49 protein-coding genes are annotated in these 57,671 nt (G+C 33.0%); 31 read left to right on the top strand and 18 right to left on the bottom strand.

Going from position 1 to position 57,671, the window contains the following annotated elements; genetic code table 11:
* Nucleotides 1-75: 75 nt before the first annotated feature.
* Nucleotides 76-648 carry a Crp/Fnr family transcriptional regulator gene (locus RT228_RS10375; protein ID WP_006259408.1) on the top strand — a complete coding sequence of 191 codons (573 nt, stop codon included), beginning with the start codon at nucleotides 76-78 and terminating at the stop codon, nucleotides 646-648.
* A 43-nt stretch (nucleotides 649-691) separates the two neighbouring features.
* On the opposite strand, the gene RT228_RS10370 is transcribed toward RT228_RS10375, so the two are convergent.
* The 10 genes from RT228_RS10370 to RT228_RS10325 all read right to left on the bottom strand — a co-directional run bounded on the left by RT228_RS10370 (nucleotide 692) and on the right by RT228_RS10325 (nucleotide 8,459).
* Nucleotides 692-2,212, bottom strand: a complete 1,521-nt coding sequence (locus RT228_RS10370; protein WP_006259409.1) for a PH domain-containing protein — start codon at nucleotides 2,210-2,212, stop codon at nucleotides 692-694.
* A complete protein-coding gene (locus tag RT228_RS10365; RefSeq protein WP_006259410.1) occupies nucleotides 2,205-2,801 on the bottom strand; it encodes a PH domain-containing protein in 597 nt (198 codons plus the stop codon). The genes RT228_RS10370 and RT228_RS10365 overlap by 8 nt, the downstream gene beginning before the upstream one ends.
* 145 nt (nucleotides 2,802-2,946) lie before the next feature.
* Entirely contained in the window at nucleotides 2,947-3,669 is a 723-nt protein-coding gene (locus RT228_RS10360; RefSeq protein ID WP_006259411.1) for a DUF4397 domain-containing protein, read from the bottom strand.
* Between the two features lie 106 nt (nucleotides 3,670-3,775).
* Nucleotides 3,776-4,300 carry a hypothetical protein gene (locus tag RT228_RS10355; RefSeq protein ID WP_006259412.1) on the bottom strand — a complete coding sequence of 175 codons (525 nt, stop codon included), beginning with the start codon at nucleotides 4,298-4,300 and terminating at the stop codon, nucleotides 3,776-3,778.
* A 319-nt stretch (nucleotides 4,301-4,619) separates the two neighbouring features.
* Nucleotides 4,620-5,051, bottom strand: coding sequence for a carboxymuconolactone decarboxylase family protein (locus RT228_RS10350; protein WP_006259413.1), 432 nt, complete (start codon nucleotides 5,049-5,051; stop codon nucleotides 4,620-4,622).
* Between the two features lie 69 nt (nucleotides 5,052-5,120).
* A complete protein-coding gene (locus tag RT228_RS10345; protein ID WP_006259414.1) occupies nucleotides 5,121-5,696 on the bottom strand; it encodes a Crp/Fnr family transcriptional regulator in 576 nt (191 codons plus the stop codon).
* A 27-nt stretch (nucleotides 5,697-5,723) separates the two neighbouring features.
* On the bottom strand, nucleotides 5,724-6,668 hold the full coding sequence (locus RT228_RS10340) for an alpha/beta hydrolase (RefSeq protein ID WP_006259415.1): 945 nt from the start codon (nucleotides 6,666-6,668) through the stop codon (nucleotides 5,724-5,726).
* A gap of 65 nt (nucleotides 6,669-6,733) precedes the next feature.
* Nucleotides 6,734-7,303 (bottom strand): Crp/Fnr family transcriptional regulator, encoded by a 570-nt coding sequence (locus RT228_RS10335; protein WP_006259416.1) that lies wholly within the window; start codon nucleotides 7,301-7,303, stop codon nucleotides 6,734-6,736.
* The gene (locus RT228_RS10330; RefSeq protein WP_006259417.1) at nucleotides 7,303-7,923 is read right to left on the bottom strand and encodes an alpha-ketoglutarate-dependent dioxygenase AlkB family protein; all 621 of its coding nucleotides are present in this window, start codon (nucleotides 7,921-7,923) and stop codon (nucleotides 7,303-7,305) included. Before RT228_RS10330 ends, RT228_RS10335 begins: the two co-directional genes overlap by 1 nt.
* A 146-nt stretch (nucleotides 7,924-8,069) precedes the next feature.
* The gene (locus RT228_RS10325) at nucleotides 8,070-8,459 is read right to left on the bottom strand and encodes a group III truncated hemoglobin (RefSeq protein WP_006259418.1); all 390 of its coding nucleotides are present in this window, start codon (nucleotides 8,457-8,459) and stop codon (nucleotides 8,070-8,072) included.
* 58 nt (nucleotides 8,460-8,517) lie between these two features.
* On the opposite strand from RT228_RS10325, the gene RT228_RS10320 reads away from it, so the two are divergent.
* The 5 genes from RT228_RS10320 to RT228_RS10300 all read left to right on the top strand — a co-directional run bounded on the left by RT228_RS10320 (nucleotide 8,518) and on the right by RT228_RS10300 (nucleotide 12,859).
* Nucleotides 8,518-9,267 (top strand): Rossmann-like and DUF2520 domain-containing protein, encoded by a 750-nt coding sequence (locus RT228_RS10320; protein WP_006259419.1) that lies wholly within the window; start codon nucleotides 8,518-8,520, stop codon nucleotides 9,265-9,267.
* Nucleotides 9,267-9,794, top strand: a complete 528-nt coding sequence (locus RT228_RS10315) for a KdsC family phosphatase (RefSeq protein WP_006259420.1) — start codon at nucleotides 9,267-9,269, stop codon at nucleotides 9,792-9,794. The genes RT228_RS10320 and RT228_RS10315 overlap by 1 nt, the downstream gene beginning before the upstream one ends.
* A gap of 8 nt (nucleotides 9,795-9,802) precedes the next feature.
* Nucleotides 9,803-10,390 (top strand): Maf family nucleotide pyrophosphatase, encoded by a 588-nt coding sequence (locus tag RT228_RS10310; protein ID WP_006259421.1) that lies wholly within the window; start codon nucleotides 9,803-9,805, stop codon nucleotides 10,388-10,390.
* Between the two features lie 2 nt (nucleotides 10,391-10,392).
* Nucleotides 10,393-10,917, top strand: coding sequence for a mechanosensitive ion channel domain-containing protein (locus tag RT228_RS10305; protein ID WP_006259422.1), 525 nt, complete (start codon nucleotides 10,393-10,395; stop codon nucleotides 10,915-10,917).
* 253 nt (nucleotides 10,918-11,170) lie between these two features.
* A complete protein-coding gene (locus RT228_RS10300; protein WP_006259423.1) occupies nucleotides 11,171-12,859 on the top strand; it encodes a hypothetical protein in 1,689 nt (562 codons plus the stop codon).
* A gap of 475 nt (nucleotides 12,860-13,334) precedes the next feature.
* Here RT228_RS10300 and RT228_RS10295 read toward each other — a convergent pair whose 3' ends face one another.
* On the bottom strand, nucleotides 13,335-13,943 hold the full coding sequence (locus RT228_RS10295) for a trimeric intracellular cation channel family protein (RefSeq protein WP_006259425.1): 609 nt from the start codon (nucleotides 13,941-13,943) through the stop codon (nucleotides 13,335-13,337).
* Between the two features lie 22 nt (nucleotides 13,944-13,965).
* On the bottom strand, nucleotides 13,966-14,703 hold the full coding sequence (locus tag RT228_RS10290; protein ID WP_006259426.1) for an RDD family protein: 738 nt from the start codon (nucleotides 14,701-14,703) through the stop codon (nucleotides 13,966-13,968).
* 17 nt (nucleotides 14,704-14,720) lie between these two features.
* On the opposite strand from RT228_RS10290, the gene RT228_RS10285 reads away from it, so the two are divergent.
* The 9 genes from RT228_RS10285 to RT228_RS10245 all read left to right on the top strand — a co-directional run bounded on the left by RT228_RS10285 (nucleotide 14,721) and on the right by RT228_RS10245 (nucleotide 24,973).
* Nucleotides 14,721-15,686 (top strand): stage II sporulation protein M, encoded by a 966-nt coding sequence (locus RT228_RS10285; protein ID WP_006259427.1) that lies wholly within the window; start codon nucleotides 14,721-14,723, stop codon nucleotides 15,684-15,686.
* A 3-nt stretch (nucleotides 15,687-15,689) separates the two neighbouring features.
* Nucleotides 15,690-16,610 (top strand): hypothetical protein, encoded by a 921-nt coding sequence (locus RT228_RS10280; protein ID WP_006259428.1) that lies wholly within the window; start codon nucleotides 15,690-15,692, stop codon nucleotides 16,608-16,610.
* Nucleotides 16,610-17,437, top strand: a complete 828-nt coding sequence (locus RT228_RS10275; RefSeq protein ID WP_006259429.1) for a DUF4129 domain-containing protein — start codon at nucleotides 16,610-16,612, stop codon at nucleotides 17,435-17,437. Before RT228_RS10280 ends, RT228_RS10275 begins: the two co-directional genes overlap by 1 nt.
* A 1-nt stretch (nucleotide 17,438) precedes the next feature.
* On the top strand, nucleotides 17,439-18,644 hold the full coding sequence (locus RT228_RS10270; RefSeq protein WP_006259430.1) for a hypothetical protein: 1,206 nt from the start codon (nucleotides 17,439-17,441) through the stop codon (nucleotides 18,642-18,644).
* A 9-nt stretch (nucleotides 18,645-18,653) separates the two neighbouring features.
* Entirely contained in the window at nucleotides 18,654-19,652 is a 999-nt protein-coding gene (locus RT228_RS10265; RefSeq protein ID WP_006259431.1) for an AAA family ATPase, read from the top strand.
* 14 nt (nucleotides 19,653-19,666) lie between these two features.
* Nucleotides 19,667-21,001: a DUF58 domain-containing protein gene (locus RT228_RS10260; protein ID WP_006259432.1), complete on the top strand. Its 1,335-nt coding sequence runs from the start codon at nucleotides 19,667-19,669 to the stop codon at nucleotides 20,999-21,001.
* Between the two features lie 4 nt (nucleotides 21,002-21,005).
* On the top strand, nucleotides 21,006-21,800 hold the full coding sequence (locus RT228_RS10255; protein ID WP_016361608.1) for a TrmH family RNA methyltransferase: 795 nt from the start codon (nucleotides 21,006-21,008) through the stop codon (nucleotides 21,798-21,800).
* Between the two features lie 109 nt (nucleotides 21,801-21,909).
* The gene (locus tag RT228_RS10250) at nucleotides 21,910-24,507 is read left to right on the top strand and encodes an SEL1-like repeat protein (RefSeq protein ID WP_006259434.1); all 2,598 of its coding nucleotides are present in this window, start codon (nucleotides 21,910-21,912) and stop codon (nucleotides 24,505-24,507) included.
* Nucleotide 24,508: 1 nt separating this feature from the next.
* A complete protein-coding gene (locus RT228_RS10245; RefSeq protein ID WP_006259435.1) occupies nucleotides 24,509-24,973 on the top strand; it encodes a GNAT family N-acetyltransferase in 465 nt (154 codons plus the stop codon).
* Between the two features lie 40 nt (nucleotides 24,974-25,013).
* Here the strand turns inward: RT228_RS10245 and RT228_RS10240 are convergent, their stop codons facing one another.
* The gene (locus tag RT228_RS10240; RefSeq protein WP_006259436.1) at nucleotides 25,014-26,387 is read right to left on the bottom strand and encodes an MFS transporter; all 1,374 of its coding nucleotides are present in this window, start codon (nucleotides 26,385-26,387) and stop codon (nucleotides 25,014-25,016) included.
* 213 nt (nucleotides 26,388-26,600) lie between these two features.
* Here RT228_RS10240 and RT228_RS10235 point away from each other — a divergent pair, with 213 nt between their 5' ends.
* The 11 genes from RT228_RS10235 to RT228_RS10185 all read left to right on the top strand — a co-directional run bounded on the left by RT228_RS10235 (nucleotide 26,601) and on the right by RT228_RS10185 (nucleotide 40,780).
* Nucleotides 26,601-27,503, top strand: coding sequence for a helix-turn-helix transcriptional regulator (locus RT228_RS10235; protein ID WP_006259437.1), 903 nt, complete (start codon nucleotides 26,601-26,603; stop codon nucleotides 27,501-27,503).
* A gap of 92 nt (nucleotides 27,504-27,595) precedes the next feature.
* Nucleotides 27,596-28,069 (top strand): GNAT family N-acetyltransferase, encoded by a 474-nt coding sequence (locus tag RT228_RS10230; RefSeq protein ID WP_006259438.1) that lies wholly within the window; start codon nucleotides 27,596-27,598, stop codon nucleotides 28,067-28,069.
* A gap of 5 nt (nucleotides 28,070-28,074) precedes the next feature.
* Nucleotides 28,075-28,821: a hypothetical protein gene (locus tag RT228_RS10225; RefSeq protein ID WP_313138654.1), complete on the top strand. Its 747-nt coding sequence runs from the start codon at nucleotides 28,075-28,077 to the stop codon at nucleotides 28,819-28,821.
* A 634-nt stretch (nucleotides 28,822-29,455) separates the two neighbouring features.
* Nucleotides 29,456-31,672, top strand: a complete 2,217-nt coding sequence (locus RT228_RS10220; RefSeq protein WP_006259440.1) for a RelA/SpoT family protein — start codon at nucleotides 29,456-29,458, stop codon at nucleotides 31,670-31,672.
* Between the two features lie 97 nt (nucleotides 31,673-31,769).
* Complete coding sequence (locus tag RT228_RS10215) at nucleotides 31,770-32,240, top strand: Fur family transcriptional regulator (protein WP_006259441.1); 471 nt, start codon at nucleotides 31,770-31,772, stop codon at nucleotides 32,238-32,240.
* Nucleotides 32,241-32,267: 27 nt separating this feature from the next.
* Nucleotides 32,268-33,539, top strand: coding sequence for an adenylosuccinate synthase (locus RT228_RS10210; protein WP_006259442.1), 1,272 nt, complete (start codon nucleotides 32,268-32,270; stop codon nucleotides 33,537-33,539).
* A gap of 124 nt (nucleotides 33,540-33,663) precedes the next feature.
* Nucleotides 33,664-35,346: an OstA-like protein gene (locus RT228_RS10205; RefSeq protein ID WP_006259443.1), complete on the top strand. Its 1,683-nt coding sequence runs from the start codon at nucleotides 33,664-33,666 to the stop codon at nucleotides 35,344-35,346.
* Between the two features lie 4 nt (nucleotides 35,347-35,350).
* Nucleotides 35,351-36,544 (top strand): aspartate aminotransferase family protein, encoded by a 1,194-nt coding sequence (locus RT228_RS10200; RefSeq protein ID WP_006259444.1) that lies wholly within the window; start codon nucleotides 35,351-35,353, stop codon nucleotides 36,542-36,544.
* A 29-nt stretch (nucleotides 36,545-36,573) separates the two neighbouring features.
* Complete coding sequence (locus tag RT228_RS10195; RefSeq protein WP_006259445.1) at nucleotides 36,574-37,971, top strand: tetratricopeptide repeat protein; 1,398 nt, start codon at nucleotides 36,574-36,576, stop codon at nucleotides 37,969-37,971.
* A 39-nt stretch (nucleotides 37,972-38,010) separates the two neighbouring features.
* Nucleotides 38,011-38,763, top strand: coding sequence for a shikimate dehydrogenase family protein (locus RT228_RS10190; protein WP_006259446.1), 753 nt, complete (start codon nucleotides 38,011-38,013; stop codon nucleotides 38,761-38,763).
* 133 nt (nucleotides 38,764-38,896) lie between these two features.
* Nucleotides 38,897-40,780: a DUF349 domain-containing protein gene (locus RT228_RS10185; RefSeq protein ID WP_006259447.1), complete on the top strand. Its 1,884-nt coding sequence runs from the start codon at nucleotides 38,897-38,899 to the stop codon at nucleotides 40,778-40,780.
* Between the two features lie 121 nt (nucleotides 40,781-40,901).
* Here the strand turns inward: RT228_RS10185 and RT228_RS10180 are convergent, their stop codons facing one another.
* Both RT228_RS10180 and gyrA read right to left on the bottom strand, forming a co-directional pair.
* Nucleotides 40,902-42,176 carry a tetratricopeptide repeat protein gene (locus RT228_RS10180; protein ID WP_006259448.1) on the bottom strand — a complete coding sequence of 425 codons (1,275 nt, stop codon included), beginning with the start codon at nucleotides 42,174-42,176 and terminating at the stop codon, nucleotides 40,902-40,904.
* A gap of 18 nt (nucleotides 42,177-42,194) precedes the next feature.
* On the bottom strand, nucleotides 42,195-44,708 hold the full coding sequence (gene gyrA / locus RT228_RS10175; RefSeq protein WP_006259449.1) for a DNA gyrase subunit A: 2,514 nt from the start codon (nucleotides 44,706-44,708) through the stop codon (nucleotides 42,195-42,197).
* A 250-nt stretch (nucleotides 44,709-44,958) separates the two neighbouring features.
* On the opposite strand from gyrA, the gene RT228_RS10170 reads away from it, so the two are divergent.
* The 3 genes from RT228_RS10170 (at nucleotide 44,959) to RT228_RS10160 (ending at nucleotide 50,620) form a co-directional block, all read left to right on the top strand.
* A complete protein-coding gene (locus tag RT228_RS10170) occupies nucleotides 44,959-47,493 on the top strand; it encodes an ATP-dependent Clp protease ATP-binding subunit (RefSeq protein WP_006260846.1) in 2,535 nt (844 codons plus the stop codon).
* 530 nt (nucleotides 47,494-48,023) lie between these two features.
* Nucleotides 48,024-49,388, top strand: a complete 1,365-nt coding sequence (gene rimK, locus RT228_RS10165; RefSeq protein WP_006259451.1) for a 30S ribosomal protein S6--L-glutamate ligase — start codon at nucleotides 48,024-48,026, stop codon at nucleotides 49,386-49,388.
* A gap of 62 nt (nucleotides 49,389-49,450) precedes the next feature.
* Nucleotides 49,451-50,620, top strand: a complete 1,170-nt coding sequence (locus tag RT228_RS10160; RefSeq protein WP_006259452.1) for an LETM1-related biofilm-associated protein — start codon at nucleotides 49,451-49,453, stop codon at nucleotides 50,618-50,620.
* Between the two features lie 10 nt (nucleotides 50,621-50,630).
* Here the strand turns inward: RT228_RS10160 and RT228_RS10155 are convergent, their stop codons facing one another.
* Both RT228_RS10155 and RT228_RS10150 read right to left on the bottom strand, forming a co-directional pair.
* The gene (locus RT228_RS10155; protein ID WP_006259453.1) at nucleotides 50,631-51,281 is read right to left on the bottom strand and encodes a carbonic anhydrase; all 651 of its coding nucleotides are present in this window, start codon (nucleotides 51,279-51,281) and stop codon (nucleotides 50,631-50,633) included.
* Nucleotides 51,282-51,285: 4 nt separating this feature from the next.
* A complete protein-coding gene (locus RT228_RS10150) occupies nucleotides 51,286-51,930 on the bottom strand; it encodes a carbonic anhydrase family protein (protein WP_006259454.1) in 645 nt (214 codons plus the stop codon).
* A gap of 456 nt (nucleotides 51,931-52,386) precedes the next feature.
* Here RT228_RS10150 and metK point away from each other — a divergent pair, with 456 nt between their 5' ends.
* Together metK and RT228_RS10140 are read left to right on the top strand one after the other, a co-directional pair.
* Nucleotides 52,387-53,679, top strand: coding sequence for a methionine adenosyltransferase (gene metK, locus RT228_RS10145; RefSeq protein WP_006259455.1), 1,293 nt, complete (start codon nucleotides 52,387-52,389; stop codon nucleotides 53,677-53,679).
* A gap of 130 nt (nucleotides 53,680-53,809) precedes the next feature.
* Nucleotides 53,810-55,459, top strand: a complete 1,650-nt coding sequence (locus RT228_RS10140) for a MutS-related protein (protein WP_006259456.1) — start codon at nucleotides 53,810-53,812, stop codon at nucleotides 55,457-55,459.
* Here the strand turns inward: RT228_RS10140 and RT228_RS10135 are convergent.
* Complete coding sequence (locus RT228_RS10135; protein ID WP_006260845.1) at nucleotides 55,456-57,387, bottom strand: polysaccharide biosynthesis protein; 1,932 nt, start codon at nucleotides 57,385-57,387, stop codon at nucleotides 55,456-55,458. The genes RT228_RS10140 and RT228_RS10135 overlap by 4 nt on opposite strands.
* Nucleotides 57,388-57,671: the final 284 nt, after the last annotated feature.

Raw genomic sequence — 57,671 nt, 5'->3', positions numbered from 1 at the left:
CTTAATTTTGATACTGCAAAAATCACTATTATTGTATAACTCACATAGGACATTTGTCCTTAATGCTATAAAAAAATGTTAAGAATAAATATTGACTTTCTATCATACATTGAATCATTGGCACAGACTGATGTTTTTAATGACAAAATTTTATTGCAACCTTATAAGCCTAAAGAAGTTCTACTACATCAGGGTGATCCTGTTACTAAGGTTATTGTTATTAAAGAAGGGATTACTAAATGCTATATCACAGAAGAAAATGGTAAGGAATATATCCCTGAGTTCTTAAGTACAGGAGAGATAATGGGAGAGATAGAGTTTATTGGTAAAAAAAACTGTCTATGCTCAGTAGAAGCTATAACACCCGTAAGTGCTTATATCATTCCTCTATCCGTATTTGAACATTTATTAAAAACAGATATAACCTTTAATAACACCCTACTAGAAGTAGAAGCATTAAGAGTGTTTCATACTAGCGAAAGAGCATCTTTTCAACAACTTTATACAGTAGAACACGCACTAGAAAAACTGTTAGAGCTACAAGAGAAAGAACAAGTACATATCTCTAAAGAAGATATGGCTTCTTATCTAGGTATCACTACACGTACCTTAAACCGTGCTTTAAAAAAAGTACAAGAAGAGGAATAAAAAACGAGGGAATAGTATGTATTCCCTCGTTTTTTTATACTTATTACATCCAGTGTAATGCTGATGATTCTACCTGATAAAGCCATTTATCTCTTAACTTCACTAACTCACTATACTGAGTAGTACTAAAGGATACTATTCCACCTGCGGTATATATCTTTAAACTACCTACATCTGCAGACTGTTGCCACCATAACTGTGACACCACTATCTTCTGTATCTTATGCGGTTCTAAATAGATATGAGAGATATCCCATATTCCTCTTCTTATCACGATGAAGTCTTCATTTACTTGAAGTAATCCTACTTTATAAAGTCTATAAAGAGCTAATAACATTATCACACTATAGCTCATTGCCATTCCTATAAACGTAACAGAACTAAAGTTTGCTCTAAAGAACAAGGTTAAAAACACTAAAGGAACAACTATGAATAAGAATACTCTAAATCCTAAGTATCGATAATTATATTTTAGAACAGTAGTGTACCCCTTGTTATCTTCTTTAGCCATTATTATTTTAAACAGATCCTTTCTCTCTTGAGTAGAACAGCCAGGTATCTGTAATCCTGATTTCTTATTATTCTCCTTATCCCCTGCTACTTGGCTTATTTTCAAACTACAGATATCAAATAACTTCTGAAAATAATTCTGCTCTATCTCTATTTTTTGTACTCGATTAGGTCTAATGATTGTATTTCGTGTAGATAGTAATCCATGAGACAACAACAATGTCTTATTCGAAAATGTCACTTTAAAATCCCAAAATCGCAACAAAGTACGGATCACATTCACTACTAATACCGTAATCACTAAAAAAACAACTAAGTATAGAAAAGCGACCAAAGGCAGCCCTCCTTCTATATAATTTGTCACCTCTTCTTTATCAATATACTCTTCTATAGAAATACTTCTCACTATAGAATCATACACCATATTAAAGAATACAAGTATTAACCCCAATGTGTATAGATAATTAGACGTTATACCTACTTTTAGAAGAGTCGTTATACTGATTCGTTTTGAATCTTCTTGCTCTTCTATAATGTTTTGTTCTCCATCTACTAAGTCTATTGAGGTATCTTGTATTACGTGTTCATTCTTATAGTTCAGTAGTATTTGTTTTAATGCATTAGCATCTGATAAAGCCATAGAAGGGATGGTAGCTTCTTTATCTTTACTACCTGCAGAGTCTATTTCTACAGAGTACACATTGATTATTTTGTTGATAAAACTCTGATTAAGATTCACCTGTTGTATTTTCTCTAGTTGAATAGTAACTTTAGATTTATTAATAATCCCTTTTTGAATTATAAAAGAATTAGTTTCTTCATCAATGTAAAACAGAAAGTTACGATAACTTAAATAAGCTATTCCCAAACTTAAGATACTTCCTAAGATCACTACTCCCCAAATACTAATAGGTAAATCTATACGCTTATTCACTAAAAATAAGACTATAAGAGGAACAAAAGCTCTTACTATCTTCTGTAAAGCATTCAGAAAATTAGCAATGATTCCTATTGTAGCTTGTCTAGTAGGCTGATAAAAACTATTCTTATTCATGAACAGATTCGTGTGAGTGTTCTACAATATCTAGATTAGTCCTTAAAGCCTGTTGAGGAGACTTCGTTATCTTCTGTATAACATACGCTTTTAGTTGCTCTCCCTCCTCTTTAGATATCCCTGTTATCTTCAGATCACCTAATGCTCCTCCTGCAGTAAAAAACTCCACAGTACATAAATTAAATACACGTAGTAATGCTCCTTCATATACTCCTACATGCTGCACTCTATTAAAAGGAATAACAGTCTGAGATCTATTAATAATACCTGTTTTATAAATAATATCTAGCTCACGTAGCGCATAGCCTTTCATTGCTACTCCCTTCATAGAGATAATACAGATAAGAATAATCAATATAACTCCTAATCCCATAAGTGAGTATAACAATGCTTCATTCAACAAAGGTTCACTCGTCAAATACTGAAAAATATAAGGTGTAAAAGCAATTAGTAAGATAATAATAGAAATTATTATTAACCTTATCCCGACTACTGTTCGATACCTAGAATCTAAGTTTTTAAACATTACTTGCCCTACTTGAGGTAATGCATCGATATCGATTTGTTTATTTTCAAACATACTATTCATACTCTTGTCCTTCTGTGTAAACAGACATTAATTCTACTAGTAAATATATCATTTAAAAAGAGATACTACTGTATGCAATCCATAAAAAAAGTCCTTTAAAAGTAATACACCGTTAAAGGACTTCTTATTATAAGTTACTACATTCTTACTTTACAACTTGATTTACAACACCTATATAGTAAGGCTTTTTCGCATTATCTTTTGCACCAATTAAGATAATAGAATAAAACTGTGAAGGTTTAAACACAACATCTTTTCTAGTTGCGAGTACCTTACCATCCTTATCTTTGATTGTTAGTGCATAACTATTAGCATCTAATGCATTAAATTCCTGTGTTTTCACAGCAGTTGTCTCATTGTCTTGAACTCTATTTTCAAACTCCTTTACTACTGTCTTATCATTAAACTGAACAGTAGCTACTACATTATCCGAGCTCAAATTAAAGAAACGAACTCCTGACTGCTTAACTTCATTTAAAGGGGTTGCTTTCTTAACATTATCCTCTGTTATAAAGTGGATTACCTTCGATTCGTTCCCTCCTATAAAAGAAGTATAAAACTGCCCACTAGTTATCTTCTTCGTAGTTGTAGTAATTGGCTTGACCTTATTACCTCCATAGATGTCTATTAATCTATTTCCTTGCCATAGATTCACATAACCTACACTCTGATAAAACAGAGGATAATATGGACTCTGAATAGGGCGACCATCTGCAACATAAATAAGTGCATCTTCACTCTCATAGGCATTTACCATAGTAAAACCACCTGCATGTTCTGACAAATCAATATAATCGTCATCACTGCTACAACTAAACACTGCAAAACTTAGAAGCAATACTGTCAATAAACTTAAAACTCTTTTCATAATAGATCTTTTTAAATTAGTTTCTCATCATCTTTAATTACTTATAACGACATGCAATAATCATGCAAGTCTATGTATGAACTACCATTAAAATTTTCTAATACTCTTATTCACTTAGTTTTCTATTCGCATACAATAATAAAGACTCTACATAGTCTCCATCAAAGTCAATCTTATAAATTTTAGACACCTTAAATTCCTCTATCTCCTCAAACCATTCACCTGAAGCAGATAACTCTTCGAATGCAAAATACTCACTATCATCACTATCCATATACTTCCCTACATAGACACAATCCTCTTCCTTAAATTCTAATCCAAAAGCACCATATTTATTCCCAATAGCTTTTAAAGTATCAAAAATATTGTCTTTTAACTGAATAGGGCTACTATAAAAGTCAACATGTTTTGCTTTCAGTACTTCTTCAATAAAAGCAATATTTTCTCCACGCTCTATAGTAGATATTTTATCCACAGCTATCAACTCATACCCATCTATAATATAATCGACCGAATTACACTTCGTTAATAACCACTTATCATTATAAGCTAATACTATACCTAGTATTAATTCTTTCTTTCTACCTTTTAAGCGAATGCCTACTAATTTATTCAAGTAATCTTTTATCATAGTAATAGATATTAATGAATTAGGTAATACGTAATGAGAGAATTTTGCGCTCTCTACTCCCTATTCTCAATAGGTCTTTACTAAAATTATGAATATTTCGACAATTATTCACAAATAATCCCTCTTTTTTAACCACAAAACAGAAGTGAATCAACATTCTATTAATCAAATAGATATACTTAAATGAGTAAATCAATATTACTTTTTTTGATATTTATTTTTTCTATTCCCCTCTAAAAGAAAGCATATTTGACTAAAAACAAATACTTCTGTATAATAAAAAAGCAGGATATACTATCCCGCTTCTATTCTATAATTACTATTTTGCTTTAAGATGAGTAGCTACACCTATTCTATTCCATGCGTTTATAGTAACCATGCACATAATAAGTTGCGCTAAATACACTTCACCAAATAACTCTTCTGCTTGCGCATATAATGTATCACTAATTCCTCCTTGATGAATAAATGTAACCGCTTCAGTCATCTCCAGAATCACACGTTCTTCTTCTGTAAACAGCTCTGTTTCTTGCCACCCTGCTAACACTAATAATCTTCTAACAGATTCTCCATGCTTTAAAGCGTCTTGTGTATGAATATCTAAACAGTACCCACATCCATTTAACTGAGATGCCCTAATCTTTATTAGCTCTTTATGTATTGGTGTTAATTCTGATTCGTTTAAGTATTTTTCTAATAATAACATTCCTTCATACGCCTTAGGCTGTACACCATAAATTGTCTTTCTCATAATCGTAACTTTATTGTTTTTAATTTCAACAAATCTAAAGCTATGATTAATCAATAAACTTAAACAGGTTTAAGAAAATCTCTTCTTCTTTATCTCACTTAAATACTCTGGGCTAAACCCTAAATAAGAAGCCATTAAATACTGAGGAATACGTTGTATAAACTCTGGAAATCTCTCTTCGAAGTGGAAGTACAACTCTTCTCTACTAAACTCGTACAAATACTTCACTCTATATTGAGCAGCAGCATATGCACGTTGAAAAACTTGTCTATAGTACTTCTCCATAATTGGGTGTTTCTCTACTAGTAAAACAAATTGTTCTCTAGTAATCACGATTACTTCTGACTTCTCTACTGCTTGAATATAAAAGTTACTATTCGTATGCTGTTCAAAAGCCATATTATCCGTTAACCACCAATTCTCTATGGCAAAATCCGTAGTCTGTTCTATACCATTATTCTTCATATAATAACTTCTCAAGCACCCTACTTCCACAAAGAATAACTTATCACAAAGCATATCTGCTTCTAAAAGAATCTCTTTCTTTTTGACCTTGATCAGCTCAAAATAAGATAAAATAGAATCTGCTTCAGGTACTGATAAAGTCCCTACGAATTTTTCGATATGTTGTATAAGTTTGTTCATTGAATATAAGTTATAAAACAAAGATACTTACTTCAAGTGTAATTGTTTATAATACGTTATCTTATACTTTGTAAAATCATCTGTTAGTTTACACTCAAAGAAATCAAAAGTATGCACAGCACCTTTTACTTCTAAGACTGTGACTTTTCCTCCATTGCTCTCTACAGAAGTCACATACTCTTTTGCTTCATCTATTAGAGGATCATATTCTGCTAGTACCATTGTCATAGACGGTAGTGATTGGTAGTTCTGCATCTTATTAGGCACTGCATATTCCCTCCACTTATTCTTATCCCCTGACAAATAATGTTTCCACATATAAGTTGCACTTTTCTTAGATTGCATAGGTGCATAAGCATAAGTGTCCATAGAAGGAGTATTCAGCTCATCTGATGTAGGAGGATATAGAATAAAAGCATTGCTTATTGGGATATTATGATGATCTCTATTTAAGTGTAAGAGTGATAACGCTATTGTTCCTCCTGCACTACTTCCCATCACACTGATATTCTGTTTATTTCCTCCTATTGCTTCTATATTGCTATAACACCATTCTAGAGCACTTACACTATCTTCTAAAGCTGCTGGAAAAGGATGTTCTGGAGCTAATCTATAGTCAACAGAAACTATGATAACCTGAGCCTCTCTCATTAGATCTCGCAACTGAAAATCATACTGCTCTGGACTTCCAAAAATAAAAGCTCCTCCATGTAAGAACAAGACTACAGGCAAGGGTTTCTCTATTTCTCTTGGCTTATATATTCTTATTTTAAGAGAAGTATTATATGCTGTAGAAATTACTTGATTATATACACTGATATCATGAGGTATAGTTATAGCTCCCTCCCCTAGCATTAACCGTTCCTCTTCTATGCGTATTTGTTGAGGATTATACTCTAAAAGAGAGTCATAGGGTATCTGAGTCCAAGCGCTTAACGAAAGTGCTATTAATAGTTCTTTATCTATATTCATATCTTAAATGATTACTGTAAAGAACAAAAGTCTTGTCTTTTTACCACATCCTAGAGGACATAGGTCTATAAATTCACTTCCTTGCGTATTCTACTCAAATGCCTTGGGGTAATATTTAAAAATGAAGCTAAGTATATACCAGGTATCTGCTGTATATAGTGAGGATAGTTCTGAAGTAACTTCAGGTACCTATCTTTAGCATCTAGACGTTGGATATCGAAGAGTTTTTCTTCTAATTCCATAAACTGCTCTTCTAATAACTGTTTAAAGAAGTTTGTCCATACTATGCTATCTACACATAGTTTATCTACATCTGCTTTATAGAGGACATATAATTCTGTTTTGCCTATAGACTGTATATTCTCCTTAGATGGTTGTCCTGATATAAAGGAAGTCATCGCTGTCATCATACTTTCGTCGAAGGTGATACAGTATGTACGCTCTTCTCCACTTTCTAATAGAAAATAAGAACGCAAAACCCCCTTTTTTATCCACACTATCTTATCAGCTACCTCTCCTTCGCAGATTAGCATTTCTTTATTTTCTAATACCTGCTCTTGTACTAATAGTGATAATGACTTCCACAAGTCTTGTTCTATCACATTAGACAGTGTACTAAATGACTTCTTTCTCATCAGACAGACTCTTTTATTTCGATGGTTCTAAAGGTAAGATTAATACGTGGAGTATGAACCACTTTTGTAGGAGGTAATCTATGTAGCCAATTTTCTTGTGTAGTCCCTTTCATGACTAATAGACTTCCATTGTCTAAGATAATATCAATCTTAACTCCATTCTCTTTGTGTTTGAAAGCAAATTTACGAACTGCACCAAAGCTCAGAGAAGCTATAGCTCCATGTTTTTTTAAATCCTTCTCTCCATCGCTATGCCACGCCATTCCCTCTTCTCCTGTGTGATATAAATTTAAAAGACATGAATTATAAGTCTCCCCTGTCCTCTCTTCTACTATTTTCTTTAATGCTAATAACTCTTCCGTCCAGAGCAATGCTGTCTTTGTAATATTCGAATAAGTATAACTAAATGGAATGTCGCCATACCAAGCCACCTTTCGCTTAGTAGTTACTTTCTTCCCAAAGATAATAGCTTGATCACATTGCCAATCTACATGAGTCAAAAGTTGATCATAATAGTAGTCACACTGCTCTTTATTAAATACTATCCCATAATAATCAACTTCTCCATCATAAGGAAGAATGTTTGTAAACTCTTGACTATAATCACTAAACAAATCCATAAGCACTGATTTAATGCTACAAGTTTATAGATTATCTAACACAGAATAAAAAAAGTAATGCGATAAATTAAAGCAATATGATACTAACAAAAAAACGGAGTTACTATTTAAAGCAACCCCGTTTTATGATAACACTATATTCTTCTTTACTCCAATGGCTTCATCCCTGCTTCTCTAAAGTACTCTATTTTACTTAAGAACATCGCAGCCATACGCTCTGCTCGCCACTTCGCTTCATCAGCTATTTTTCCTTCATATAGTTCATCCACCGTACCATTAAAGATTCTCTTCCATTCTTCAAAATGCTCGCCTTCTACAGGTAGCTGTGCATGAGGAGGAAAAGGTTTTCCTCTATATGTATACTCTTCTAATAGAATAGTTTGCCAGAAGGCGTACATTTTCTCTAAATGCTCAGGCCATCTCCCCTCTAGTTTACTATTAAAAATAGGACCGATAAACTCATTCTCCTGTACTCTTCCATAAAAGGTATCTACTAATACCTTAATATCTTCTATGTTTTCTATATCTTTTCTCATTACAAATTATTATTTTTACACACTATCTGTTTACAAACAAATACTAAACTTCACTGCTATGATTTCAATATCCATTTTAGGTTCTGGTAAAGTTGCTCGACACTTGATACTAAACTTTTTAGAACACGACAATATTTGTTTACAACAAGTGTATGCACGAACTCCTAACAAAGTTAAGGACTTAGTCTCTCAGAATCAAATTATTTCAGATATCAATGAGCTAAAACCTGCAGATATTTTTATCATTGCAGTTAGTGATGATGCTATAGAAGAAGTATCCTCTATCATCCCTTTAAAAGATGCCTTTGTGGTTCATACTTCTGGGACAATGCCGATGAACTCTATTGCTACCACAAGTAGAAAAGGAGTCTTCTATATGCTACAGACTTTCTCTATCGATAAGGAGGTTGATTTCAGCCTTATCCCTTATTGTATCGAAGCTAGTAACAAACAAGATTTTGAACTTTTAGAAAAGTTAGCTTTATCTTTTTCTGAAAGAGTGTATAAAATCTCTACTGACCAGAGACAGTCTATACACCTAGCAGCAGTATTTGTAAACAACTTCACCAATCATCTTTTTAAACTAGGTGAAGATATTTGTAAAGAGAATATGGTGCCCTTTGACATTCTAAAGCCTCTAATTCTAGAGACTGCTACTAAGGTCCAGACTTTATCTCCTAGAGAAGCCCAGACAGGACCTGCTGCACGTAATGATCAAGGAACTATAGACCGTCATCTAGAAGCGCTAAATGACCCAATAAAAAAAGAAATATATCAACTTATAACTAATTCAATACAAAATAACTAATGTCTAAACATTTTAAAGAAATAATGAATGACATCACTACATTCATATTTGATGTAGATGGTGTATTAACAGATGGTACTGTACACGTAACGCAAGAAGGAAATTTACTAAGAGATATGTACATTAGAGATGGATATGCGATGAAAGCCGCTATCGAAAACGGATACAATGTATGTATTATCTCAGGAGGTAGTAATGAAGGTGTACGTACTAGATTTGCTAATCTTGGAGTGAAAGACATCTACTTAGGAGTACCTGATAAAGTAAAAGTATTTAAAGAGTATATAGCAGCTAATAACATCAATCCTGATACTGTATTATACATGGGAGATGATATACCTGACTATCATATCATGCAAGAAGTAGCACTACCTACTGCTCCACAGGACGCTGCACCAGAAATAAAAAGAATCTCTAAGTATATCTCTCATCTTAACGGTGGTAGAGGGGCTGTGAGAGATGTGATCGAACAAGTCATGAAAACACAACAAAAGTGGTTTCAACACTTTAACGCTAAATTTGACTAATAAAAACTATGCTTAATAAGCTATTTAAGGATTATAATATCGTACTAGGATCTAATTCTCCTAGACGTAAACAATATTTAACAGACTTAGGATTCACCTTTACAGTCCGAGCTTCGGATATAGATGAGTCTTATCCTGAAGAACTAGTAAGAGAACAAATCACTGACTATATCGCTAAAGCAAAGGCTGATGCTATAGAAATACTACACGATAACGAAATCATCATCACCAGTGATACTACAGTATGGAATAATGATACCTCACTAGGCAAACCTGAAAGTAGAGATGAAGCCTATACCATGCTGAAGAGCTTATGTGGTCATGAGCATGAAGTAATCAGTTCTGTATGTTTAAAGAGCAAGGAGAGCGTAAGTGTATTCCACTGTATTACTAAAGTGAGTTTCTCTGACCTATCTGATGAAGCCCTTTATTTCTATATAGACCAATACAAACCTTATGATAAGGCTGGGGCTTATGGTATACAAGAATGGATAGGATTAGTAGGCATAGATAAAATAGATGGTTCTTATACTAATATAGTAGGCTTACCTACTAAAGAGCTTGTTGAAGAATTACTAAAATTCATTAAAAAATAAATATGCTAAAAGAATATTACACAGAGATCATAGCGACTGTAATTACATTAGTTCTATATATTCCTTGTAGAAAGTTAATAGGATATATCATCCGATCATTCTCTACTAAAGAACAGCGTAAAGATAGCCGAGTACTACTGATCATCAGATTATTTAATACACTTCTATCTGTTATTTTTCTAATTCTCATACTAACGATTTGGGGAGTTCAGCCGGAGAATTTCATGGTTACACTTACGTCTGTATTTACAGTAATAGGTGTAGCGATGTTCGCTCAGTGGTCTTTATTAAGTAATATCACTGCCGGAATCTTATTATTCTTCTCATTTCCATTTAGAATAGGAGATACCATCAGATTACAAGACAAAGATTTTCCTATAGAAGCTAAGATCATTGATATCAAGGCATTCTGTACTATATTACTCACTACAGAGAATGAGAAAATCTCTTATCCAAACAGTTTATTATTACAAAAGGGAATCGTTATAGTCAATAAAAAAGAGGATATAGACAATCCTACAATATAATAGTGGCACAAATTTTGTATTTACCATTTCGGTTTAAATAGTCAAATGGTAGTAGAAGAAAGGCTAGTTAACCTATTTATAGGTTTTACTAGTCTTTTTTTTATAAAGTCAAAACTAATCAATAAAACTACTTCAGAACACAAACACTTATCTATACTGTACTCTTTATAGAAGATCATAGATTCTATTCTAGCTATATAAAGAACAGTACCACGAGATCATTTGCAGTTTATACCTCCTTAATTTCGTTGAAATGAATGCAATTGATTGGAGTATTTTTATACTAATTTTATTTATTGTTATCACCATTAAGCACTTTAAACTTAATAAAGCAGATAACAACTCTATTTACGAAAAGTCAACACTACACTATGGTTTCAAGATTATAGCGGTACAATCTTTTATATACACTTTTATCTCTCTTCCAGGACAAGCTTATTCACAAGGAATGACATTCCTACAGCTGTATCTAGGTATTCCCTTAGCCGTATTTATCGTTATATTCTTAATTATCCCAAAATACAAAAAACACAATACTAAAAGCGCATTTGAGTACATCAAGACGAAGTCTAATAAAAGAGTCTACTACTTAACCAGCATTATTTATCTAATCCTAAGATTACTTGTTCTTACTATTACATTCTATGCTACGGCTATGATACTCTCTATTTTATTAAAAATAGATTTCAAAATCTTACTCTTAATCATAAGTGCAATTTTTATCGTTCTAAACATTCTTTTTAAAAACAAAACCAATTTATTCCCTAGACGAAACCAGTTATTATACGCCATTATAATAACGACTATCATCTTTCTGACCATATTATATAAACTACCAGAAGGTATGTATCTAGAAGATACATTAAGCTTCACCGCCTCTTTTGATAAACTTACCGTGATCGATAGCGATCTTGCTTTAAAAGATAATTTTGACTTGCTTAAATGTTTAGTAAATGGTACTATACTATTCGTCGCCCTATTATCTATAGATACAAAGATTCTACAGATATATAGACAGAGTAAATACTCTGATAAGACTAAGGATGGATTGATTATCAATGGGCTATTCAATGTCCCATTTCATTTCTTTATTCTATTGACAGGGTGTGTGTTATTTACATTTTATCAGTTTAACGATGCCCCGCTACACTACAACCCTCATAATGTACACACAGTATATCAATCTGAATATGCAGAACAATACGACCATATCAAACAAGAGTATCAAAAAATATTGAACTTAAAGAAAGAAGCTAGCTTCTTATACAGTGGGCAAATCTATCAGAACTACAGTAATCAAATACTAAAAGATCAAATACTAAGCTTAACAGAAAATGCAAATAAACTTCAACTAGAAGCAAAAAAATTAATTAAAAAGGCGAATCATAATGTAGAAGTGAATGATTCTGACTTTATACTTCTTCACTTTATCAACTTTCATGTACCCACAGGGATAGCAGGTGTTATCATGGCTTTATTTTTTATCTGTTTACTTTCGATAGGATTTCACGAAATAAATTGGCTATCAAAAAAAACAAAAAAACTGTTATCTCAGACCAAGTCAAGTGCTCTGCCTCATCCAGACAGCAAAAGATATCATGATATCATTACTCTTATTATTATTATCCTTGCTCTGATTATAGTATATAATATTCCCGTATTTTTAAATCTTATCCAAATACTATGGGCGTACTCTTCTCTGTTTTCAGGAACTCTACTTGGTATTTTACTAGTGACCATGTACTTTAAAAACAATAATAAAGCTTTGTTTTACACCATTTTACTAACTCAAATCACTATTATTACCCTATACATCACTACTCCTATTCATTATCTATGGTATAACACTATTGGGCTAGCTACTATCCTTATACTAGTACCTATCTCTAACCTAATTAGTAAACTATTTTCTAATCATAATAGATCTAATATTTTATCTTAGTATTAGATTAACCACACTTAGTTTCTAACGCATATCATCCAAAGATTCGGATTAGCACTCTATTGCACTGAAGCACGTATGATGCTCTAGTCTCATTTTGTATAAAAGCTATATGATAATGCTATAGGTCTATATTGTGTCCGTTATTTTACTTGATTTAACGGACTCACTACAGACTCATAACGGACTCACTACGGACTCAAATCAAGTGAGACAAGAATAAGAATGCTCTCAGAGTACAATAAATTACTTACTTACCTGGCTTTAAAAAATGTACTGATGTATGAGTAGCTATATTATTACCAATGCATTGTTATCTCCTTAGCTCTTTGTAATATAGGTTCTTCTACTCTTTCACTTTTATAACCACCTATTATTTAACAATATAATCAATAAAAAAAAGTATATACTACATCATGATATGTACTATACACTTTATATTCTTTCTTTAGTTATTTATTCTAAGAAAGCAAGCTTACACATTCGCAAATGGCAAACTCCACTTATACTTCACAGCTAATACTCTAATCAGAATAATAATACCTGCTGTACCTACGTATAAGATATCCTTACTCAGCTCAAAATAATTTAGTAAATAATAAACCAAACCTCCAAGGATACATGCTGTGGCATAGATCTCTTGTTTAAAAATAAGTGGAATCTTATTCGCTAAAATATCGCGAATAACCCCTCCAAAACAAGCAGTAATCGTACCTAAGGTAACACAGATAATCGGGTGTAAGCCTACTGTCATCCCTTTTTCTATACCGATTAGTGTGAACACAGCGATACCTATGGTATCAAATAGGAAAAGAGAATAACGCAAGAAGTTAAACTTCTTATAGAACACAATAGCCATAGCTACCCCTAATAAGGTTACATAAAAATAACTAAGATTAGTAAGCCACATCACAGGTGTCCATCCGATCATCATATCTCTGATAGTCCCTCCTCCAATAGCTGTCGCGAATGCTAAAATAGTCATCCCAAACAGATCTAACCTTCTTTCACGCCCTGCTAATGCTCCCGAAATTGCAAAAGCTAATGTTCCGAGCAAATCTAAAATATCGAAAAAATTAAACATTAAATAGTATAAAAATAATGCGCTAAACCTTAGCTGTTAAATAATTGTAGTCTTTTAATACCGTTTCTATAAACTCCTGATCAGAGAGTGTCTTCAGCTCACCTATACCTAGTACGCTCTTAAGTTTAACGACTAGCTTCTGTAATAACTCGTGATCTCTATTTGCTTTAAAAGTAGTTAAAGCTTCTTTTATAATATAAACATCTTTATCTGTCAAACTTAACACCTGCGCAAATAATGGGGTGTACTCCTCCTCTACTTCCTGAAAAATAGTGGATGACAAAAGTAATCTTTCTTTAACAGATATCACTGCTGTACCTGCTAAAATATCACCTAATCGCTGACTCTTATCTGTACATATAATTGTAATCAAACCAACTGCTGCTGAACCTATCCAAAAATCTACTAATCTCATTACCCAACGGCTAGCATAGTCTACCACAGAAGCTTCATAGCCATCTATCTTAATTACCTTAATCCTCATAATCTTCTTACCAGGAGTAGCTCCCTGCATAATCGTCTCAAAAAATAGAGTATAAAACAAAGCAGGAGAAGCGATGAGAATCATAACCGCAATTTTAGACCAATCATCTATAAAAGCATTAACTATTCTTAGTTGACTTACAATATAAAAAATCAGAATCAAATACAATCCCTTAAAAATAAGATCTAAAATAGAAGCAATCATTCTTTCACCAATAGATGCAGTTTTAAATTCTATTTTGATATTTTGTGTTGTATTTATTGTTAAATTAGCCATAAATTATCTGCTTTTAAATGAGAGAAGTCGCTTTTATCAAATATAATAAAGAAAAATGGATTGAATATGAACATACAATATATTCTAACTCAATTCATAAACCTGATTACTTAGCCGATATGTACATTCAGTTAATGAATGACTTATCCTATGCACAAACTTATTATCCCAAGAGTAAAGTTACACAATATCTCAATATTTTAGCAGCGCAAACTTATCAAAAAATTTACAAAACAAAACGTATTGAGGAAAATAGACTTGTTTATTTCTTTAAAACAGAAGTACCTCTAGTTGTGCATGAAAATCGTAATTATCTTTACTTTTCTGTACTAACCTTTCTGATTATTGTAGGTATTGGTTTTGTTTCTGCTCATTATGATTTAGAGTTTATTCGTTTAATATTAGGAGATCATTATGTTAATCTAACGTTAGATAATATACAGAATGATGACGCGATGGGTATCTATAAATCTGGTAGTAACTGGGGAAGCTTTGTAGGTATAGCGTTTAACAATCTATATGTATCTCTACAATTTTTTATATACGGAATCTTCGCTGGGTTAGGCACACTATTCTATCTACTCTATAATGGCATTATGCTAGGTGCGTTTCAATATATGTTTATTAGAGAAAATGCTTTTATGGATAGCTTTAGAGGGATATGGTTACATGGAGCTATAGAGATCACAGGGATTATCATTGAGGCATTTGCAGGCTTTGTATTTGGAGGAAGTCTTCTATTTCCTAAAACCTTCTCGAGAAAGAATTCCTTTATTCGAGGATTTAAGAATGGATTTAAAATATTCTTAGCGATGGTACCATTCGTTATCACAGCTGCTTTTATAGAGGGCTTTATAACACGCTATGCTAAAGAGATGCCTGATGTACTAAACTATATTATTATACTAGGTACATTCTCTATCATTATTTATTACTTCTTCATCTATCCGAGAAGAGTATATTCAAAACTTATTAAATTATAATCTATGTTTGTTGTTTTTAAAAAAAGAGATTTTAGTGACTTAATGAATGATACAATTTCATTCTTTCAAAAAGAAGGAAAACCATTCTTCAAAAATTACTTTACCCTATGTGGTATCCTATTACTAGTCTTATTTGTATGTACTTACTTTTTATTTGATATGGTATTTTCTGGGTCTAGCTCTGCAAATAACTCATCATTAGATACATTTATAGACAATAATGTTGGTCTTTTCTTCTTAGTAGTCTTAGTAGCGGCGGTTGTTACTATTCTTATAAGTATTATCGCTATGTCATATCCTGTATACTATCTAAAGGCGATGGTAGAACACCCTAAGGATTATCAAGATATAAAGCATATTACTAATCCTCTAAAAAAGGATATTTGGAGATTACTTGGCTTCGCACTTGCTTCTTTTTTCACTATATTTCCCTTAATTATAATTGCTTTCTCTATCGCGGCTGTTTTAATATTTTTATTAATAGGGATTCCCCTTTTACTGATTATGATGCCTGCTATTGCTTCATGGATAAACTTAGCTTATTATGAATATGTGACCAATAGAAGTGGAATCTTTGAATCATATCAAACAGCTTACTATATGCTGAAAAGTAAATTCTGGATTATCGTAGGGAACACTTTCTTAGTATATCTAGTAATACAAATCGTTACTACTATGGTAAATATTATCCCTCAAATCATGTTCTATGGAGGTACAATATTCAGTGAAAAAAGTTCTTATGATCTAGAAGACACACAAGGTTTTAAACTAATGTTCATCGGTATCGTTATCTTAAGTACACTAGTATCTTTCGTAATGAATAATATTATGTTGATTAATCAAGGATTAGTTTACTACAGCATCAGAGAACAAAAAGAAAATACACAGTCTCATGCAGACATTGATATGATTGGAAAAAACTAATGAAGAGATTCTTATTTATACTATTATTTTTATCATTTGCTACTCCTCATTTTGGGCAGGTAGAGCAGGATACTATTGTATCTGATGTAGAATCTTCACAAGATGAAGAAGACATCTCTGCGACTGCTCATGAAGCTGGAGTTATCAAGGCTAAGCCTGTCAATGTACTTCCATACTTAGAGGAGACGAGTACAGATATAGTACTTACTAAATTTGAGACAGATTATAAAAAGAAATACAAGAAAGATCCTGACTTCGATTATAAAGAAGAACTTAACAAAGACTCTATCTGGAAGCGCTTTAAGCGATGGTTAAATCAGCAATTAACTGACTTCTTTAGACAATTTGATATTGACTATGAAACAAGTAGCCGTTTACAAGTTTTTTATAGAATAGCAGGAACACTAGTTATCTTTCTTTTAATTTATTATATCGTAAGAGCTGTTATTCAGAAAGATGCCTATTGGCTATTCAAGAAGAGCGCTAAAAAGATGGAGATACAGGTCGATGAAATTGAGTTAAACCTTAAAGTTGTGGACTTCCCTTCTCTAATAAGCAAGACCATTGCGGAACAACAATACCGTCTAAGTATTCGTTACTACTACCTATGGCTTCTACAGAGATTACAAGAAAAAGAGGAGATCGAATGGCATATCGAAAAAACGAACTCTGACTATCAAAACGAAATAAAAGATAGCAAACTAAAAGAGGATTTTAGGTATCTTTCTTATCTATATAACAATATATGGTATGGAGAATTTGAAATAGAAGAATCTGAGTTTAACCGTGCAAAACAGTCATTTGACACTATACTAAAACAAAGCTAAAATGAGTAAATCAACAAAAACAATGTTGTTCCTTTTTATCGTGATTATGGGCTTTGTTTATTTTATAGAGTCTAATAAAGTAGATCCGATAGATTGGCGCGAAACCTTAGATAATACACATAAGATTCCCTTTGGGACATATATACTAGATCAGGAAATAGACAAAGTGTTTCCTAATGATAGTATAATCAGAATCACTGGAAATGTCTATGACTTCTTTAAAGATAAAAAGTATGATAGTATACACACTAACACACTGTTCTCTTTAAAGAACTATGGGTATATAGACTCTTTCGCTAGAGTCAACCTACATCACTATATAGCAAAGGGAAACACTGCTGTTATCTTTCAAGATAATATAGATGGGTTAATCGAAGGTATAGAGACAGACTATCTACAGTATACATTACAAGAGGAATTATTAGATCAAGATAAGGTGTCAGTAACATTAGCTAATCCGAATATTTCTACTTATTCGTTTCAGTTAAAAGACTTAAATACGAACTACTTCGATATTCCAGATTCTCTACGTACAAAGGTAGAGGTGCTAGGATACTTAAAGTATAAAGGAGTCAAATATCCTAACCTTATCCGCTATAAAGAGGGATCAGGTCAACTTATATTAGGACTTCAGCCTATTGCATTTACAAACTATAATTTGTTAGAAAGTAATAATCACCTTTATGTTCAGGGTGTATTATCTTACTTACCTCAACAGAACACCTACTTCACTGTATCTAGATTACCAGGAGATAATGAGTACCACTCTACTTCTATTCTTAGATTTGTGTTTAAACATCCTGCCTTGACATGGGCGTGGTATTTCTTCCTTGGAACGTTGTTTGTGTTTATCATTTTCACAGCAAAAAGAAAGCAGAGAGTAATACCGATTATCACACCGCTGTCTAACACTACTGTTGAATTTACCAAAATAGTGTCTAATCTTTATATTCAAAATAAAGACTATGAAGACTTGATTAATAAACACATTATATACACCTTAGAAAAAATAAGACGTGTACATTGGCTAGATACCACTAAACTAGATGAAGTATTTATCAATAACCTGCATACCAAAACCAAAAAAGACAAAGAAGATATCATCAAATTTGTCAGGTTTATAGAGCAGTTTAAAGCTGCCCCACACCATGCATCAGAAGAAATGCTAATCGAATTAAACAAAATAATTGAGAAAATCATTGATTAAAGATATACTATGGAAAATACAGTAACCCCAGAAGAAAACTTACATTTCGAATCTAGACTAGATTTGAGTTTGTTACAAGAGAAGGTAAAAGGAATCAAAAGTGAGATACAGAAAGTAATCGTTGGTCAAGATAAAACGATAGATCAAATCATTGTATCTCTATTAGCTAATGGGCATATTCTATTAGAAGGTGTACCGGGAGTAGCCAAAACACTTTCTGCTAAATTATTAGCTCAGACTATCGATATGGGCTTTAGCCGTATTCAGTTTACACCAGATTTAATGCCTTCTGATATATTAGGTACCTCAATTTTCAATATGCAAAAAAGTGAATTTGAGTTTAAAAAAGGCCCAATATTCTCTAATCTTATCTTAATCGATGAGATAAACCGTGCTCCTGCCAAAACTCAGGCTGCGCTATTTGAAGTAATGGAAGAACGCCAAATCACAATAGATGGACATTCTTATAAAATGAATGAGCCATTTATAGTAATAGCTACTCAAAACCCTATTGAACAAGAAGGTACTTATAGATTACCTGAAGCGCAATTAGACCGTTTCTTATTTAAGATTAATATAGACTATCCTTCATTAGAAGAAGAAATCGCTATCGTTCAAAGAGAACATGAATTATTAGATAAAAAGAAAACTACGATGATTAATAAAGTAGTTACTCCTAATGAGATCATTTCTTTCCAAAAGCTAATCAAAGAAATTATCGTTGAAGAGAAGATCATTGAATACATTGCTAAGATTGTTGCTGATACTCGTATTAATCCATTGTTATACCTAGGAGCTTCTCCTCGTGCCTCTATTGCCATCCTGAATGCCGCAAAAGGATTCGCTGCTATTAACAACAGAGACTTTGTAACACCTGAGGATATTAAAGAAGCTGCTATACCAGTACTAAAGCACCGTATAATAGTATCTCCTGAAAGAGAGATGGAGGGGGTGACAGCCAATGATATTATTAATCAAATCATCGAATCAATAGATATTCCTAGATAATAAAAACAATACTTATGTTTAAATTATTCAAGCAACTTTATTTACAAAAACGAGTGTATATGGTCTTAGGGACTATTATAGCTCTATTTGTACTTGCCTTTATATTTCCAATACTGTATAAAGTTGTTTGGGGGTTATTTGTATTATTTTTTGCTATCATATTGGTAGATATCACCCTGTTATTCAACAAGAAGAATAAAGTAGATGCTGTGCGTATCTTACCCGAAAAGCTATCTAATGGTGATGATAATACCATCTATATCTCCATAGAGAATAAATATAATATCACAGTACAATGCGATATTATAGATGAGATCCCTTTTCAATTTCAGAAAAGAGATTTTGAAATCACTAAAACCTTGGCTCCTAAGGAACAAAAAACTCTTAGCTATACCTTAAGACCTACGACTAGAGGAGAGTATGTCTTCGGAAAGTTAAACGTATATATATCTAGTCCTCTTAAATTAGTATCTAGAAGATTTGTTTTTTGTGATGACAATACCTTAGCTACCTACCCTTCTTTCATTCAGATGAAGAAATATGATTTGATTGCTTTTTCTAAAAACAAGTACGCTTTTGGAATGAAGAAAATCAGAAAGATTGGTACTACTACTGAGTTTGAACAAATAAAGGAATATGTATTAGGAGATGATATACGCAATATTAACTGGAAAGCAACGGCTAAATCTAGTCAATTAATGGTCAACCAATTTCAGGATGAGAATACAGAGTCTGTTTATAATATTATCGATAGAGGGCGTGTGATGCAGATGCCTTTTAATGGTTTATCTTTACTAGATTATGCGATTAACTCTACCCTAGCCTTATCTAATGTTATTCTTAAGAAAAATGACAAAGTAGGATTAATGACTTTCTCAGAGAATATCACAAACCAACTCCCTGCTGAAAGTAAAATAAGTCAATTGCAAAAAGTCATGGAACAATTATACAGAGTCAATACTAACTTTGTAGAAAGTGACTTCGGAAAACTATATGCGCATATTAGACATAAGATTACACATCGTAGCTTGATTATTCTTTACACTAATTTTGAATCCTTATCTAGCTTAAAAAGACAGTTACCTTACCTAAGAGCTATTGCAAAAAATCACGTTCTATTAGTCGTTTTCTTTGAGAATACAGAGTTAACTAAACTGACTGAAAAAAAGGCTAAAAACACAGATGATATTTTTGACAAAGTAATTGCAGAAAAATTTAACTTTGAAAAGCGTTTAATAGTAAATGAATTAACCAAATATGGTATTCAATCTATACTAACTGCTCCAGAAGAATTATCCATAAACACGATTAATAAATACCTGCAAATCAAAGCTAAGGGTACCTTATAATATGATGATTAAAAAAATAGAAAGCTCACAAAACACCTTGATTAAAAGCATTGTTCAACTTCAAGAAAAATCTAGAAATAGGAAACAATCGGGTACATTTGTTATTGAAGGGCTTCGAGAAATAGAATTAGCAACTAAAGGAGGATATTCATTAAAGACTCTTTTATTCTATCCTGACCTTGTGTCTGAGACCTCTCTACGACCTTTTATTTCAAGAGAAACAGAGCTAATAGAAATATCTAAAGATGTATATCAGAAACTAGCTTATAGAGATACAACTGAAGGGGTAATAGCTATCGCACATACAAAATCATTAGACCTAGAGGATCTAAAGCTTTCTGAGAACCCTATAATCTTAGTAGCTGAAGCTACAGAGAAACCCGGAAACATAGGTGCCATACTTAGAACTGCTGATGCGGCTAATATAGATGCTGTCATCATCGCTAACCCTAAAAGTGATATCTATAATCCTAATGTAGTGCGTTCTAGTGTAGGATGTGTTTTTACAAATCAGATAGCCATGGCTTCTACTACGGATGCTATTGCCTTTCTAAAAAAACACAACATCAATATCTACTGTGCCACATTACAAGATTCAACTTCTTATCATACAATAGATTATAAAGAAGCTACTGCATTCGTAGTAGGTACAGAAGCTACTGGACTTACTCAAGAATGGAGAGATGCTAGTACGAAGAATATCATCATACCTATGAGTGGGGTGATAGACTCCATGAATGTATCTGTAGCTGCTTCTATCTTACTGTTTGAAGCAAAACGCCAACGAGATTTTAAATAACAATATATACAGCACCTTATCCAAGGTGCTTTTTTGTTTTATATAGCGGTAAATAGTGACATTGCAATACTATTTTTTATTCTATTTTTGAATACAAAAATAAAGCAACATGGGACATAGACATATCGTAACTAATATAGACTTAACATCACAGGGAGAAGTAGAATATCACTTCGTAGGAGAGTGGAAATATGAAATACCTTTATTCTTCTTTCCCCTATTCTGCATTCCTGTACAGTCTAAAGAGTTAAAAGATTACAGTCTTAAACCTTCTTATCTTCTATACTTCAGAATGAAAGAAGCCATGCCTTTATTTGAACAGTTTCATCAGTGGATACAATCAAATATAGATATACTCGTTCCTAAAGAACATCAACCTAGTTATTTTGAGTCTTATCAAAAGCAACTATATTACTTCAATAATTTAGAGGGAGATAGCTTTGTACTTGATGGTTCTGATGTCTATAATATGAGTGAAGGTAGCCATAAAGCTCTAGCTAAAGAATATTTAGCTACTATAGAGCGATTAGCTGCTGAGTTTAAAGAGCTATTAGATAGTAACGCTTCTATAGAACAATTCAACAACTCTGATATTGCAAGTTACTTCTTTCCTTTTAGTACATTCCAAGAGTATCTTAATAATGATAATGCTAACTATGGATGGGATTGGTTAGAAGTTGCTTTTCAACCAAACTATGACTTTTTACACTTTGAAGAGAACGAGCGTTGGGGAATAAAAAAGCTTGATGGAGAGATTATTCTACCTGCTATTTATGATGGAATTGGGGAGTTTGAAGAAAGTGGATTAGCTTATATTATTTTAAATGATAAATGTGGATTAATAGATAAAACAGGAAAGATTGTCTTAGAGCCTGTTTGGGATTATGTAAGTGATACAGGTGTCACTTATGTGCAAGGTAATACTGATGATCCTGAAAACTATGACACCATAATAACTTGTTCTTTAAAGAAAGAAGAGAAATACGCACTGTATAACCTTACTACCCAATCTTATATTACTGACTTTATCTACGATGAAATAGAGCTACTAAAAGACGATTATTACAATGTTCTACAAGGTGATTTATACGCTGTATTTAATTATAAGGGAGAAGAGTGCATATCGTTTACCTCTACTGCTCCATTCGAATACTACTATCAATATTTCTGTGGAAAACAGAAGAACAAAAACATCATGTATTCTAACGAGTATAGTTTTATAGGTAACTTTGATTTTAGTGATATCACGGATATTGGGACAGGTAATTGCTTATTAGTTCCTTCTATAAATGGCCCAAAAATCAAGAAAATTATTAATGCGCAAGGAGAACTTGTCTTAGATAATGTAAAAACAGCAGAAGGGCTTACAGAGAAGTGTATTAAAGTAATCACTGATGCAGGAATGTCTATCTATGATCTTGAGTTACAACAAAACTTATTTGAACCAATAAAAGGACGTATCGAGAAGTATATCTTAATGGATATTAACCTTAGAATAGGCGAAGTATATGTAAGTTCAGGCAAGAAAAAAGGTATTTATGATTGTAACAGACGGGTATGGACTACTCCATTACAAGTTTGTACAGACTTAAAAAATGTGGCAGATGATTTGTATGCATTAAAAAACAATCAATGGTCATTAATAAGAACAGAAGAAGAAATACCATTAGTAGAAGGATGTAGTTATATAACAATACACCCTCTAAACAAAAGTACCTACCCTGTTATTATTTACAAAGACAATGGTGTATATACTTGGCATGACAATAGTTTGCAACTATTATCTAATACCCAATTAATAGCATTAGCTACTCGAATGCATTACAATCAGGAAGGTGAAGTAGGTTTGTTTAAACCTTCTTTTACAGTACAGTCAAAACAATTTACACTAAGGGATTATAAAGATTTAGAACCTTTTTATATTACTAAGATTAAAGATTATTACTTAGAAAATGACTTTACAGAGTTGTATGAACAATTACTGAGCTTTGCAGAAGAATTAAACAATGATGATCTCTTGCAAGACTTAGGGTACAAATATTTAACTGAAGAAGAACATCTTGATTATCCTAAAGCATTAAAGTTATTTTTAAAGGCTTCTGAGTTGGGTAATCATTATTCTGCTACAAACATTGGTTATATGTATTTTGAAGCCTTAGGAGTAGCTTATGACAGTAAACAAGCTATAAAATATTATAAATTAGGAGCTGAAAGAGGAAATAGTCAAGCTAAGTTAAACTTAGCTTATATTTACTATGAAGGCGCAGAGGGAGTTGAAAGAGATTTTAAAGAAGCACTAAAGTACTTTCTTCCTTTAGACAAAACATGGGGCTTCTATGTGACTAATTATATTGCTGATTGTTATTACCTTCTTGGTGAGTATAAAAAAGCGTTGAAGTATATTAAAAAAGACCTTAAAGAAGAAGATCATTTAGGTTCTTTCTTAATGGGTAAATTCTATAACCTTGGTTATGAAGTTAAACAAGATACGGCTAAAGCCATTGAATACTTTGAACAAGCTGTGGAAAAAGGTTATGTATATGCTACTACTGATTTGTTGTATATTTATGCCTATGATGAGAAGTTTAAAAACAGTGAAAAGTTGGCTTATTACTTAGATATAGCTAAAGAACACGATTTAGATGTTCCTTTAGATCTTAAAAGCAAAAACACATTGAAAAACTTTTTAAGTAAATGGTTTAAATAATATGATACAAATACGTCCTGCTAGATTAGAAGATATACCTCAATTACAATTGCTTTATCAAAAGCAGTTTGTAGTAATGCAAGAATATCAACCTGATTACTTTAAAGCTGACCTACCTGCTATTGAATTCTTAGAAGAAACCATACAATCGGATGAATGGGACTTCTTAGTCGCTGTAGATAATGAACAACTAATTGGTATGGTTGCCTTGTTTATAGAGCATACTTTACCTTATGAATGCTTTGTGCAACATAGATACCTCAACTTTGCTGATATCTATGTAGAGCCTGAGTATCGTAGCTCAGGAATTGGGAAGCAATTAATTGATGCTGTTAAACTATGGGCAAAAGATAAACAAGTAGACTACATAGAGCTTCTTGTAGTAGAACAAAACAAACGTGCTTATGAGTTATATCTCAAAGAACATTTCGAGCCTGTTCATACTGTAATGAGGTATAAGATATAATAAGAAACGCCCTTGCAATGATTTGCAAGGGCGTTTCTTATTACTCTTTTAGAGCTTTAACAATGCCAAAACTCAAAAAAAAAGCTATCAATAGCAATACACAAATTAAAGCCAGCACTACTGCAAACGCTAAAGTATAATCTATAGTTTGAGCAATGCCAAAAAACACACTTCCAATAGCAGCTACTCCAAATGCTGAACCTATCTGCAAACCACAATTGACAACTCCTGAAGCTAATCCTGCAAACTGAACAGGTATATTACTTAAGCTTAATCGAACTACAGATGCTAATGTCAATCCCATACCACATCCAATTACAAATAAATCAACCTTAAACAAAAAGGGCTCAAAACTATACAAAGTATATAGTAATAATAAGAAACCTATTCCATACACAACTAATCCTAAAGAAAGAATAGTCTGCTTAAAATACTTACTTATTAAAGAAGAGCTCAACGACATTATAATAAAACCTATGCCGAAAGGAATAATAGCCTTACCTGCCTCCATACTTGTCCAGTGTAATTCTTCTTGTAAATAAATACCTAATACTAAATAAAACACTCCACTTGCATAGTATAGAAAGCTTGTAATTACTCCTAGTTTTAAATTCTTAAACTTAAAGATAGCAAAGTCTACTAAAATGCTCTTTTCTTCTTGTTTACGCTTATACTGAACCTTGACAAACAAATACAAAAATACTACTGAAGCAACTAAGAATACTATAGTCTGTATATCTATTCCCCTCTCCACTATAGTAGTCAAAGGATAGATAAAGCTCATTAATCCTAAACTTAACAAAGCAGTCCCTCCATAATCGACTTTCTCTATTGACTTAAACTCTTGTTTAGGCAAGGCTATAATTGCCATGACCAACGCAAATAGCCCCACAGGCAGATTAACTAAGAATATCACACGCCATCCTAAGTTAAACACATTCCACTCTATCAATACTGCCCCAAGATATTGTCCTAATGCAGCGGCTATCCCAAAAGTAAAACTATACAAAGCCATTACTAAACGCTTTTCTCTTTCATCAAAAAGCGTATGAAGAATAGCTAAAACTTGTGGTATCATTATAGCTCCAGACACTCCTTGTAATACTCTACCAATAATCATCATCACAGGTGACTGAGAGAGGCCACAGAGTACAGAAGAACTAATAAAACCTATTAACCCAATAATGAATATTCTCTTGCGCCCATAGATATCTCCAAATCTCCCACCTGATATCTGAAACACAGCATAAGCACAAGTATAGAAAGATACAATCATCTGCAATTCACTACTACTCGATTGAAGAGAGTGTTGTATAGAAGGCAATGCTAAATTGACAATATAAAAATCTAAAGGTGAAAGTATAGTGGCTACTAATAATATAAATAGTATAAACCATTTGTCTTTAAAAATCATAAAACACATTTTAAAAACTTAGTCTAAGATCTACCTCAACTAAGCTATTATTACCTTACAAAATTCTTAAAGAATTATACTTACTTGATAACGCTATAAGGTCACAAAACAACGTGAGAAGAAGTATCATAACTAACTACAAATCATTTCACTAACAACTTATTTAAAACCAATATAAAAACTTATTTTTGCAGATGATAAGAAACATAAGCTATGTTACAAGGAAATAATCAGGGAAACCTAATCGTAGATAATCATCATATAGTAGGAGCTACATATACTATGGATATTACAGTAATCCATACTGCTATAGCGAGTATTAAACACGGAGTATACACTGCCGAAGAAGACTTCTATCACACTGTACTTCCTACTAAAGAATCTATTCTTACATGTAGCTGTATACAAGGAAGTAGCTTAACCTTAAACCATGACAACCTCAACATTCATGAGCAAGGGGCTCTATTGTTTAAAGAAAAAGCTGTTCCTTATGAACACATTATGAAAACAGCAAAAGACAAAAGAGGAGAATTCTTAGAAATAGCAGTAAACAAAACCTTTGTCACCAACTTATTTGAAGAAGAAAAAGAATACTTAGAAGAGCTATTAGGTAGCCAATCTTCTAAACTCATCTTTGACTTAAATCTTAATACATTACAAGTATTACAACAGCTTATCTCTAATCCATATCAAGGAAAACTTGCAGAACACTATATCAATAATAAAGTAGAGGAAGCTCATTTATTACAATACCACAATTGGAGTTATAATAGACCCCATAAAGAATTAAGCCTTCACCGAAAAGATGAACAGGCACTACACGAAATCAAATCGTATATCACAGATAATTATAACAAAGACTTCACAATACAAGAGTTAGCGTTGAGAGTAGGTATTAACCAAACCAAACTAAAGAAAGGCTTTAAAACACTCTTCGGAACGACTACGTTTAAGTATATCCATGACCTGCGCATGCAGAAAGCTTTAGAAATGATAAAAAGTAGAGAGTATAATATCTACGAGATAGCAGAGTATGTAGGTTATAAACACAGTCACCACTTCTCCACAGCATTTAAGAAATACTATGGTCAGCTACCTACTAAGATAAAAACATAACCTATGCTACCAACTCCTTTCATATAAAAATATCATATGTCCTAGTCAGTCTAATGATAAACCTATATTTTAGTCACTTAATACTACAACCCATGATAAGAAAAGCACACTTAGACGACATCCCTGCGATACATAAACTATACAGCACTCTCTTTGACGGAATGGCAGCATTAGAGCCTGCCTATATGAAGGTAGCACAGCAAGACACTGCTTTTATAGAAAGTGTTATCAAAGGAGAAAATGATTTTATTATTTTTGTAGCAGAAGACGATAAGGAAGTTCAAGGTTTTGCTATAGCACAGTTACAGAGTGCACCACCCTATAGCTGCTTTGTACAGCAACGTTTAGTTTACCTAATGGATTTAGTTGTTAACCCTGATAGTCGCGGAAAAGGCTATGGAAAGAAGCTAATCCAAACTGTCAAAGAATGGGGAGTTCAAAATAAGGTAGACTACTTCGAATTAAGTGTTCTATCTCAAAATAATAAAGCAATAGACCTATACCTAAGAGAAGGGTTCGAGACCTTTAATATCTCTATGCGTATGCGCCTTGACGACAAAGCATAAAACAAATGAATCAAACTGACTATGCAATAGGTATCACCGTACCAATAGAAGCAGATTATGTATTATCACCTACTGTACTGTATGATGACGAACTTACAGGTATCTACTTTAACACAGAAGATGAGCAGTACGGCCGTATCACATTTAATAATCTAGATGCGATACGAGTATGTCGTGGAGAATATCTTCCCTATCCAGATGACTGGACAGAAGATAAGGAAGTGCCTTGGGTCTATGAAGTACAGCATTCAAAATGGCAGATGGAACGATATAGGTATGAAAAAAGTCATTATGGAAGAGCTTATGAATTCGGTGGTGATGTAGAAGATATGTGTACAGATTTTAAGCATTATATCTTTAAGTTTCATGACCAATTTGTTGAAGTTATCGCAAGAGGTTTTTGGTGGGAAAAAGACACTAAATCTTTAATGAACCAACCTCTACAAGTAGGTCATCCTTTCTTAAACTTACCAACTGAAGAAGCAACTTTACATCAAGCCCATGGGTTAACTACTCAGATTACTAAAAATACACTGCCTATTGAGGTGCTAATAGAACAAGCTAAGTATTGCTCTCAAAAGTTATATCAATTTTCATTAGTATTAGAAGGGAGTACTAGTGTGGACAACACCGTATCTATAGTGAATAAAGAAGGAAAAATACAGAGTGAACTAAGAGGATACTTTGGCGGAAAGACTAAGGCTTTTGATGGCATCCCTACTTTAGAAGAAGTCCTTCCGTATATAGAATAGTACATGTCAGAAGTAGCAGAAAGAAGAAGAGCAATGGGAAAATAGATTCTATTTTCATTATATTGCTCTCAAGAACTTCTAATCGTTATTTAGCCACTTTCAGATTAATGACTCATAAGATATTTCAGATTACCTAATTATCCTAAACTACTCTAGTTTTCTAGCTGAATGGTATTAGATTGATTTGGTATAAGTCCGTACTGTGTCCGTTATGAGTCCGTAGTGAGTCCGTTATTTTGACTAAAATAACGGACTCACTACAGATTCATGTCTTAATTACTACTTACTCATTTCGAATGAGATTAAACCTATACATTAAGGACAGTAAAAGAGATTTACTAGATTATTCTTAAGAATTACACAATATCATATATAATATATCTCTTTCATAAACATACAGTTTATCATTTCACCTTTATCAGTCAGTATTTTACTATCATTTACTCTATTATTTAGCCCTCTTAATCTTATATAAATCCAAATATACTATCTAATCAATTGACAACAAACAAGGTGTAACAAATAAAACTAAATAATAAATCTCTATTTTTTTAACAAATCATAGTCCTCCTATAACTGTTTTTTCACTATATTTAATGAACACTATTTTAGATATAAAAGTTGCGAATTATATATGACAGAGGAAGAAATTGAATTAGAAAACAAAGCAATTGCTAAAGAATACAAAGAGCTTTTAAAAATAAGTTATCAGACCTTATCTGAGGATGATAAAAAACTAATCCGTAAAGCATTTGATGTAGCGGTTGAAGCTCATAAAGACCAAAGAAGAAAATCTGGAGAAGCTTATATTTTCCACCCAATTGCTGTGGCCAAAATTGTCGCTTCAGAAATCGGTTTGGGTCCTACTTCTATTGCAGCTGCTTTAATGCATGATGTAGTAGAAGACACAGATATTACGGTAGAGCAAATAGAAGAATGGTTTAATCCTAAAATTGCCAAAATTGTTGAAGGATTGACAAAGATGGCGCTGTTAGAACCAGATCCTCATATCTCAATGCAAGCGGAAAACTACCGCAAAATGCTATTGACACTAAATGATGATGTCCGCGTAATCTTAATTAAGATAGCTGACCGACTGCACAATATGCAGACGATGGAAAGCATGGTAGATTATAAACAGGCCAAAATAGCGTCTGAAACTTTATATATCTATGCCCCTTTAGCCCATAGACTAGGATTATTTAACATCAAGACTAAACTAGAAGACTTAGGTCTAAAATATACAGAACCTCGCATCTATCAAGACATCGTCAATAGAATGCAAGAAAGTAAAGAGGAACAAGATCAATACATAAAGACTGTAAGTGAGATATTAAAAAAATCATTAGACGAAGAGCAAGTAGAATATTCAATGAAAGGTAGACCGAAATCTATCTACTCTATCCGTCGTAAAATGAAGGCTCAGAACGTAACCTTTGATGAGGTTTACGATAAATTTGCCTTGCGTATTATCTATAAGTCTACTCCACATGATGAGAAATTTATCGCATGGAAGATTTATTCTATTGTGACAGATCACTTCCGCCCTAGCCCGAATAGACTTAGAGACTGGATATCAGCGCCTAAATCTACTGGATATGAAGCATTACACATCACAGTGATGGGACCTAAGGGAAGATGGATAGAGATACAGATACGTAGTGAGCGTATGGACGAAATAGCTGAGAAAGGGTATGCTGCTCACTATAAATATAAACAAGGTATCACAGAAGAAAACAGCTTAGACAGATGGCTTAATCAACTGAAAGAAGCATTAGAAAATGCGGAAACAGATGCTGTAGATTTTGTAGAAGACTTTAAGCTGAGTTTATATGCTAAAGAGATTTACATCTTTACTCCAAAAGGAGAGATTAAATCTCTACCTAAAGGAGCTACAGCCCTTGACTTTGCCTTTGCGATACACTCAGAGGTAGGCTTGCGTACTAGAGGAACTCGTGTTAACGGTAGACTAGTACCACTGAATCACGTGCTTGCTAGTGGTGATCAAGTAGAAGTAATCACATCAGAAAACAAAAAACCTAGCGTAAGTTGGCTAGATTATGTGACTACGACTCGTGCTAAAAACAAGATTAAGAGTTCTTTAAATGAAGATACGAAGCGCATAGCTGAAGATGGTAAAGAACAACTACAGCGCAAGCTAAAACACCTAAAGGTAAATCTAGACGAAAAAACGGTCAATGAAATGGTAGCTTATTTTAAGCTAAAAACAAGTCAAGATTTATTCTATAGAATTGGAGCTGGTGTCATTGATAACGTTCAATTAAAAGAATACGCTGCCAATAGAAACAACTCTTTATTTAGCTTCTTTAAAAAGACAATAAAAAGAGCGCCTTCTATCCCAGTTATCACAGATACAGCTGCTAATAAAACAGGTGATTTACTTGTATTCGGTAAAGACAATGAGAAGTTAGATTACAAGCTAGCTACTTGTTGTAACCCTATACCAGGTGATGATGCATTCGGATTCGTAACGATAAATGAAGGAATAAAAGTACATAAGACTGACTGTCCTAACGCGATCAGTATGCGATCTAATTATGCTTATAGAATCATCCAGGCACATTGGGTAGATTCTAAGGAAGCGATGAACTTCGAAGCGACTATTAACATTACAGGTCTTGATTCTGCTGGTCTAACTACTGAGATTACGAAGATTATCATAGAAAGTAAAGTCATCAATATTCGCAGTATCTCATTAAGTGAAAATGCTGGAATATTTAAAGGATCTATCACAGTGATCGTTCCAAACAATGATGTACTGAAAAAAATGATGGGTAATCTTAAGAAAATCGAGGGAATAGAAAAAGTAACACGTGTAAATCCATCATAAAATAATTATAATTTATTCGCATATAGACTAACCTTATTTGATTTATTATAATTCAAACGAAAATAGCTCTATATTTGCAACTAAGATATTTTTGAATATGGGAAGTGAAAAAAATCAAGAAATCGTAAAAAATGTGTTCACGAAGTTTTTAGAAGAAAGAGGACATCGTAAAACACCTGAGAGATATGCTATTCTTCAAGAAATATATGATAGCGAAGAGCACTTTGATATAGAGTCTCTTTATATCAAAATGAAGAATAAAAATTATCGTGTAAGTAGAGCTACGCTTTACAATACTATTGAAATTCTTTTAGAATGTGGGCTTGTAAGAAGACACCAATTTGGTCAAAACCAAGCACATTACGAGAAGTCATATTTCGATAAACAGCATGATCACATTATCTTAACCGATACAGGAGAAGTAATCGAGTTTTGTGATCCTCGTATACAGACTATTAAAAAGACAATTGAAGAAATCTTTAATATAGACATCCACAATCATTTTCTATACTTCTACGGAAGTAGAAAAACAGTAGAAGAGGAAGAACAAGTGGAAAACAACAACTAATTTTCAAACTTTTTAACAACACAAACAATGACAGTAGACTTACTACTAGGCTTGCAATGGGGCGATGAAGGAAAAGGTAAAATCGTAGATGTACTAACTTCTAAATATGACATCATTGCTCGTTTTCAAGGAGGACCAAACGCGGGACACACTTTAGAATTTGATGGGATTAAACATGTATTACGCACTATCCCTTCTGGAATTTTCCATAAAAATTCTATTAACATCATTGGAAATGGTGTAGTGATTGACCCAGTAGTTTTCATCAAAGAGATTGAGGGATTAGAGAAGTTCAACATCGACATTTACACAAGATTATTAATTTCTAGAAAAGCTCACTTAATCTTACCTACTCACCGCTTACTTGATGCAGCTTCTGAAGCAGCAAAAGGAAAAGCTAAAATCGGTTCTACATTAAAAGGTATTGGCCCAACTTATATGGACAAAACAGGTAGAAATGGATTAAGAGTTGGAGACATCGAACTTGCTGACTTTAAAGAGCGTTACCGCAACTTAGCAGATAAGCATGAGGCAATGATTAAGTTTCACGATGTAGAATTGCAATACAACTTAGCTGAATTAGAAGAAGAGTTCTTCGCAGCAGTAGAGCAATTAAAGAAATTAACGTTCATCGATAGTGAAAACTATATCCATACAGCTCTAAGAGAAGGTAAATCAGTCCTAGCAGAAGGTGCACAAGGATCACTGTTAGACGTTGACTTTGGAACATATCCATTCGTTACATCATCTACTACTACGGCAGCAGGTGCATGTACAGGATTAGGAGTAGCTCCAAATAAAGTTAAAAATGTATTTGGTATTTTTAAAGCTTATACTACACGTGTTGGTAGTGGACCATTCCCTACAGAATTAGATAACGAAATCGGTGCTACTATGGCTACTGTAGGTCGTGAGTTCGGTTCTGTTACAGGACGTGCTAGACGTTGTGGATGGTTAGACCTTGTAGCTTTAAAATACGCAGTAGACGTGAATGGAGTTACAGAATTATACATGATGAAAGCTGACGTATTATCAGGTTTTGAATCATTACAAGTATGTACTAAATACTCGTATAAAGGAGAAGAGATTACTCACTTACCTTACAATATCGAGCCAGAAAACGTTGAACCAATTTATGTTGAGAAAAAAGGTTGGAAAGCTGACTTAACAGGATTGACAGAGTATGATCAATTACCAGTGGAACTAAAAGAGTACATCAAATTCATCGAAGATGAAGTAGGTGTACCTGTAAAAATAGTTTCTGTAGGTCCAGATAGAACACAGACTATCGTAAAATAAAATACTTAAAAAACACTTCTTAGGAAGTGTTTTTTTTTGCCCTTCTACTACCCTGTTTATAAATTCTTCTTAACTAAAATCTTTGTACGCATTTTTTACTTAAATTTGAAAAAAATATAGTGACTTGAGAACAATACCGTATTATTTACTTTTTATACTATTCGCATTACTAGGTTTTAGTCAAAACAAAAAAAAAATCATCATACATCACGCAGACTACTCTGATATCAATCATGAAGTACTGCCAGATGCCGTAATCTTAACAGGAAATATCTCTGCTGAGCATGACGGTATGAATATGACATGTAATAAAGCGTACTTCTTCGAAAAAGAAAACTACCTAAAGCTTTTTGGGAATGTACACATTGTACAAGGTGATACCCTAACGATGAATAGCCATTATGCTGAATATAATGGAATCAATGGTTTTGCTTATGCACAAGGTGATGTACTACTTACTTCTCCAGACTCTACCTTAGAGACCGATACTTTAAAGTATGATCGTTTTAAAGATCTTGTATTCTATGATAGTCATGCCACTATTCACAACAAGGGTAGCGTATTAGAAAGTGAAAAAGGACGTTACTACACTACTGAAAAGAAATTCCAATTCTTCACAGCTGTAAAAGTAACTTCAGATAAAGGAACAGTGATCAAGTCTAATCACTTAGATTTTTATGAAGTACCACAACACTCGTATGTATTTGGCCCTTCAACAATAACTAACAAAGAAGATTATATCTATACAGAAAATGGTTTTTACGATGTAAAAAACGATTTAGGTAAGATGGTAAAAAACTCTTTTATCTGGTATGATAAAAGAAAAATAGAAGGAGACTCTATCTATTACTCTAAACTAAAAGATTTTGCTTCTGCAACGAATAACGTTAGAATAACAGATACAATCAACAAAAGTAAAATAACAGGACACTACGCAGAGTTATACAAAGCTCAAGACTCGATGTTCGTGACTAAAAAAGCTTTAGTTAGTATGAAGTCACAAGAGGGAGATTCTGTATATATGCATGCTCCACGTATCTTACTGACTGGAAAAGACAAAGAGCGTGTAATACGTGCCTTTAACGATGCTCGTATACTACGTGATAGTATGAGTGGTAAAGCTGACTCTATTCACTGGAGTGAAAAAGTTGGGTTAACACAGATGATAGGTAAACCTGTTATCTGGAATGGAGATAGCCAGGTCACAGGTCGTTTTATTCACCTACTAAGTAATGCAGAGACACAGAAGATGGACTCTCTAAAAGTATTAGAAAATGCCTTCGTGATTCAAAAAGATACTATCGGAGATGGTTATAATCAATTAAAAGGTGTTAACTTATATGGTAAGTTTAAAGAGAATAAATTAGATGAGTTAGACCTGATTAAAAATGCTGAACTTATCTACTATATGTACAATGATAAGAATGAATTAGTAGGTATAGATAAAGGGATTTGCAGTCATATCAATGTTACTTTCCTAGAAGGTAAGATTAATACGGCTACGAAGTACGTAGATCCTAAAGGTGATCTCTACCCTGAAAAGCTACTACCTAAGAATGCTCGTCTATTAAGAGATTTCTTATACAGAGGGGATGAAAAAATAAATTCATTAGAAGATATATTCACTGATGAAGAAATAAATAAAGAAAAAAAGGGAGAACAAGCGAGAGAAGACATGAAAGAAGGGTTCAACAAACCAATTGATATACTCCCTGAAACTATAAAAGCTACTCCTGGTCTATCTAAAAAGCTAGAAGAGGACAGCAAAAAACAAGAGAATAAAGCGTCTAAAAAAGACAAAAAGTAAAGTAATGAAAGAAGATTTTTATAAATACCAAGCACAGACTTCACCTAATCCTCTAGCAATGGAGATTTCTCATGCTAAAGGATCTTATATATATGACAAGAATAACAAAGCGTATTTAGACTTCGTAGCAGGTGTATCTGCATGTACATTAGGACATCAACACGAAAGAGTAAATAACGCGATTAAGGATCAATTAGATAAGTATTCGCATGTAATGGTATATGGTGAATATATCCAAGACCCATCTGTAGAATTCTGTAAACTGCTAGCAGAGAATATCCCTGCTCCGCTAAATAAAACCTATTTAGTAAACTCAGGTACGGAAGCTACTGAAGGTGCTTTAAAATTAGCAAAAAGAGTAACGGGAAGAAGTCAACTAATCTCTTGCTTTAACGCTTATCATGGTAACACTATGGGATCTATGAGTGTTATGGGATTTGAGGAAAGAAAGCGTGCTTTTAGACCATTACTTCCAGATGTAGACTTCATTCACTTTAACTGTGTAGAAGACTTACAAAAGATAACAACTAAAACAGCTGGTATCATCTTAGAGACTATACAAGGAGGTGCTGGATTTGTAGAGCCTTTTGACGGATTCTTAACTAAAGTACGTGAAAGATGTACTGAAGTAGGTGCGTTAATGATCGTAGATGAAATCCAACCAGGTTTCGGTAGAACAGGTAAACTGTTTGGGTTCCAAAACTATGATGTAGTTCCTGACGTAATCGTTATGGGAAAAGGTATGGCTAGTGGGATGCCTGTAGGTGCATTCACTGCTAGTGACGAACACATGAATCTGTTATATGACAACCCTAGATTTGGTCATATCACTACTTTTGGTGGGCACCCTGTTATCGCAGCAGCGAGTTTAGCTACTTTAAGAGAATTAGTAGAAACTGACCTTATGGCTCAGACACTAGAAAAAGAAAAGTTGTTTAGAGAGCTATTAGTTCACCCTCTTATTGAAGAAATCAGAGGTCGTGGTTTAATGATCGCTCCTATGACACCTAGTGCTGATATCACCAATAGAGTGATCATGAAGTGTCAAGACAAAGGATTAATATTATTCTGGTTACTATTTGAAGGAAAAGCGATAAGAATCACTCCTCCCCTTACAGTATCAGAAACAGAAATAAAAGAAGGATGTGCTATCATCATTGAAGCGCTAAATGAAGTACAAAAAGAATTAGGATTATAATATTCTAAATAATCAACTTAAATACAAATATGCATTTAGATAACGAAGAAGAAGAATACAAATTATCTCTATCTCGTTTTGAGTCTATGTTAAAGACCAATAAGGTTTTGTTTTTTGATTCAGAAGAGTTTGAGAATATCATTCTACACTATCTCGATTCTGGAAAGCTAAACCTAGCGAAAAAAGCACTAAAACTGGGACTAGAACAACATCCTAACTCTATTGGGTTAAAACTGGTAGAAGTAGAATTATTAGTATTCCAAAACAAATTAGAAGCTGCTGACCGCTTATTAAACGAAATAGAGAGTATCGATCCGGAGAATGAAGAAGTTTTCATTCAACGCGCTACTGTATACTCTAAAAAAGGAAGACATGAAGAGGCTATTGTATCTCTACAAAAAGCATTGACTCTGACAGAGGATCTAGCAGATGTCTACTCTTTATTAGGAATGGAATATCTATTATTAGATAAAATAGATCAAGCAAAAGATAACTTTATCCTATGTCTAGAACATGATGAAGAGGATCAGTCTGCTTTATATAATGTTATATACTGTTTTGACTTCCTTAGTGAGAATGAGGAAGCTATATCGTACTTAACTAAATTTATTGATAAGAATCCATATAGTGAGATTGCTTGGCACCAATTAGGAAGACAATACTTCACTGTTAAGAATTATGAGAAGGCAGAGTGGGCTTTTGATTATGCTACCCTGATAGATGAAGAGTTTATCGGAGCTTATATCGAAAAGGGAAAAACGCAAGAAAAGCTAAATAAGTATAAAGAAGCTATTGAAAACTACATGACTACACTAGAATTAGACGATCCTAATTCTTATGTACTTATGCGTATAGGTAGTTGTCATGAGAGTCTTAATAACTTCCCGCAAGCTTATCAGTATTACAAAAGAGCGGTACATGAAGATCCTATGCTAGACAAAGGTTGGATAGCATTGACTGATTTATGTATCATAGAAACTAATTACGAAAAAGCATTATTCTATCTACAAAAAGCATTACAAATTGATGAATTCAATGAAAAATACTGGATAAGACATGCTATTCTAAATAAAACATTGTTTAACTTTGAAGAAGCTGAACGAGGTTATAAGGTAGCTGCAGAGCTTGGAACTGATATTGTAGAGCATTGGACTGGTTGGGCAGATGTATTATATCTTCTAGGAGATTTTGACACTGCTATACAGAAGCTTTTACAAATAGCTAACTTCCATCCTAATGATGCTGAGATAGATTATAGACTAGCTGTTATACACTTTACCCTACATGATATAGATAAAGGTACAGAATGTCTAACTAATGGTCTAAACAAGAACTTTGAAAAGAGAACAATTATAGAGACATACTTCCCTAATCAATGGGAGAATCCTATAGTACAAAGTATTATCAAAAATCACAATAAACAATAAAGCTATTCTTCTGAATAGCTTTTTTTATAAGAACTCAATATGACTAAACGCTACGGATTAATAGGTAAAAACATAGATTATTCTTTCTCACGTACCTACTTTGCAGAAAAGTTTGAGAAATTAAAAGATAGAAAAAGTATCTATGTAAACTTTGATTTACAAAACATAAATGAGTTTTCTAAAATACTAGAAGACCACAAGGATATTAAAGGGTTAAATGTAACTATTCCTTATAAACAATCTATTATCCCATATCTAGACTCACTTTCTAAAAAAGCGATAGCTATAGGAGCAGTTAACACGATTCAAATTAATAAAAAAGGCCAATTAAAAGGTTATAATACGGATTGGTATGGATTTTACCATTCTCTAAAACCAATGCTTAAATTTCATCATAAGCGCGCCTTAATACTTGGTACTGGAGGAGCTAGCAAGGCAATAGAATATGCTCTTAAGAAATTAGGCATAAAATACACTTTCGTAAGCAGAACAAAAGAAGAATATAATCTAACTTATAGCGAACTGACTGCAGAAGTAATGAATCATTATACCATTATAATCAATACTACACCTGTTGGGACTTTTCCTAATATTGATCAGATGCCTGAAGTCCCTGTACACTTGCTATCAAAGAGACATATAGTATACGATCTTATCTATAATCCTGAAGAAACAACCTTAATGAAAGAAGCAAAAGTGTATGGTGCAAAAGTAAAGAACGGCTATGAAATGCTAGTACTTCAAGCAGAAAAAGCATATAAGATTTGGAATAAGCCATTCAGTGGAGATTAATACTAAATAATTGATATAAATAGTTCTAGCAAAAGAAAATTGCGATTTATTCAATATTTTTTCCTAAATTTGAGAGAGCACGTTTATTTATTGTGCTTTACTACATATTGTTTAAATAAATACTTTTTCAAACATGTTAGAACAAAAGAATGATAACCTGCATGAGCTAGCAGATGGACAAAAACCGGAATCAAATTCAAATGCGGTTGTCCCAACTGATAAAGAAAAAGCTCTTGATTCTATTACAGCTTCAAATGCTGAAGAAGGTGAAGATTTAGCTTCTTATGAAGAAAGCAATATCCCTACTGTTAACTATGAAAAACTAGACTTAGAGAAGCTAACTAAGGAACTTCATAAGCTAATCAAGAATTACAAGGTAACAGCTATTAAAGATCACGTAGAAGACATCAAAAAAGAATTCTATACTAAGTATAATGATCTTGTGGACGAGAAGAAAGAAGCTTTCTTTGATGAGAATCCTGATGCGAATGAGTCAGATTTTCAATACATCCTTCCTATTAAAACTGATTTTGACAAATACTATGATGAGTATAGAGTAGCTAAAAATGCATACTTTAAACAACTTCAGAATAATCTTAATGTAAATCTAGAAAAACGTTTATCTATTATAGAAAAATTAAAACAATTAATAGAAAACGAGCATAACGGTGATGCATTAAAACAATTAGGAGAACTTAGAGAAGAATGGAAGACTGCGGGACCTATCCCAAAGGACAAATACAATCACGTATGGAATAACTACCACTTCCATGTAGAGAGATTCTACGATCAGTTACACCTAGATAGAGAATCAAGAGATCTTGACTTTAAATATAACTTAGAACAGAAACAAAAGCTAATCGCAAGAGCAGAAGAGCTATTAGAGAATGATGACATTATTAAGTCATTTAGAGAGCTACAGACCCTACACAGAATCTGGAAAGAAGAGATTGGCCCTGTAGATCGAGATATAAGAGAACAAATCTGGGATCAGTTCAGCGAAATCACAAAACAACTGCATGATAAGCGAGAAATATTATTCGAACAACTGAGAAGTGTCGAAAGAGAAAATCTTGCCTTAAAAGTGGCTATAATAAGCGAAATAGACATTCTTTCTAAACAAAAGATAACTAACCATAACCAATGGCAGAAAGAAATAGCTAAAGTAGAAGAATTAAGACAACGCTTCTTCTCTATAGGTAAAGTGCCATTAGATAATAATGAGCAAGTTTGGGATTTATTTAAACTAGCTACAAGAAACTTTAATAGTAATAAAAATGCTTATTACAAAGAACTTAAAAAAGAGCAACAAGACAACTATGCTAAAAAACTAGCATTGATAAAAAGAGCTCAAGAATTAAAGGACAGTGAAGATTTTGCAAAGGTTACTCCGATTATGAAAAAGATACAGGATGACTGGAAACTAATAGGCCATGTACCTCGCAAATACTCTGATCAACTATGGGCTGACTTTAAAGAAGCTTGTAACTCTTACTTTGATAGATACCATGCTATTAAAAATAAAGAATCAGCTGTAGAATTAGATGCTTATAATAGAAAGAAAGAATACTTAGATCTATTAAAAGGATTCCAACTATCTGGTGATCACAAGACAGATTTAGGAGAGATTAAGAATCATATCAATAACTGGAAATCTATTGGTTCTGTACCTGCTAATAAACGTTTTATAGAAGGTAAGTTCAACAAGATTCTAGATGTACTATTTGATAAACTAAGTTTAAGTAAAAGAGAAACTGAAGCTGTTAAATTTAATAATAGATTAGAATCTATATTAGAGACAAATGACAAGCGAAAGCTACAGAATGAAGCTCTATTTATTCAAAGAAAAATAGAAGAAATAAACTCTTCTATCATTCAATTAGAAAACAATCTAGCCTATATTCACAATGCTACTGATGACAATCCTTTTGTAAAAGAAGTTAAAAAGAGCATCGAAAAACAAAGAGATGATTTAAAAATCTGGGAAGATAAACTAACCCAAATTAGAAATATATAAGTACAAAAAAAGAGAAACTAATGTTTCTCTTTTTTTGTTTAATAATAAACTGAAATACTCTAAAAAAACAAAAGGTGGATTTAATAAATCCACCTTTTTATATTATAATAGAATCCTATTATTACTTGTTTGTTTTAGCTTCTAATGCTTTTAATTTATCTGTCATTTCTAATGCACGATAAATATTTTTTAAAGTACTAATAGCTGCTTCATTACCAGGATTGATAGAAATAACTTTCTCTAAGTCATTCATCGCATCTTTATAAATAGCATGTTTTTCTTTTTGGTACTGCTCATATTTCTTATTATCAGCAGCAGACATACCTAAGCTATTCATTTTATTAGTCAACTCTTGGTCTGGTTGTAACTTAAGGAAAGCCATGTTTAAATAAGCATTCTCAGACTTAGGGTTGATACGGATAGCTTCTTCATAATATTTACGGGCATCTTCAAAACGTCCAGCATCAAAACTAGTAACTCCTAAGTTGTATAATAATACATCATCATTAGGGTTTTTAGCTAAAGCTTGTTTTGCTAACTCCTCATATTTACCCATATTATTAGACTTTAAATAAAGATCCATATGAGTTAATAATAAGTTGATATCGTCTGGGTTAGCTTCTCTAGCTGCAACAATAGCTTTCTCAGCCTCTTCTGTTTTACCTTCTTGGCTATAGATTAACACTAAGTTTTTAAGAATTTCTGGTCTTTTAGAATCCTCTTTTACAAACTTAGGATCAGTATGAGTACCTTGTTTTACCATCAAGTCACGCATTTTAGAGTCTTTTCCAAAACTTTGTACTTGACCAGAGGCTTTCTCTATAGCTGTATAGTAAGACTCACTTCCATTATATCCTAAATCAACTAATTGCTTATAGTTCTCTACAGCAGTAGCATAATCTTTAGAGTTAATAGCCGTAGAAGCAGCATAGTATAAATACACTGTGTCTTTAGGGCTTAACTGATAAGCTTGAGTAAAACGTCTAGTAGCTCCTTTATAATTAGCAGAGCCATTATCTTCGATAGCTTGTCCTACAACTTTAGTTGCAACGCTTGCTATCTCTTCATCAGCTTGTTTAACGATTTTACTTCCTTTATTTGTTTCAAACTCATTCAATTTTTTGTAAGAAGCAATAATAGCATCAACGTTATTATCTACATCTACATCTTTTTGAATTTGAGAATACGCTAATGTTCCTTGTAGAGCATAATATTGTGCTTTCTCAGCGTTAGAAGCATTTCCTAATACTGCCTCAACTGCTTTTAACGCAGCAGTTGCTTCAGTTACATTTCCTTTTTTTACAGCTTTCTCAGCGTCTTTAAGCTCTTTCTTTTGAGCCATTGTCAACCCTGATAACATTAAAGCTGACAATAAGTAAACATATCTTTTATTCATAATATATTGGTATGTGTTTTATTCTAAATTATCACTCCCTTGATCATCAATATCAATGATTGTATCAACATCTCCTTCTAAGATATCTTCATCATCCTCTGCCATAACTTTACATACAGCTGCGATAGAGTCGTTTCCTTTAATATTAATTAAACGAACTCCTTGAGTTGCACGTCCCATTACGCGAAGATCAGAAACCTTCATACGAATAGTTAAACCTGATTTGTTAATAATCATTAAGTCATCTGCATCAGTAACAGAATTAATAGACACTAACAACCCTGTCTTATCAGTAATGTTCATTGTCTTAACTCCTTTACCTCCACGGTTAGTCTCACGGTATTCATCTAAAGAAGAACGCTTACCATAACCATTCTCTGATACTACAAGAATCTCACTATTTAAATCACTTACAGACACCATACCGATTACTTCATCTTTGTCATCTGCTAATGTAATACCTCTAACTCCTGAAGCAGTTCTACCCATAGGACGAGTTTTCTCTTCATCAAAACGAACTAACTTACCAGAACGAAGTGCTAATAACACCTTACTCTTACCGTCAGTTAATTTTGCTTCTAGTAATTCGTCATCCTCTTTAATCGTAATCGCATTAATACCATTTTGACGAGGTCTAGAATATTGCTCTAATGGAGTTTTCTTCACCTGACCTTGTTTTGTAGCCATGATAACGAAGTGCTCATTGATGTACTCTTCATCTTTAAGATCTTGAGTACAGATAAACGCTTTCACTTTATCATCATTCTCGATATTGATCAAGTTCTGAATAGCACGTCCTTTACTAGTCTTAGTACCTTCTGGAATTTCATAAACTCTCATCCAGAAACACTTACCTTTTTGAGTGAAGAACAACATGTACTGGTGATTAGTAGCCACATACATATGCTCTAAGAAATCTTGATCTCTTGTACCAGCAGACTTCTGTCCTACTCCTCCTCTATTCTGAGTTTTGTACTCAGTCAGTGGAGTACGTTTAATATATCCTGCATGAGAAATAGTAATTACTACTTGCTCATCAGCAATTAAATCAGTGATACTAACATCTCCTCCTGCATATTCTATAACAGAACGACGCTCATCACCATATTTTTCTTTTATCTCAGTTAATTCCTCTTTAATCAAGTTCATTCTTAGCTCTACGCTAGCTAATAACTCTCTTAAATGATTAATTAACTTCATGATCTCTTCATACTCAGCACGTAGTTTATCCTGCTCTAGTCCAGTTAACTGACGTAAACGCATTTCTACAATTGCACGAGCTTGAATCTCTGATAAGTTAAAGCGCTCTATTAATTTAGCTCTAGCCTCATCAGCATTACTAGAAGAACGAATAAGAGCAATTACTTCATCGATATTATCAGATGCAATAATTAATCCTTCTAAAATATGCGCTCTTTCTTCTGCTTTTCTTAACTCAAACTGAGTTCTACGAGTCACTACATCTAAACGGTGATCAACGAAATGAGAGATTAACTCTTTTAAATCTAATAATTGAGGTCTTCCGTTTACTAATGCGATATTATTCACACTAAAAGAAGACTGCAATTGAGTATATTTATAAAGTGTATTTAAAACAATATTTGGAACTGCGTCACGCTTTAATACGTATACAATACGCATTCCTTTTCTATCAGATTCATCGCGAATAGTAGCAATACCTTCGATCTTTTTCTCGTTAATAGCTTCAGCAGTTTTCTTAATCATTTCTGCTTTATTAACTTGGAAAGGAATCTCAGTCACTACGATAGACTCTCTACCATCTACTTCTTCAAAATTAGCTTTAGCACGCATTACTACACGTCCACGACCAGTTTTAAAAGCTTCGCGTACTCCTTCATATCCATAGATAATACCACCAGTAGGGAAATCAGGAGCTTTAATATAATTGATTAATTCATCGATTTCAATATCATTATTATCGATATAAGCTAATGTACCATCTATAACCTCTGATAAGTTATGAGGTGCCATATTCGTTGCCATACCTACCGCGATACCCGATGCCCCATTCACTAATAACGTAGGGATTCTAGTCGGCATTACTTTAGGTTCTTCTAAAGTATCATCGAAGTTTAATTGAAAATCTACAGTCTCTTTGTCAATATCAGCAAGAATCTCTTCAGATATCTTTTTCATTCTTGCCTCTGTGTAACGCATCGCTGCAGGACTATCTCCATCTACAGATCCAAAGTTACCTTGTCCGTCCACTAGTAGATAACGCATACTCCAATCCTGTGCCATACGTACCATAGCGTCGTACACTGAACTATCTCCATGTGGGTGATATTTACCTAAAACCTCTCCTACAATTCTCGCAGACTTTTTATGTGCTCTATTAGACATGATGCCTAATTCATACATTCCAAATAATACTCTTCGATGAACAGGTTTTAAGCCATCTCTAACATCAGGAAGCGCTCTAGAAACAATAACTGACATCGAGTAGTCGATATAAGCAGATTTCATTTGCTCTTCTATGTTAATAGGAATTAACTTTTCTCCTTCAGACATAAGTATATAAAATTAAAAATTGTCAAATTATTAAACGCGCTAATATACAGTTTTTATAGGTTTTCTCCACGTTTTTATACAAGTATTTCATTTGATTATCTAGCAAATTGATTTTTTCTAAAAAAAACACATTCTTCCTTTTTTATTAAAGTTTTTTTTTGTCAATTAGCTATTGTCAGCTTTATACTATAGGTACACTTTTTGTATCTTTAAAGATTAAAATGAATATTCACCTAATTTGAATTGAAAAATGGATGATAATTTCTCACAAGAAGTAAAAGATGTTATTTCATATAGCAAAGACGAAGCTATTAGGCTTAGTCATGACTCTATCGGTACTGAACATCTATTACTAGGACTATTAAAAGTGGAACAAGGTGAAGCGTCTAATATTTTAAATAACCTGGACATAGATGTTGATTTTCTACGTCATAAAATAGAAACATTAAACCCTGCTTCTCATAATAAAGAACTGCTGAGTAATAAACTACAATTGCACCTTACAAAACAGGCTGAGCGTGCATTAAGACTTACATACTTAGAAGTAAAACTATTCAAAAGTACAGAGATAAACACTGTTCACTTGCTGCTTTGTATTCTAAAAAATAGCGATGACCCTACTACACAAATCTTAAATAAGATGAAAGTGGATTATGAAGCTGTGAAACAAGCGTATTTAAATACTAGCGAGGCTCAAAAAGACTCTTCTGATGATTTATTCGAAAGTCCAAAAGCACAAACTTTTGATGATGCAAGTCAAGATGACAGTAAAAGTACTGACAGCAATGACAATGTTACAGCTAAAACATCTAAAAGAAGTAAAACTCCAGTATTAGATAATTTTGGTAGAGATTTAACCGAAATGGCTGAGAATGGCAAACTAGATCCTGTAGTTGGGCGTGAAAAAGAAATAGAACGCGTATCTCAAATTCTAAGTAGACGCAAGAAGAACAACCCTCTACTAATCGGTGAACCTGGTGTAGGTAAATCTGCTATAGCGGAAGGATTAGCTCTGCGCATTGTTCAGAAGAAAGTATCTCGTATCTTATATAACAAGAGAGTCGTAACTCTTGACTTAGCTAGTCTTGTAGCAGGTACTAAATACAGAGGACAGTTTGAAGAGCGAATGAAGGCTGTAATGAATGAACTAGAGAAGAATGATGATATTATCTTGTTCATTGATGAGATACATACTATCGTAGGAGCTGGTGGAGCTACGGGTTCACTAGACGCATCTAATATGTTCAAACCTGCATTAGCTCGAGGTGAAATCCAATGTATCGGTGCTACAACATTAGATGAGTTTAGACAGCATATCGAGAAAGATGGAGCTTTAGAACGTCGTTTCCAAAAAGTAATCGTAGAACCTACTACTGTAGACGAAACAATTACGATCTTAAACAATATTAAAGACAAGTACGAAAGCCACCATAATGTTACTTATACTGATGAAGCTATCGAAGCATGTGTTAAGCTAACGAACAGATATATGAGTGATCGTTTCTTACCAGACAAAGCTATCGATGCTATGGATGAAGTAGGTTCTCGTGTTCATATCACTAATATCAATGTACCAGATAATATCCTTGAACTAGAACAAAAACTAGAACATACTAAGGAGCAAAAGAATGAAATGGTACAAAAACAGAAGTATGAAGAGGCTGCTCGTTTAAGAGATGATGAAAAACAACTAGAAAAAGACTTAGCTGTAGCTCAAGAAAACTGGGAACAAGAAGTAAAAGAAAACAGAATAGTGGTTACTGAAGAGAATGTTGCTGACGTTGTTTCAATGATGACAGGCATTCCTGTAAATAGAATTGCAGAAAAAGAAATCACTAAACTTGCTAATCTTCCTCAGTTAATCAAAGGTAAGGTTATTGGTCAAGACGAAGCCGTTAGTAAAATAGCGAAAGCAATCCAAAGAAATAGAGCTGGATTAAAAGACCCTAATAGACCTATTGGTTCCTTTATTTTCTTAGGACAGACAGGAGTTGGTAAGACACAATTAGCTAAAGTAATCGCTAAAGAAATGTTTGACTCTGAAGATGCTCTTATCCGTATCGACATGAGTGAATACATGGAGAAGTTCGCTATCTCTAGATTAGTAGGAGCGCCTCCAGGATATGTTGGTTATGAAGAAGGTGGTCAGTTAACAGAGAAAATCAGAAGAAAACCTTATAGCGTGATTCTTTTTGATGAAATCGAAAAAGCACATCCAGATGTATTTAATATGCTTCTACAAGTACTTGACGATGGACATCTAACAGATAGTTTAGGACGAAAAGTTGATTTTAGAAACACGATTATCATCATGACTTCTAATATCGGAGCACGTCAGTTAAAAGATTTTGGACAAGGAGTAGGTTTTGGCACCACTGCTAGACAGGAACAAACGGATCAACATTCTAAATCTGTGATAGAAAATGCGCTGAAAAAAGCCTTTGCACCTGAGTTTTTAAATAGAATAGATGATATCATTGTATTTAACGCTTTAGAAAGAAATCATATAGACTTAATCATAGACATAGAGCTTCAGAAATTGTTTAGAAGAATTACTGACCTTGGTTATGAATTAACATTAAGTCCAGACGCAAAAGACTTTATTGCCGAAAAAGGTTTCGATAAACAATATGGAGCAAGACCTCTTAAAAGAGCGATTCAGAAGTATATCGAAGATCCTCTAGCAGAGGAGATTGTAAATTCAAAAATAACGTTAGGTGACAGTATCGAGATGAAACTTAACGAAGCTAAAGATGCATTAGAAATAGCAATTATAGCAAAATAATAAACATTCTTCTCTCAAGAAGAAGTCAATAAAAAGAGGATATCCTTAAAGGATATTCTCTTTTTTTATTCCCTTACTTCGCCTATTTCCCTTCCCTTCTAGACTCTACTTTTCTTTATTTTGTTCTAAGTTGCTTTAGGGTTTCTAGGAGTATTCTAGGACATTCCTTCGACAAAACCCGCTTTTTGCCTAGTAAACCCCAAGGATACCCCTAGCAAACCTCAAGAAAGTGCAAGCTAAGTCCTTATATTTTATCTTCTTAAATCCAAGCTATTACACTACAACACACCTACTCTTTTACCTTTTGATTGGATTATTTTATTCCACTCTTAGCACCTTACAACTCTAACTACGATCCATATTTTATTATAAAACATAAACAATCAAACACTTAACAAGCTTTTTTGTCACATATTCTCTCTAAACCAGCATCAATATGTTGTAAAATCATTAAATTTTACTTTTTTTTCTATCTCGTGTAAAAGCATTATCTTTAATACACTACATTCGCATTAGATTATTATTAATATATGTTAGACAAAGTTATTGTTGGTAGTGAAGAATGGTGTTCTTTTTCTACTTTAAATATCCCTGCTATTAAAGCGCGTGTTGACTCGGGTGCTAAGACATCTGCGTTACATGCTATAAACATTGTTCCTTTTGAAAAAGAGGGAGAAAAGTGGGTCAAATTTGATGTCAATCCTCTGCAAAACAATGGAAAAACTGTTATCCACTGTGAATCTAAGGTAATAGATAAAAGAATCGTGAAGAGCTCTAGTGGCTCTAGAGAATCTAGATACGTAATCCAAACAGAAATATCCATTGCGGATACAAACTGGGTGATAGAACTGACTTTGACTAATAGAGATTCTATGGGATATAGAATGCTACTAGGAAGAGAAGCTATGGGAGGACGTGTGTTAGTAGATCCTGAAAAACACTTCTTACTAGGTCAACCAACAACAGAAAAACTAGAAGAATACTATACTAAACCAAAAACAGAGAAGAAAGGTCTGCGTATAGGATTATTAGCTAGTAACCCAGAACTATACAGCAATAAAAGAATTATAGAAGCAGGAGAATTAAGAGGTCACGAAATGCACTTCTTAAATCTGAAATACTGTTATATGAAACTAGATGCTAACCAACCAGAGATACACTATCGAGGTGGGCGAGTTCTAAATGATTTTGACGCAGTGATACCTCGTATACGACCAAGTATGACCTATTACGGATGTGCGTTAACTAGACATTTCGAATCTCTTAAAGTATATAGTTTAAATAGTGCTGCAGCGATAGCTCAGTCTAGAGATAAACTGTTTTCACTTCAATTATTATTAAATAATGGTGTAGACATCCCTACTACAGGTTTTGCTAACTCGCCTTTAGACACTAATGATTTAATAAAGATGGTGGGAGGAAGTCCTCTTATTGTCAAATTATTAGAAGGAACACAAGGTAAAGGTGTGGTACTAGCAGAAACTAAAAAAGCAGCAGAAAGTGTGATCAATGCATTCAAAAGTCTTAATGCAAACATCTTAGTTCAAGAGTTTATTAAAGAGGCGAATGGTAAGGATATACGTTGCTTCGTGGTAGACGGAAAAGTTGTAGCAGCTATACAACGCGAAGCCCTACCTGGTGAGTTTAGAGCTAATATTCACTTAGGTGGTACAGCATCTGTAATCAAAGTAACACCAGAAGAGAAAAAGATAGCAATCAAAGCTGCTAAAGCTATGAACCTAAAAGTAGCTGGAGTAGATATTATTCGCTCTGCTAAAGGCCCTCTTCTACTAGAAGTAAACTCTTCTCCTGGATTAGAAGGAATAGAAGGTGCTACAAATAAAGATATTGCTTCAGAGATGATTAAAGCGATAGAAAAACAAGTAAAATGGTAATATTATAAAAAAGTGGTGATCTAACCATCACCACTTTTATTCTTTTTAAATCAATACAAGCTATGAACCCATCTACTAACGGCTGGATCAAAAAATACTTTACAGAACACCTAGACTATCAAATCTTCTCTACTCAGAATTGTCATGAGATTTCAACACAGATTAGAAGAATAGGATTCAGTTATGGTATAATTGATATTGATGAATTACCAAGTATTTATAAAAACTTTAAATACACACAAGAAGAACTTTCTAAGATCTGCTACTTACAGCTTTTAGAGAAGATTTATTATATATATAACAATGGGGATAATCAACAGAATTTCATCGATAAGCTCATAGAGTTTTACGAAGTATTCATTCCTCATAAGAGCAATATATTCTCTTCATTCTTTGAAGAAAAGAACCCTTATAACAAACTAGAAAACATCTTTTCTATCAGATGTAAAGAACACTTCTTTTCTCAGTCAAAAAACAATGATTTTGTACTAAATATGATTCTATTATTCATTGATATACTAGCATTCGAGGCTTATATCAATGAAAAAACAGATCCTACTATCTTTATACAACACACGGTAGAACAATTAAAAGAAATAACATTATCTGTTAAACGAAATAAAGAGGAGTTAAGCAAAAAAGATCTACAACTAATAGACTTTTTAGACAAAACTAATAACAGCGCAGCTATTGATTCAATAAAACCGAATACTCCTATCAGTAGCTTCGAGGCAAACTTTATGATAGACTACATCGTATGTAACTCATGGAAAAACGATGTACAAGAAATTATACTACCTAACTTCGAGGAAGAGCCATTCTTGTCTATTCCTTATTCACAGACGATGATAGAAGAGAGTATATTTTACTTTTCGATAGTATTGGTTAAAAATAAATATGATTACCATTATTACAAATCAAGCAACTTATTTGATAATGTAATCAAAAACTCTACAAGTTATATCGAGCTTTTACTAACGCGAAACAAAACTAGGCTAGTAAATGAATTACAAAAGAATACCCAACTAATGAAGTTATTAGTGGATTCTACACATAGAGATTTAAATAAAGAAGAAAAAAAGATGGTCAAAAAACAAACTATAGAAGTTATTAAAACCATCCCTTCTCTTGCTATCTTTATTTTACCTGGAGGAGGTATATTATTACCTATTTTATTAAAGTTTATCCCATCATTACTTCCCTCTTCATTTAATGAAAATACAGAGCAGTAACGAACATAAACTATATCTTTCTAAATCGAAGTTGGTATACTTCGTCTAGATCTTGATTACTCATCAAGTTTACATTTAAATCTGTTACATAACCAGAGTTAAGACCGTATACCCATCCGTGTATTCCAAGTTCTTGATTGCGAGACCAAGCTTCTTGTACGATTGATGTTTTTGCTAAATCATACACTTGCTCTTGTACATTTAGCTCTACAAAACGATTAAATCGTTTTACTTCATCATCTATCTGATCTAACTCTACATTGTGTAATCTATAGACAGTCTTGATATGTCTAATCCAGTTATCGATCAGACCATAAGACTCATTCTTCATTGCAGCTAGTACCCCACCACATCCATAGTGACCACAAACAATGATATCTTTAATCTTTAGAATATTAACAGCGTAATCTAGAACACTCAACATATTCATGTCAGAGTGTATTACCATATTCGCAATATTACGATGTACAAAAACATCACCTGGTTCTGCTCCTATAATTTCGTTAGCTGGTACTCTACTATCAGAACACCCTATCCATAATACAGGAGGTGTTTGTTTTTCGCTAAGTCTTTTGAAGTAATTAGGATTTACAGTTAGCCTCTCCTCTACCCATTGCTTATTGCGTTCTAGAATTTTCTTATAAAAATCACTATGTGCCATAGTCTTATTTTTTCTCTACAAACATTTCTTTTACAATGTTCACTTCACCTGTTTCTACTTTATAAAAAGCCCCTACAATTCCTATCTCACCTGCTTGATACATTTCACTCAGAACAGTACTTTTACTTAAGATATGGTCAATAGTATGATCTACATTGTGATAAGCAACTAAATCAACTGCTTCTTTCGATTCTATATCAAGGTTTTTATTATTCTCTTTTACATACTCTATTGAAGGTTCTACTTTAGCTAATAAATTAGTTAAATGCCCTAATTTTGCACCTTTACAAGCTCCAGTAATAGCTCCACAATGTGAATGTCCTAAAACCATGATAAGTTTACTACCTGCTAATTTACATGCAAATTCCATAGAACCAATAATATCTTCATTCAATACATTACCAGCAATACGAGCACTAAAGATATCACCTAATCCTTGGTCAAAGATTAACTCAGCAGAAGTACGGCTGTCAATACAACTCAATATAATAGCGAATGGAAACTGTCCTTCTTTAGTAGAGTTTACTTGTTCTAACAGATTACTATGTGCTTTTAAGTTTTCTACAAAACGCTTATTTCCTTCCACTAAGAAATCTAAAGCTAATTTTGGTGTAACTAATTTTTGGTCTTCTATGTTGTGTAGTCTCATTCGATTGTTGTTTATTTAAGTTGTAAACTGATAGCAAAAATACAAAACAATCAATAAAATATAACGTATTATTATTTTTTGAAGTAATTTTTATTAATACTATAATTCATAAACAATAATTAACAATTAATATCTCAACCTTTATCTTACTCTTCAATGTAAAAGAGTTAAAAAGAGATGAACCATACAGAGATATAAAATTAGTAGGTCTTCAAATCAGTTCTTATCGATAAGCATTTAAATTTCATCTATTTACAAACACCATCAATCGTTAACATAAATATAAATTACAAAAATATTTGTTTGATTACCAAAATAGTTAATACATTTGCACCATAAATAACAGGAGGAAAAATTTGTACTGATTGCAACCTCGGTAAAAAATGCTAAAGCAGAAATTCATACTTCCCCTTTAGCCATTTCCTCTATTTTTAAAATCTTAAAAAAACAATTATTATGGCTTATTACTTTACATCTGAATCAGTTAGTGAAGGACATCCAGATAAAATTGCTGATCAAATCTCTGATGCTTTAATCGATAACTTTTTAGCGTTCGATCAAGATTCTAAAGTGGCTTGTGAAACTTTAGTAACAACAGGACAAGTAGTTTTAGCTGGTGAAGTTAAATCTAAAACATACTTAGACGTACAACAAATCGCTAGAGAGGTAATCAAACGTATTGGTTACACTAAGAGTGAATATATGTTTGACGCTAACTCATGTGGTATCTTATCTGCTATCCACGAACAGTCTGCTGACATCAACCAAGGAGTAGACAGAAAGAGTCCAGAAGAACAAGGAGCTGGTGACCAAGGGATGATGTTTGGTTATGCAACTAAAGAGACTGAAGACTATATGCCTCTAGCATTAGACCTTTCTCATAAATTGCTACAAGAATTAGCAGCTATCCGTAGAGAAAATACGGAAGTTACTTATTTAAGACCAGATGCGAAAAGTCAAGTTACATTAGAATATGATGATAACAATACTCCTATCAGAATTGTTACTATCGTACTTTCTACTCAACATGATGATTTCGTTCAACCAACGGATAACTCTGCTCAAGCTAAAGAAGTTGCTGAGAAAGCAATGCAAGCACGAATAGAGAAAGACATCAAAGAGATCTTAATTACTCGTCTTTTAAATAAATATCCTCAATACAAATATTTATTTGAAAATAACGAAGAAATAGAGTACTTAATCAATCCAACAGGTGTATTCGTTATTGGAGGTCCTCATGGAGATACAGGACTGACAGGTCGTAAGATTATCGTAGATACTTATGGTGGTAAAGGTGCTCACGGTGGAGGTGCTTTCTCTGGTAAAGACCCTAGTAAAGTAGACCGTAGTGCAGCTTATGCGACAAGACATATTGCTAAGAACCTAGTGGCAGCAGGTGTTGCTGATGAAGTATTAGTTCAAGTTTCTTATGCTATTGGAGTTGCTAAACCAACAGGTTTATACATCAATACTTACGGAACAAGCAATGTTAATCTAACTGATGGTGAAATCGCTAAAAAAGTTAGTGAGTTATTTGACCTAAGACCATACTTCATTGAAACTAGTCTTAAACTAAGAAACCCTATCTATAGCGAGACTGCTGCTTATGGACATATGGGACGCAAACCTCAAGTAGTAAAAAAAGTATTCACTAGACCTGGTGGAGAAACTAAAGAAGTAGAAGTAGAATTATTCACTTGGGAAAAATTAGACAGAGTAGAAGATATCAAAGCTAAATTTAGCTTGTAATATTCTTATCCAATTCATATAAAGAGACTGCTGTTAGTAGTCTCTTTTTTTTTATATTTTCCTATAAGAAGAATCCTCTCTTATACACATTACTAGAATTGGTTTATATTTACTTAACTAAACCAAAATTATGAACTGGATTCTAGGTGCATTTATATTACTGATACTATATATTCTTTTTGATAAAAAAAGAAATAGAAACAAAAGGAATGCTCAACTTCAAAAATTAAAAGAAAGCTGGGGACATCCAAAAGGATTAACTGATTTTAATTTTGACAAAATAGCATCATACCATCACGCATTAGGTCATAATACATCGTATCAAACAATTAGCAAAACTATTAATCAAGATCTTGATTTAGACGATACGTTTACTTATCTAGACAGAACACACTCCTTAATAGGACAACAATACTTATATCACAAACTGCACACGATTAAGTCACCAGAAGAAGTAAGAGACCTTGATCAAACAATTAATTTCTTCAGAACTGACAGTGATGAAAGATTAAAAGTACAAATGCTACTAAGTACCTTAACGAATAGAAGTATATACTACTATCACACTCTATTCACCCATAACATCACAATAAACCGTTTCAAACTAAAACTAGCTTATGTATTGAATATCATTACAATTAGTTCTTTACTATTAAGTTTACATAGTTTAATCTGGATACTAGTATTACTTCCGGTATTTAGTGTCAACTTGGTCTTACATTATAAAAATAAATATGCGCAATATGATCAGCTAAGTGCTACACAAAACTTTAAACATATTCTTAATTCAACTAGTCAGTTACTAAAGATGCAAAAGTTATCTACAGCATATAATTTTACCGAAACAAAAAAAGCTATACCTACACTGCGCAAATTAAATACACTAACCTATTTTTTCACATCAGACAGCGCTATTAAAGATGAGATAACTACATTAGTAATGTTCCCTATAGAACTACTAAAAATAATGCTTAATATCGAAGTTATAACCTTCGAATCTTTTCTTTTAAGAGCACAACATGCTAAAGAAGAGCTAAAAACTTCTTTTGAAACAATTGCAAAGATAGATACAGCAATCTCAATAGCTTCTCTACAAACAAATAATCGACTATGTCAACCTGTATTCCACAATAGCAAAGAAATACAAATAGAAAACCTAATCCATCCATTAATCGAAAATTGTGTAAGTAATACAATACATTTAGAAAATAAAAGCCTGCTACTAACAGGTTCTAATATGGCAGGTAAAACTACATTCATAAGAGCATTGACCTTAAATACAATATTAGCTCAAACAATAGGGTATGTATTCGCTACATCATATAAAGCTAACTTTTACCAAATCAACAGTTCTATCCGAATAACAGATGACTTATATAATGACACTAGTTATTACCTACAAGAAGTAAAACAAATAAAGCACTTCATAATACAATCAAATACTACAAATCCACAATTATATGTATTAGACGAAATACTAAAAGGAACTAATACAAAAGAAAGAATCTCCGCTGCGTATGCTATACTTAAATATCTAAATAAAGAGAAAGATATAGTTATAGTATCTACACATGATATCGAACTCATTGAGCTACTAGAAAAAGAAGGTTATCAATGTCAATACTTACAAGAAAGTATTGTCAACAATGAGTTACATTTTGACTACAAATTAAAGCTAGGTCAACCACAAACAACTAATGCAATCAAAATATTAGAATTAAATGATTTTCCTACTGAGATTACAGATTTAGCATATAACACAAAAAAAATGTTCAGTTAGCTAACTGAACATTTTTCTATTTCTTCATCTAAGCATTCAAATCTTGAATTCTGAGATTTAAATTCTGGAACGATTATCTTTAATTGTTTCACTAAGTACTCTACATCATCCTGTCCCTCATTCTCACACACATAGTTACACATCATCTCTAGATTCGCTTTTACCACATCTAAATCTTGATTACGTACTTTTGCAATCATTATCTTTTCATGATGTGTCTTCACCGTATTCTCATCATTAGCGAGTAACTCTTCGAAGATCTTCTCTCCTGGTCTTAGACCAGTAATCTTAATATCAATATCTTCAGGATAACTATAACCACTCAGTCGTATCATACGTTTAGCCAAGTCAAATATCTTCATAGATTTCCCCATATCGAATACAAAGATTTCTCCTCCATTCCCCATAATTGAAGCTTCTAATACTAATTGACAAGCTTCAGGAATCGTCATAAAGAAACGTGTAATATCTTGATGTGTTACAGTTAATGGTCCTCCAGCATCTATTTGACGCTTAAACAATGGAATCACAGATCCATTAGAACCAAGAACATTTCCAAAACGAGTAACTATAAAGCTTGTAACACCATTATCTTTTAATGTAGATACATATAGTTCAGCTGCACGTTTAGTTGCCCCCATAACGTTAGTAGGATTAACAGCTTTATCTGTAGAAACCATTACAAACTTTGATACTCCAAATTGAACTGATAAGTCTGCAATCACTTTAGTCCCCTTTACATTGGTATGAATAGCTTCATAAGGGAATGATTCCATTAGAGGAACATGCTTATAAGCCGCTGCGTGATATACTAAATTAGGTCTATAAAGTTCAAATAAAGATTCCATCTTCTTTGTATCCCTAATATTCCCAACAACATAGATAATGTCATTACATTTATTAGAAACCATAGTCTGTTGCACATCATATAAAGGAGATTCAGCATGATCTACTAATATAAGTTTCTTAAAATTAAATCGAGCTACTTGTCTAGCTATTTCACTACCTATAGACCCAGCTGCTCCAGTAATCAATACTACTTTATCATCAATCTCTTTACCAATAATAGGGTTATCTAATTGTATTGCTTTACGTCCAAGTAAATCATCAATCTTTAACTCTTTAATTTGCTTATTTGTATATGAACCATCTAACCAATCTGTTGCTGGTGGAATTATTTTAATCTTTACAGGAAGTTTCTCTAATACCTCTGATATATCATTTAATCTTTCTCTAGTGATATTTTGAATTGAGATAATAATTTCATCTATACGATTACTAGTAACATAAGTCTCATCAAGAATAGAAGGATTATAAATTCTGTAACCTCCTAGTCTATTTCCAGATTTACTATTATTGTCATCCACAAAAGCCACTATATGTGTTCTAACTTTTGTATCTCCTTGCAGTGCACCAACAGTAATAATACCAGAATCACCAGCACCATAGATAATCACGCGTTTATGATTTCTAACATCTAATACATAACTACGATAAAATTGACTATAAAACAAACGAGCTAAAATAAGCATCGCTGAAGTAAAGAATAAATGCAGTAATACAAATGAATACGAATATCTTAAATAAGGCTCTAAACTATTCCCTAAGAACTCATTTCTTTGTAGCAAACTCACAATCATCATGACTGCTCCTGAAAACAAGCAAGAAATAAAAATAGTCTCGATATCCTTTATGCTTGTCTGTCTGATAACACCTTTAAAAGGTTTAAATATCAAAAAACTAACAATATAACAAACTAATAATACAGGTATTCTCTTTAACATTAATTCGATAGAGAAATTACCAAAAAAATTAGTTAACAAAAGGTTAGATATAAAATAGGTAAACAAGACAATCAACAAGTCTATTACAAATATGATACCCCTAGGTGTATCACGCTTTAACTGTCTTTTCAGCGCATTATTCATACGATTTTCTTTTGGTAGCAATTATTACAATTTTTCTAAATGCAAATATAATGCATAAAATGTCACATTTATTACTCTTCACTAGAAAATACAGTGTCTTCACCCTTTTCCTAGATTATTTAATCTTTATGAACATATTAACAACTAACACTACACTAAAATTAACAAATAGTAAATATATACAGATGATCCCTTCGAAAATCTAAAGGATTAGCACAATTATAAAATACATATAAACAAAAAATCCCCAACCTCATACGAGATTGGGGATTCTATAAAGAAAG

Origin of the sequence: Myroides sp., assembly GCF_032073645.1 — a bacterium.
Lineage (GTDB): Bacteria > Bacteroidota > Bacteroidia > Flavobacteriales > Flavobacteriaceae > Flavobacterium > Flavobacterium odoratimimum.
This window is presented reverse-complemented; position numbering and strand designations above follow the sequence as displayed.

Bases quoted from the DNA above. Each gene is read 5' to 3' on its own strand.
- RT228_RS10375 (WP_006259408.1), top strand. From the start codon at position 76: ATGTTAAGAATAAATATTGACTTTCTATCATACATTGAATCATTGGCA.
- RT228_RS10370 (WP_006259409.1), bottom strand. From the start codon at position 2,212: ATGAATAAGAATAGTTTTTATCAGCCTACTAGACAAGCTACAATAGGA.
- RT228_RS10365 (WP_006259410.1), bottom strand. From the start codon at position 2,801: ATGAATAGTATGTTTGAAAATAAACAAATCGATATCGATGCATTACCT.
- RT228_RS10360 (WP_006259411.1), bottom strand. From the start codon at position 3,669: ATGAAAAGAGTTTTAAGTTTATTGACAGTATTGCTTCTAAGTTTTGCA.
- RT228_RS10355 (WP_006259412.1), bottom strand. From the start codon at position 4,300: ATGATAAAAGATTACTTGAATAAATTAGTAGGCATTCGCTTAAAAGGT.
- RT228_RS10350 (WP_006259413.1), bottom strand. From the start codon at position 5,051: ATGAGAAAGACAATTTATGGTGTACAGCCTAAGGCGTATGAAGGAATG.
- RT228_RS10345 (WP_006259414.1), bottom strand. From the start codon at position 5,696: ATGAACAAACTTATACAACATATCGAAAAATTCGTAGGGACTTTATCA.
- RT228_RS10340 (WP_006259415.1), bottom strand. From the start codon at position 6,668: ATGAATATAGATAAAGAACTATTAATAGCACTTTCGTTAAGCGCTTGG.
- RT228_RS10335 (WP_006259416.1), bottom strand. From the start codon at position 7,303: ATGAGAAAGAAGTCATTTAGTACACTGTCTAATGTGATAGAACAAGAC.
- RT228_RS10330 (WP_006259417.1), bottom strand. From the start codon at position 7,923: ATGGATTTGTTTAGTGATTATAGTCAAGAGTTTACAAACATTCTTCCT.
- RT228_RS10325 (WP_006259418.1), bottom strand. From the start codon at position 8,459: ATGAGAAAAGATATAGAAAACATAGAAGATATTAAGGTATTAGTAGAT.
- RT228_RS10320 (WP_006259419.1), top strand. From the start codon at position 8,518: ATGATTTCAATATCCATTTTAGGTTCTGGTAAAGTTGCTCGACACTTG.
- RT228_RS10315 (WP_006259420.1), top strand. From the start codon at position 9,267: ATGTCTAAACATTTTAAAGAAATAATGAATGACATCACTACATTCATA.
- RT228_RS10310 (WP_006259421.1), top strand. From the start codon at position 9,803: ATGCTTAATAAGCTATTTAAGGATTATAATATCGTACTAGGATCTAAT.
- RT228_RS10305 (WP_006259422.1), top strand. From the start codon at position 10,393: ATGCTAAAAGAATATTACACAGAGATCATAGCGACTGTAATTACATTA.
- RT228_RS10300 (WP_006259423.1), top strand. From the start codon at position 11,171: ATGAATGCAATTGATTGGAGTATTTTTATACTAATTTTATTTATTGTT.
- RT228_RS10295 (WP_006259425.1), bottom strand. From the start codon at position 13,943: ATGTTTAATTTTTTCGATATTTTAGATTTGCTCGGAACATTAGCTTTT.
- RT228_RS10290 (WP_006259426.1), bottom strand. From the start codon at position 14,703: ATGGCTAATTTAACAATAAATACAACACAAAATATCAAAATAGAATTT.
- RT228_RS10285 (WP_006259427.1), top strand. From the start codon at position 14,721: ATGAGAGAAGTCGCTTTTATCAAATATAATAAAGAAAAATGGATTGAA.
- RT228_RS10280 (WP_006259428.1), top strand. From the start codon at position 15,690: ATGTTTGTTGTTTTTAAAAAAAGAGATTTTAGTGACTTAATGAATGAT.
- RT228_RS10275 (WP_006259429.1), top strand. From the start codon at position 16,610: ATGAAGAGATTCTTATTTATACTATTATTTTTATCATTTGCTACTCCT.
- RT228_RS10270 (WP_006259430.1), top strand. From the start codon at position 17,439: ATGAGTAAATCAACAAAAACAATGTTGTTCCTTTTTATCGTGATTATG.
- RT228_RS10265 (WP_006259431.1), top strand. From the start codon at position 18,654: ATGGAAAATACAGTAACCCCAGAAGAAAACTTACATTTCGAATCTAGA.
- RT228_RS10260 (WP_006259432.1), top strand. From the start codon at position 19,667: ATGTTTAAATTATTCAAGCAACTTTATTTACAAAAACGAGTGTATATG.
- RT228_RS10255 (WP_016361608.1), top strand. From the start codon at position 21,006: ATGATTAAAAAAATAGAAAGCTCACAAAACACCTTGATTAAAAGCATT.
- RT228_RS10250 (WP_006259434.1), top strand. From the start codon at position 21,910: ATGGGACATAGACATATCGTAACTAATATAGACTTAACATCACAGGGA.
- RT228_RS10245 (WP_006259435.1), top strand. From the start codon at position 24,509: ATGATACAAATACGTCCTGCTAGATTAGAAGATATACCTCAATTACAA.
- RT228_RS10240 (WP_006259436.1), bottom strand. From the start codon at position 26,387: ATGATTTTTAAAGACAAATGGTTTATACTATTTATATTATTAGTAGCC.
- RT228_RS10235 (WP_006259437.1), top strand. From the start codon at position 26,601: ATGTTACAAGGAAATAATCAGGGAAACCTAATCGTAGATAATCATCAT.
- RT228_RS10230 (WP_006259438.1), top strand. From the start codon at position 27,596: ATGATAAGAAAAGCACACTTAGACGACATCCCTGCGATACATAAACTA.
- RT228_RS10225 (WP_313138654.1), top strand. From the start codon at position 28,075: ATGAATCAAACTGACTATGCAATAGGTATCACCGTACCAATAGAAGCA.
- RT228_RS10220 (WP_006259440.1), top strand. From the start codon at position 29,456: ATGACAGAGGAAGAAATTGAATTAGAAAACAAAGCAATTGCTAAAGAA.
- RT228_RS10215 (WP_006259441.1), top strand. From the start codon at position 31,770: ATGGGAAGTGAAAAAAATCAAGAAATCGTAAAAAATGTGTTCACGAAG.
- RT228_RS10210 (WP_006259442.1), top strand. From the start codon at position 32,268: ATGACAGTAGACTTACTACTAGGCTTGCAATGGGGCGATGAAGGAAAA.
- RT228_RS10200 (WP_006259444.1), top strand. From the start codon at position 35,351: ATGAAAGAAGATTTTTATAAATACCAAGCACAGACTTCACCTAATCCT.
- RT228_RS10195 (WP_006259445.1), top strand. From the start codon at position 36,574: ATGCATTTAGATAACGAAGAAGAAGAATACAAATTATCTCTATCTCGT.
- RT228_RS10190 (WP_006259446.1), top strand. From the start codon at position 38,011: ATGACTAAACGCTACGGATTAATAGGTAAAAACATAGATTATTCTTTC.
- RT228_RS10185 (WP_006259447.1), top strand. From the start codon at position 38,897: ATGTTAGAACAAAAGAATGATAACCTGCATGAGCTAGCAGATGGACAA.
- RT228_RS10180 (WP_006259448.1), bottom strand. From the start codon at position 42,176: ATGAATAAAAGATATGTTTACTTATTGTCAGCTTTAATGTTATCAGGG.
- gyrA (WP_006259449.1), bottom strand. From the start codon at position 44,708: ATGTCTGAAGGAGAAAAGTTAATTCCTATTAACATAGAAGAGCAAATG.
- RT228_RS10170 (WP_006260846.1), top strand. From the start codon at position 44,959: ATGGATGATAATTTCTCACAAGAAGTAAAAGATGTTATTTCATATAGC.
- rimK (WP_006259451.1), top strand. From the start codon at position 48,024: ATGTTAGACAAAGTTATTGTTGGTAGTGAAGAATGGTGTTCTTTTTCT.
- RT228_RS10160 (WP_006259452.1), top strand. From the start codon at position 49,451: ATGAACCCATCTACTAACGGCTGGATCAAAAAATACTTTACAGAACAC.
- RT228_RS10155 (WP_006259453.1), bottom strand. From the start codon at position 51,281: ATGGCACATAGTGATTTTTATAAGAAAATTCTAGAACGCAATAAGCAA.
- RT228_RS10150 (WP_006259454.1), bottom strand. From the start codon at position 51,930: ATGAGACTACACAACATAGAAGACCAAAAATTAGTTACACCAAAATTA.
- metK (WP_006259455.1), top strand. From the start codon at position 52,387: ATGGCTTATTACTTTACATCTGAATCAGTTAGTGAAGGACATCCAGAT.
- RT228_RS10140 (WP_006259456.1), top strand. From the start codon at position 53,810: ATGAACTGGATTCTAGGTGCATTTATATTACTGATACTATATATTCTT.
- RT228_RS10135 (WP_006260845.1), bottom strand. From the start codon at position 57,387: ATGAATAATGCGCTGAAAAGACAGTTAAAGCGTGATACACCTAGGGGT.